Genomic DNA, 56809 nt, shown 5'->3' on the forward strand with positions numbered 1-56809 from the left:
CCGGATCCACGAGGGTGCCGGACCGGGCATCCTGACGTTCACAGGGTGGACGCCGGTCGAATTCACCGGTCGCGCACTGCACCAGCCGCTCTTCACCACCAGCACGCTCGACGGGGTGCTGTGCGACGACTGCCACGGTTGGGGCATATGCATGGACTGTGAGGGCACCGGTCGCAGTGACAGCGGCACGAGTTGGGGGCGGTGCTGGTGCGCCGCGGGCAACTCGGGTCCGGGCCGGTGTGTCGAGTGCGGGGGGACGGGCGCCACCCCCTCCCCTGCCGACGGCGCCGAAGATGTGACGGGGCCTCCGGTCGAGGAGGGTCATGTCTCCGGCATCGAGGCACTCACCGATGTCGCTCACCGACCCTGTGCGTGCGGGGGGTTGCGCTGCTTGTGGAACAACGCGCTCAGCGAGGACGGCGACCGGCTCGTCGTCCGCTTCGGCGGCGTCTGCCAGGGGTGCGGGGCGCAGCGGGGCTACGTGTTCGCACTGCCGCATCGGACGCTTCCTGCTTCTCCTCCGCCTCCCCCACCACCGCCGTGCCCACGGTGTGACGGAACGCCGGTTCCGGTGGTCGGTGGGCTGCACCTCCCCGGGACGGCGACGCTGCGTGCCCAGGAGCTGGGATTGGTGGCAGCTGCGCGCGAAGGCTGCGAAGTACGGCGGGACGATCCGCACTGGCAGTGCGTCTCCTGCCGACACCGGTGGCGAGATGCCGATGAGCTCCGGTCGACCAAGGTCCTGCGGCACGTCCTCGACGACTCCCATGCGAGCGGGCCGGTGCGCGACCGCGGCCGGGCCCACACCCGCGACACCTGACGCAACAGGCCCCGCACACGGGGCCTCGCACACCCGCTCCGCGCACCGTCGCTCTCACGAGCTCGGAAGAGGAAGCTGTCAGGTACGCGGGCTTCGCGGTCCTGAACGGTGTGACCCTGCTCAGCGCCAGGTACGGAATGTTCGCCCGTGCCGCGCACGCCTTCGCTCTGCTGCGAAACGAGTGGTCGTCGGTGGTCGCCGCTGTCCGGACTGGCCCTCAGCGCACCGGGCCCTCCGCAGCGCCTCCGGGAGCGAGAGTGCCGACCTCGCGTACGGCGCCGGTGATCGCCTGGTAGTCCTTCTTCAGCAGCGCACCGTGGTTGCTGTCCACCTTCGCGTGGACGCGGATGTGTGCGTTGGCGACGGTCACCGCGTCCAGGCCGGCACGTATCCGCTCCTGCTCGTCGCCTCGGCTCCCGAAGGACGTGCCGGAAGCGACCACATACCGCACCGGGACGGAGATGCCGTTGAGCACGGGCCCCAGCTCCTGCTCGCGGGAGAGTCTGCCGAGCTCGATGTTGCTGTCCGCCTGTTCCTCGGCGGACATCCGCGGGGTCAGGCCCGTCGGGCGCAGCAGCGGCATGAACCAGCTCGTCCGCCGGAACAGCTTCCGAATCCTCTGCTCCATGGCCTCGTCGAGCCAGTCGTACGGGAACGCGCCGTCGACCAGGACCGTGCCCAGGGCGCGAGCCGGATGACGGTGGGCCCAGTGCGCTGCGACAACCGCTCCGTAGGACCAGCCCACCAGCAACGCCCGGTCCACGCCCCGCGCCGCCAGCACGGCGTCGACATCGCGGACGGCTGCCTCGAAGGAGTAGTCGGCCGAGCACCTCGACTTCTTGCCGCGGGCCCGCTCGTCGAAGGTGATGTGCCGCCACGTCGGTCCCAGGTCGGTGATGACCCGCCGCCAGTACCCCTGGGTGGCGAACTGGCCGTTGAGGTACAGCACGGGGATCCCGTCGCCGCCGCTGTCGGTGACGGCCAGGGCCGTGTCGTCGACCGGCACCATGCCGGTCCACTGTGCGGCGGTGCTGTTGCTCTTCATGGGTCTGTCTCCTCGGTCGCGTAATGCTTCTTGTTGTCGCGTGCAGCATCTTGTTCGGCGTGCTCGGGCTCAGCCCATGGAGTGGGGGCAGAGCTTCGAGGGGACGGGCCATCGGCTCGCCGACGAAGGTCGGCCTCGCCCCTCGGTCATCGACCACCGGCCCACGGCCCACGGCCCACGGCCCACGGCGAGAAGCGCGGTCGCCCACGTCCGGTCGGCCAGTCCCCTTCCGCTCTTTCCAGGCTGCGGGTCAAAGGCTGCGGGTGCTGATGTCCCCGTGGGCGGTGGTGGCGCGGACGTCGAGCGCCGTGGTGCCGTCGTTCTTGAGCGCGTTGCTGATACGGCCATGCCCGGTGTCGGCGACCAGGGCAGCCGAGACACCAGCGGCGGCCGTGAGCGAGATGTTGCCGGACCGGGTGCGCAGGACGACGGTGCCGCCCGTAGCTTCGCCGATCGTGATGTCGCCTCGCGCGGTGCTGATCTCCGCGGGGCCGCCCAGCCGACCGATCTCGACGTCGCCGTCGACCGCGGTGAGGTGGACACTCGAGGCTTCGTCGATCTTGATGCGGCGGTACGCGCCCTCGCAAACGACCTCGCCCAGGCGGCCGACGCCGCGCACCTCGCAGCTGGCAGCCTTCGCCTCGACGCGGGAACCGACCGGAAGTTGCACGGTGACCTCCAGGGAACCGGAGGTCCCGGTAAGCCGGCTGCGGGTCTCAGTGGCCTCGACGTGCAGGACGCCGTCGGTGTAGGCGACGGTGGCCTGCTCGGCGGTCTGGACGTCGCGGCTCTTGGCCGGGTCGGCGGGTCGAATCTCCACGGTGGTGTCGGCGCGCTCGGCCGCGATGAACTGGACCCTTCCGGCGGGGATGTCCATGACGACGGAGACGGGGGCGGGCGTGTCGAACGTGTGCATCATGCTCTCCAGTACTCGGCAGTGGTTTCCGATGCACGAAACGCTACGGTGCTTTCCAGGAGTCGACAACTGTCTCGTTGCACTGGTCAGTCATTTCAGCTGGTAGAAGGCACCATATCGTTGCAACCACGTGAGAGTACAACGCAACGCCCCCTTCCCAGTTGTTGCAATGAGGTGAAAGTGAAGGCTACGGTGAGGTCCCGATGGTCCGGAGTAGGACTCGCCATGACGGAGCAACCCAGGGAGACCGCGATGCCGGGAGGCAGACTCACGCAGCAGGAACGCCGGCAGATCGCGCTCGGGCTGGCCGACGATCTGCCCTACGCACAGATCGCCCGCGGACTCGGCCGTCCGACGTCGACGATCACGCGTGAGGTGATGCGTAACGGAGGTCCCGCCGCCTATCGCGCAGACTTGGCCCACCGCGCCACGGAACGCCGCGCCCACCGGCGCAGTTCCACCGCCTCGCGACGGGCCGACTCATCCCCTCAGCCACATGGTCGCGACGCCGAGGCCGTGGCCGAGTACGCGGAGACACTCACCACCGTCCTCATGGCCTCGGGCCTGGCCAAAATGCCGGCCCGGGTGCTGACCTGCCTGTTCACCACGGACACGGGCAGCCTCACCGCCTCCGGACTCGCCCAGCGCCTCCAGGTCAGCCCTGCGTCCATCTCCAAGGCGATCACATTCCTGGAAAGCCAGAGCCTCGTCCGCCGAGAACGCGACGAACGCCGCCGCGCCCGTTACGTGGTCGACAACGAACTCTTCTACCAGGCGACGATCGCCAGCGCCCGTTCCAACGACAGGCTCGTCGAGGTCGCGCGCCAAGGCGTCACCATCCTGGGATCCCAGACCCCCGCCGCCGCCCGGCTGGAAAACATCGCCCGCTTCCTCGACTTCATCAGCGAATCCCTCACACGCGCCGCCGAGCAGGCCCGAGAGGTCCTGCACACCACGTCCGGAACAGCCCCGAACGACGCCGCGCCACCACGACCGAGTCCGCCCGAGCAGGCGGGGTGACGGTCTCGTAGCACGACAGGCCTCCACTGAGGAGCTTCGTACCCCGGTGGGCGCGGAGGCTGCCGCACTCTGCCGCGGGCCCGGTAGCTTCGCTGATGCGGTAGCTCGGCTGAGCCGGTAGCTCGACGCGACTGCGTCTGGCAAGATCAGTCGGTGGCTCGTCATGCGGTGACCCTGAGCAGGATCGAGCTCGCAGACTGGCGAGCCGTCCACTCCTGGGCTTCCCTCGCCCAAGTCTGCCGCTTCCAGGTGTGGGGGCCGAACACCGAAGAGCAGACCCGCGCGTTCGTGGAGACGGCGGTCCAGGCATGGGCGCGGTCACCTCAGCGACGGTTCCCTTATGCAGCGCGATGCGAAGGCGACGTGATCGGCATGGGTGAGCTCCACATCCGGAACCGAAAGCACCGACAAGGCGAGATCACCTATGTCGTGCATCCCCGCGTCTGGGGGCAGGGCGTCGGAACGGCGATCGGAAAGGCGCTCCTTGCCCGAGGCTTCGAGGATCTCCAGCTCCACCGCATCTGTGCCACCTGTGACCCGCGGAACGTCGGATCGGCACGGGTGCTCGGCAAACTCCACATGGCGTGGGAAGGACGTCATCGTCATACCGGACTGATCCGGGACGGTTGGCGGGACTCCGAGGTCTACAGCATCCTCGAAGAGGACTGGCAGGAGAGAACCGACCGGGATGCCGGCGAGTAGCCAGCACTGTGACTGGTATTGGTCCGCCGGTGTGCTGCTGGAGGCAACCGCACGTGCGGTGACGTCGGACGGCTCAGCCGCCGGCTCGCTCCCCCAGCACGCAGAACTCGTTCCCCTCAGGGGCGGCGAGCACCACCCAAGGCTCATCCCTCCGCTGCCCGACGTCCGTCTTGGGCACGGTTGGTGTCTGCCCCGCAGGAAACTCGGGTGGCCTCGGCGCAGGATCTGGGTAGGGTCGGGCAGATGCCCGAGCTGAAGCGGCTGCGCGCCGACCACGCCTCGGCGGTCCTGGCCTTCGAGGTAGCGAACCGCACCTACTTCGCCGCCGCGATCTCCGACCGCGGCGACGCGTTCTTCGAGCAGTTCCCCGACCGGTACAGCGCCGCACTGGCCGAGCAGAAGGCCGGCCTCTGCGCCTTCTACGCACTCGTCGCCGAGGACGGCTCGGTGCTCGGCAGGTTCAACCTGTACGACGTGGAGGACGGCACTGCCAGGCTCGGCTACCGGGTCGCGGAGCGGGTCGCCGGCCGCGGTGTCGCGACCGCGACCGTCCGGGAGCTGTGCCGGGTGGCGACAGCGATGCACGGCCTACGCACACTACGGGCGGCCACCTCCCACGACAACGCCGCATCACAGAGAGTCCTGGCCAAGGCCGGGTTCCTTCCGGTTGGCCCTGCCGCCCCGGCCGACCTCGGCGGCAGATCCGGAACGTGGTACCAGCTCGACCTCCGGCCATAGACCGTGTTCCCGCTCGTTCGCGGGTCACTTTGTCCAGGACAGCGCTGAGAGGATAGGTCAGTTGTCCCAACAGGTAACTGGCAACAGCGACTCCGACCCCCTGGAGCACCGACGGCGCGGAAGTCAGGCTCGTGAGGTCGAGAAAGCCCACGCGTGTGACCACGTAAACCAGCAACGAGAGATGCAGTGCCCCCGGTATCCCATAGGTGAACAGATCGAAGATGCTTACAGCCAAGGTCATCATGCTCTCCCGACTCGTCGCCGTCGCCCGACTCCAGGGGGTACCTCCCCGCTCAGCGGCCCTGTTCTGACCACGCCCACCGCTCGCCCTCGTTGGTGGGCCGGTCTCAGGGCCATCTACGGTGCTAGCGTGGCCTCTTGACCGAGGGGGATGAATACAGTAAATGGCATCGACCACATTTCGCATCGGCGGAGATCTGCCTGTACGGCGACTCGGCTTCGGAGCCATGCACCTGCCGACCGAGACCGCCCACGACCGCCAGGCGTCACTCGCGGTGGCCCGGCGGGCGGTCGAGCTGGGCGTCACGCTGATCGACACCGCCTACCTGTACGGCGGAGGCGCCAACGAACAACTCCTCGCCGAGGCCCTGTACCCGTATCCCGACGAGCTCGTCATCACCACCAAGGTCGGCGTCGCACGCTCGGCCTCCTCTGGCGAGTGGGAACTGAACGGGCGCCCTGACGTCCTGCGCGCCCAGGTCGAACAGGCCCTGCGGCGGCTCCGCGTCGAGCGCATCGAACTCCTCCAACTGCACCGTATCGACCCCGAGACGCCCCTCGCCGATCAGCTCGGCACCCTGCGGGACCTCCAGACCGAAGGCAAACTCGTCCGGGTCGGGCTGTCGGAGATCACCGTCGCCGAGTTGGAGCAAGCACGCGAGCTCGTCAACGTCGCAAGTGTGCAGAACCGCTACAACCTGCTCGACCGCGAGCACGAGCCCGTGCTCGCCGCGTGCGAGGCGGCAGGTATCGCGTTCCTGCCGTGGCGGCCCGTCGCGGCAGGAACGTCTGGCGCGCAGGCCGAGATCGCTTCCGTGGCGGCCGAGAGCGACGCCACGCCCACCCAGGTGGCGCTCGCCTGGCTCCTCGGCCACTCGCCGGTCGTTCTCCCGATTCCGGGAACCTCCCGAACCGACCACCTCGAGGAAAATCTCGCCTCAGCCGACCTGCACCTCACTCCGGCCCAACGTGAGCGCCTCGACCGGCTGCCCGAACAGGTGCGAAGCCGTTCCGCTTCCTCGTCGGCGTCATGACCGGCCTTCGAGCCGGGCAGGGAGGCGTCAGAGCACTACCGCGACCGGGCGGTGCGGGCGGCGCATCGGCTGCCCGCACCGCCCGGCGTCGGGCTCGGCCCGACAAGGCGAGCCCGGCCTGGCCAGGCCAGGCCGGGCACCGTAGCGCCGAACCTCAGCGCCAGTGGTTGTTGCTGGTGTGGTCGCCACCGAGCCAACGGGCGAGGTCGGCGTGCGCCGTCGTACGTCGTTCGGCTTCGATCTTTTCCACGTCGGGGTGGTCGACGGTGAACTCCAGCATCAGCCCGTTGGGGTCGGTGATGTACAGCGAGACACAGAACCCGTGGTCGATGACGTAGGCGTCCGCCTCCGAGTAGCCGGCCGCGGCGATGCGCTTCCGCATGGCCTCCTGAGTGTCGTGCTCGACTTTGAAAGCGATGTGCCGCCAGGGGGTGAAGTGGACGTCGGTCTTGAACTCCTCCTGGTCCTCGGGGTTGGCGAACTGGAAGAAGGCGAGGGCCCCGCCGTCGGCCAGACCGTAGAAGGTGTGGCTGTAGACCCGCTCGGCGCCGAACAACACCTCGCGCTCGGTCCAGGTCGCCACCAGGGGCAGGCCGATCACGTCCTCGTAGAAGCGTCGGTTGACTTCCTGGTCGTCGGTGATCCAGGCGTGGTGGTGCAGGCGGAGCGGGAGAGTCTGGCTCATGTCGATCAACTCCGTTGCTGTTTCCGAGTGTTGGCTCGACAGTCGGGCGGCTGTCGCTTCCACACTCAGAGTGCATCCCGTCCAGTTGAACGTTCAACCACTTTTCGGCCATCCTCCCCCCGCCTTGCGAGCCGGTCGAGTACAGCTCAGTGGAGGCGCAGTAGCCACACGTGCCGGCAACCCGCACTGTTCAGTCGCCGGCCCCGTACGCGGCCATGAACATCTCCAGTAGCCCGTCCACCGCGGCCTCGTCGATGGGACGGTTGGTGAGCAGGGCACGGTAGTACAAGGTGCCGCACAGCACCTCCGCGGCGAACTCCAAATTCACCCCGTCGACGAGCTCACCAGTACGCTGCGCGAGAGTGATCCTCTCGAGCGTTCTCTGTTCGACAGTGACCAGAAAGCGCTCGTGCAAAGTCGCGCGCAGCGCGGCATCGGACTGCGCCTCAGCGATGACCGCGCGGTATACGGGGCCGATCGGCGGGCTGGACAGAGCCGGGGCTGAGCGCAGGAACTGCTCCCGCAGGTCCGCACGCACGTCACCGGTGTCGCGGTAGTCCAGGTCACTGGTCCACGCGCGGCTGAGCGCGTCGAGCAGCAGCTCCGCCATGGACGACCAGCGGCGGTAGATCGTGTGCTTGCCGACCCCGGCCCGTCTGGCCACCGCTTCGATACTCAGACCCGCGTAACCCACCTCGACAGCGAGATCGAGGGTCACCTGCAGCAGTTCCTCGGTGCGCGCCGCACCTCGGCGTCGCGGTGTGGCGGGGGTATCGGTCACACACCCACCCTATCGGCACAGGCCGTGCCGTTGACAACCGCCCAGCGGGGCGCGCACCATACCGACACGATCGGCACGGCCCGTGCCGTTACCTCCGACGTCTGCCGGGCGCCGGGGCTCCCTCCCCGCCTGCCCGCACTCCGTCCGCACCACAATCCGTTGAAGGGAAGGTCTGCCATGACCAGAACCGCACGCACCAGTGAGCACGAGCAGTTCACCGCCGAGGAGCGGGCCGCGATGAAGGACCACGCCCGCGAGTTGAAGCAGGCGGCTCGCCGCACCTCCCGCGCGGACAAAGCGGCCGAAGCGCTGCGGGACGTGCTCGCGAAGATCTCCGAGATGCAGGACTCGGACCGGGTGATGGCCGAACGCGTCCACGCCGTCGTCACCTCCACCGCCCCGTCCCTCGCGCCCAAGCTCTGGTACGGAATGCCCGCCTACGCGCTCGACGGCAAGATCATCTGCTTCTTCCAGAGCGCCGCGAAGTTCAAGGCGCGCTACGCCACACTCGGATTCAGCGACCAGGCGCAGCTGGACGAGGGCACCATGTGGCCGGCCGGGTACGCCCTCACCGAAGTAACGCCCGAGACGGAAGCCAGGATCGGCGCACTCGTGAAGCAGGCAGTGAGCTGAACCCCACCGTCCGGACAGCCGGCCGACCACCCCCCCTCCCTCGCGAGCACGGAGGGTTTCCGGGCCACGAGAACGCGGGGCGGGGATTGCGAGGCCAGTCCCGGTAATGCGCCATATCCAGGTGAGGGGCCGTCAGGACGCGAGACGGCAAGTCGCCGGTAATGCACGTGAGTTCTCTTCGCCGCACCGAATTTGCCATGTACTCTTCAGCCGTCTCACGCGCCGCGAGACGCGGCGTGTCAGGACTCAACGGGAGGTCACATCTTGAAGGTCAGGAAGATTCTGGGTGTCGTGACCGCAGCAGCGGCGATGACGGTCATGACGTCCGGGCCGGCGTCCGCCGACGAGGCGGTTACCGACAGAAACGTGGAAATGGTGATTTTCGGCAGCGGCTACCACGTCGACTCGGTCACGATCCACGGGGTCCCTGAGCCCCAGGGACCCGCCGAGTACCAGTTCACCTACTACGCGTCCACCTCGCCGACCAAGACGCACACCATGATCTGCGGCGGCAGCAGCACGGGAAACAGCTGCGCTCACAAGTTCACCATCAACGCCACTTATGGGGGCGGAGCAGGAATAAGGAGCTGCGGGTCGATCAAGCGTGTCGACAACCAGCAGATCCTCGGAGTCGCCTGCAAGGACTGGTGACGGGCCGGACTCGTCGACGGGCAAGACGGAACGACTTCGACCTGACGGCTGCGTCCTTCGGTCGTGCGGCTCTGTGACGGAAGAAGCTCCTGGCAGTGGTGACACGACCAAGAACGTCGTGCGCTGCCAGGAGCTTCGCGCGCGTGCCCACACCAACTGGCCCTGTTCGGGAGCGGTGATGTCGGCGACGGAGGCGACCCGCGCGGGATCCTTCACAACCTGTCCCGAGAGAGCCACCGTGTCCCCGCCGTAGAAGTCGAGCGTCGCGTCGACGCCCTCTGGCACGAGCTTGCGCACCCGATCGGCCATTCCTTCCCCGTGGGTGACCGGTGTGACGCCGAGTTCACACAGGTAGTCGTGGTTGCGCTCGCCGGCGGTGCCGATGACGTGTGCGCCCCGGAGGGCGGCGACCTGCACGGCGAGCGAGCCGACCCCGCCTGCGGCCCCGTGGATCAGGACGGTGTCGCCCTCACCGATGTCGATGCGTTTGATGGCCTGGTAAGCCGTCAGCCCGTTTGGGGGCAGACACGCTGAGTGCAGCCAGTCCCAGGACTCCGGCTTGCGTGCCAGCGTGGCTGCTCAGTCGAAGAGGGAGAGGTCGATGGATTCCGCGAGCGCGGCATAGCCCGCGTCGTTGCCGTGGAGGTTGTCGCCCATGTGCAGGTCGTCGCGGATGCGGGTGGGGTCGGCGGGGTCGCGCCAGACGGCGTCGAAGTCGAGTACTCCGTCGAAGGCGTTGCTTGTGCGGAGCCACTCGTTGATGTGCTGGCGCGCCTTGTCGCCCTCGGGGGTGTACATGTCGGAGCCGCCGTAGGGGGCGATCGTCGCGGCGTGGACCTTCGCACCGTGCGCACGGGCGCGCGCTGCCGCCTGAAGGTGAGCGGCGATGACATCGTCCACGCCGACGGGCTCGCCGGGGAACATCGCGAGGAACCCGGCGGTCTCCTCGTTGTGCGGAGCGAAGGAGAAGACGAGGTCGTTGCCCACGGCGATCACCACGTGCCCGAGGCCGGGGGTGGCGAGGATGTCGCGGTCGAAGCGCGCGAGGGCGGCGGGGCCGATGCCGTCGGTGAGCAGGCGGTTGCCGCCGATGCCCTGGTTGACCACGCACCGCGTTCGGCCGCCGCGCGTGTGCAGGCGCTCGGCCAGCAGGTCGGTCCAGCGCCGGTCTGTGCCGGGGGTCGAGCCGATCCCGTCGACGCGGGAGTCGCCGAGCACGGCGATGGCCCGGGCCGGGGTGTCGGGTTGTACTTCGACGGCCGTGATCACGGCCTGCGCCGGCAAGGGGGTGGCGTCGGTGGGCGGCGAGGCGAGGTCGGTGGCGTCACCGGGGATGAGCCAACCGAGGGCGTGGAAGGTGCCGTGACAGGTGGCGGTGTCGACGCGACCGGGCAGGTAGAGGCTGAGGGCCAGCCGCGCCAGCGCGTCGACCGGCAGGTCGACGGGGTCGCTGAGGACGGGAGCACCCGCCGGTACGGTGACGCTCGACTGGCCGCCGAACGTGATCGCGCGGATGCTGTCGTCCTGGACCGCGCCGTCGGAGTCCGCGCGGGCGACGCGGGCGGCGCCGATGGCCAGCGGTGCGGTTCCGTACTCGTTGCTGAGGCGGATACGCATGCGCTGTCCGCCGCCGCTGATGCGGACGAGCTGCCGCAGCGTCGCGTTCTCGAAGGCGTCGAGGGCGCTGACGGAGTTGTCCGGAGCCTGCGGGGAGGCGCCCCAGCTGCGCACCCATGCGTCTGCGCCGGGGGCAAGGCCTTCGCAGCCGTCGGGGGGGTGGATGGCGTCGTCCATGGTCGTTCTCCTCCGGTTGTCGAGTTCGTGACGGTGGCCGAAGCCCGTTCGGGTCCAGTGCGGGCCGCTGTGCGGGTGGATGCGGATGCGCTGCCCCGGTGTCGGGCGGCGCCGTACCGCGCGGCGCGAGCAGACCGGTTGCTCGCTCTAGCTGCTCGGGGCGCCGAACCACTGGTTGGCGACCTGTTCGAACGCAGCGGGCTCGGGGGTGTGGAGACCGGCCCAGGCCACGACGCCGTCAGGACGGAGGAGCAGGGCAGTGAGGCCGAGGCTGTTGCGCACAGGCCCGTACGCGTAGTGGATTCGCCCTTTCCATTTCTGAGCCGCGCCGTGCAGCGCGCGGTCGTCGGTGAAGTCGAGCGCGACGCCCTGGCCCGCGCGCAGCAGGTCGCCGAGGCGGGTGCCGTCCTCGAAGTGGAAGTCGGGGGCGCTGCGGCCGACGAGCGGGTGGCCGCCGCCCAGGTCGTAGCGATGGAACAGGCCCGACGTCCTGCGGTAGACGTGTGTGGTTCCCTCCGCGGTGCGCATCAGGTCGCCGACCAGCTTGCGCAGCGCGGGGGCGTTGGGCCCCGGGTTCATGGCCGCGACCTGGGCCCGCGACCAGTCGAGGACGGCGGCGCCGACGGGATGGCGCTCGCTGGTGTACGTGTCGAGCAGCCCGTCCGGTGCGGTGTGGCGCACGGTGGCGGCGAGCTTCCAGCCGAGGTTCATGGCGTCGCCGATACCGAGGTTGAGCCCCTGGCCGCCCAGGGGCGAGTGGATGTGCGCGGCGTCGCCGGCGAGCAGTACGCGGCCCTTGCGATAGGTCGTCGCCTGCATGGCGCGGTCGGTGAAGCTGGAAGCGAGGTGCACCTCGTCCAGCGTCACGTCGGTACCGGAGACGCGGCGCAGCACCCTCTGCAGGTGCCCGCGGGTCAGCGGCTGGGAGCGGTCGAAGGTGCCGCCGTCGAAGTCCATCATGCCCAGGTGTCCTTCGAGGGGCGTGCGCAGGTACATGCCGTTCTCGGTGAGGTTGAAGCCGAGGGGCAGCTGAGCGGGGTCGGCGAAGGTGACCTGGGCGACGTAGCCGGTGAACAGGGGCTCGGTGCCGGCGAAGTCGAAGCCCGCCAGGCGGCGTACCGCGCTGCGTCCGCCGTCGCACCCCACCAGCCAGCGCGAGCGGTACTGCCGCCCACCAGCGGTGGTGACGGTCCCGTCGTCGTCCTGGCTCACCGCCGTGACCGGAGCGTCCCGGACGACCTCCACACCGCGTGTTGCGGCCTGCTTGGCCAATACCGTGGTGACCGCTTCCAGGCTCGTCATGAACCCTTCCATGGCCGGGCTGGGCAATCGGCAGGGAAGGGCGGCGGTGTCGACATCCGCCTCGTCGAGCGTCATGCCCGCGAAATGGCTCACCTCGCGCGGGCCGGGCGCCTCGACGGCTTCGGGGGCAGCGCCGATCTTCCGCGGGTCGGCGCCGGAAGCCTCGATCACGGCCTCCAGCAGTCCCCGGCGCTGAAGCGTCTCGGCGGTTCCGGCGTTCAGACCCCGCAGGCCGAGCGGAAGTGCCCGCAACGGCGGGTGGGGGTCCTGGTCCCGCTCGAGTACGAGGACCGAACAGCCGGACAGCGCCAGTTCGTTGGCCACGAACAGACCGACCGGGCCGGCGCCCGCGACGACGACGTCGTGCATGGGGGTTACCTTCCTCAAAACCGCTACCAACAACTGCGTAGATGCGCCGGAGCGGTGACGCGGGTCGCTGCACGTCGGTGCAGACGGATCAGTGCAGACGGATCAGTGCAGACGAATCAGAACAGACGGCTCAGCGCAGACCGTTCAGCGCAGGCGGGTCAGACCGTCGAGGATGACGGCGATGCCGGTGAGGAACTGCTCGCGGTCGTCGTGCTCGGTCGCCTGGCCGACGATGGCGTGCATGAACGGGTACTCCTCGGGGTCGAGTTCCCGCCACGCCGTCGAGGTCGCCGCGAAGAACTCCCCGCGGTCCGCCTTGGGGTCGATACCTGAGGTGTCCCCTTCGATGCGAGCGTTCTGGCTGACCGCCCCGAGGATGTAGTGCACGAGCGTCGAGGCCGCGTCGAACCAGCGCTCTCGCGGGACGCCCAGCGCGTCCACCTGCCGGCCGATCCGCTCGAAGACACCGACCGTGACGGGGCCGACCGGGTTGCGGACGATCTGCAAGGTCAGCCGGGTGGCGAGCCAACGGTGGGCGGTGATCGCGTCGAACAGGGCCAGGGCGACGGCCCTGATCTCGTCGGACGGCGTGGCTGCGGCCGAGGGGCGCGCCGCGGTCAAGGCCGCCGTCACGACCGTCTCCGTCGCCGCGTCCAGCAGGTCGTCCCGCTTGCCCACGTGATATGCGATCGCCCCGGAGCCGGTCGTCAGGCGTTCACTGAGCGCCCGGACGGTCAACGCCCCCTCACCGCCCGCGTCCAGAAGCTCGACCGCGACGTGAAGAATCTGCTCCCGGGAGAGCACCTGATTACGCCGTTGAGGTCGGCGCGCCCGCATTGTCATGTCTCCAGACTGACACACTTGGTACGGCATGCCAACTTGGTGCAGCGTACCAATGCGTCGGAACGCCCCCCTGGGTGGGGCCTGATCGTCGGCTCGCGGTGAGACCTCGCGGCGCGACAGCCGTCAAACACACGGAAACAAACATTTGCCGAAGGGCTTCCAACAGACCCGAACACAGTTTTACCGTGTGGCGGTCACAGAGACTGTCCCGCGCCGCCCTGCGCGCCGGGACAGTCCATTCAGCGAGCAGTGAGGACGGATATGCGCCCCACCGTATCGACCCGTACCACTGGCAAGCAGCTGGTCAGCGCGCTCGGCGTCGTGATGCTGTGCGGAGCGGGCCTCGCCGCCCCGGCGTCCGCGGCGTCCCCCACCTTCGAGACCAGCGAGCGCGCACAGGCCGCGCGGCAGTCCTCGGGCGGCGACCTGACCAAGACCCCGCCCATGGGCTTCAACAACTGGAACGCGACGCACTGCGGTGCCGACTTCAACGAGGAGATGGTCAAGGAAACGGCCGACATCTTCGTCGAGAAGGGCCTCAAGGACGCGGGCTACGAGTACGTCAACCTCGACGACTGCTGGGCCGAGCCCGAACGTGACGCCGACGGCAAGCTGGTCCCCAATAAGGAGCGCTTCCCCCACGGCATCAAGGCCGTCGCCGACTACGTGCACTCCAAGGGCCTCAAGCTCGGCATCTACACCAGCGCCGGCACCTGGACGTGCAACACCGAACCGGGCATGCCGGGGGCGCTCGGCCACGAGGAGAGCGACGCGCGGCAGTTCGCCGACTGGGGCGTCGACTACCTCAAGTACGACAACTGCAACAACGAGGGCCTGCCGGCGCAGGAGCGCTACCAGACGATGCGGGACGCGCTGGACAAGACGGGCCGCGACATCGTCTACAACATCTGCGAGTGGGGCGAGAACAAGCCCTGGGAGTGGGCGCCGAAGCTGGCCGAGACGTGGCGCACCACGGGAGACATCTCCGATAACTGGGACAGCATGCTCGGCATCATGAAGGAGAACCTGAAGCTCGCGCAGTACGCGAGCCCGGGCAACTTCAACGACCCCGACATGCTCGAGGTCGGCAACGGCGGGATGACCGACACCGAGTACCGCACCCACTTCTCGATGTGGTCCATCATGGCGGCCCCGCTGCTCATTGGCTCCGACCTGCGCAAGGACGACGGTGCGGCGCTCGACATCCTCAGCAACAAGGAGGTCATCGCAGTCGACCAGGACGCGCTCGGCAAGCAGGGTGAGGTCGTCTCGCAGGAGGAAGGCCGCTGGGTCGTCAGCAAGGAGCTGGCCGACGGCAGCCGCGCCATCGCCCTGTTCAACGAGACCGACCAGAAGCAGACGATCACCACGACCGCCGACGCGGCCAAGGTGGCGCACGCCGACTCCTACACGGTCCGCGACCTGTGGCAGCACTCGGACAGCACGTCGGACGGCGACCTCTCCGCCCAGGTTCCGTCCCACGGCACGGTGATGCTCCGCGTCACCCCCGAAAAGTAGGCCGGGCCGTCAGCCGGCCGAGGCCGGCTGACGCTCCCCCTGGGCCCCTCGTCCACGGCCCGCCGCCTCGCGAGCGGCGGGCCGCAGCCGTCGTCACGCCGTCGCGCAGCGCTCGCGGAGGCGCTCGACACCGTCACCTTCCAGGTCGTCGAGGTACGCCGCGCGCCCCGTCATCGCCATCGTCAGAGCCAAGGTGGTGCCGGACACGAGCGCGCCGGAACCCGTCGCGAAGGGACTGTCGTTCGCGGTGAGCCGCAGGCCGCCGATACGCCCCTTGGCGACGACGACGAGATCCGTTTTCCGGTAGTACTCGGCCACCCGCACGACCGCCTTCTCCGGGTAGTCGCGACGTATGCCCAGCGGGCGCCGGATGTCTTCCGCGTGCACGAGCGTCTCGCCGAGCATGGCCGGCACGGGGAGGGGAGGCTTGGTCCTGCTGGATACGACACGCCGGAACCGCTCAAGGGTCTCGGCCGGGGTCGCACCGAGCTGCTCCGCCAGCCGCATGGCCACTTGCCTGTCGAAGTCGAACCGGCAGCGGACCACTCCCGCCAGCCAGCGCGCGGGGGTCAGACTGGCCCCCGCGGTGAGGTGCGCCAGCACCTCACGCACCGTCAACCCGGTGCACAGCGACGGTGTCAGCCACCGGTCGTCGGGCAACTCGGCGAGGTCGGCCGCCAACGCCGCTCGTTCAGCGTGCACCATGGCCCACATCTCGGCCCCCGCTCTGCCGCCTGCCGCCTGTTTCGCGTCGGCCATAGGGAATTTCTCCTGTCACGAGTCGTGCTCCGCGGCGCGCCTGATGTCCCAGCAGGTGGTTGTCCGGCGCGGTGTCCGAGGAGGAGACTTCCGCCCCGGGACAAAGTCATCGCCCGCGCCGCGGACCGCCTCGCCGTCGAGGACGTGCGCGCCCCCGCCCGACCAGACCGCTGCGCCGTCTGTAGGAGGGTCGGAGTTGAGGACGGCAGTGCGAGGAACTCCGGCACGACGGCCGGCCAGAGGGCACCTTCGCCGCTCCGCCGACCCTCGCCCCGCGACGCCCGGCCCTCTCAGGGCCCCGGCTCTTTTGTCGTGCCGGTGCCCTCCGGCACGGGCCCCGCCGCACCGGCGCCGCGTGTCGCCGGTCGCTCACCGTTTGGCGCGGGTTCCTCTCCGGGCCGGTCGGACACCTCTTCCGGGGAGGTTCGCGGCTGCCGCCCGCCATGCCGTCGGGTGTGCGGAGGGCCCGTTCGAGGTCATCGGCTCATGCGAACCCGAACGCGAACGCGAATCAACGCGGAGTCGGAGTCGGAGTCGCGTCCACGTCGCGCCGGGACCCGTCACCGGACCCGTGCCCGCCGCCCGTCCTCGCCTCGCTCCGCGCCCGTGCCCGCGCCGTGCCGGCGCTTCAACGATGCGCTGCCGCCCCGCGAGATCCGCACATCGTCGATGCACCTCAGACGCCGTATGCGCACCTCCTCTCCACGCTTTTTGACCCGTTTCGGGCCCGCCGATACGTTCGGTCCGCTGAGCACGGCAACCGGCTGAGCATCACAACCGAGCGGAAGTGAGTGGATCCCGTGTCCCCCACCGGTGCGACGGCGTCGCACGCCCACACCGTCAACCACCTGGCCCTGTCCGCGCCGGGATGGCTGCGCGACAACATCGACACGCTGGTGGGTGTGCCCCTGCGCATCCTGCTCGTGGTCGTGGGTGCCGCGATCGTCCGGGCCGTGGCCAAGAAGGCCATTTCCCGCGTCGTGCAGCGCATCCTGCAACCCCCGGAGGCCGAGAGCGAGCCTCGCCGGTCCGGGCGCGGGCCCGCCGTGCTCGCGCGTGACCGCTCCCGGGCGAACGAGCGGCGTGAGCAGCGCGCCCGCACGATCGGTTCGGTCCTCAGCAGCATCGTCACGATCGTCGTCGCGGTGATGGGCGTGGCGATGGTGCTGGACCAGATCGGCATCGCGCTCGGCCCGCTGCTGGCCAGCGCCGGGGTCGTGGGTCTGGCCATCGGCTTCGGCGCCCAGAGCCTGGTCGCCGACTACCTGTCCGGCATGCTCATCATGCTCGAGGACCAGTACGGCGTGGGCGACTCGGTGGACCTGGGCGAAGCCGTCGGAGAAGTGGAGCACGTCGGCCTCCGGCTCACTCAGGTCCGCGACCTCAACGGTGGCCTCTGGCACATCCGCAACGGCGAGATCCTCCGCGTGCGCAACGACAGCCAGGAATGGGCACGCGCCGTCCTCGACGTCTCGGTCGCCCACGAGTCGAACCTGGACACGGTCTTCGAGGTGTTGGAGCGCACCGGCCGCGAGTTGCGCGAGGAGCCGCGTTTCCGAGACGTCCTCCTCGAAGACCCCTCCGTGTGGGGCGTGCAGTCCCTCGACCCCGACGGCGTCGTCGTGCGGCTCGCCGTCAAGACGGCGCCGCTCCAGCAGTGGGGGGTCACCCGGGAGCTGCGGCGCCGGGTCAAGGAGGCACTCACCGGCGCCGGCATCGACATCCCGTTCCCGCAGCGGACGGTGTGGATGCGCTCCGAGGAGGGGCTTGCCGACGTGCCCGCGCAGAACACGGGCCCCGTGCGACGGTGACGTCGCACGGGCGCCCGCCCCGACGAACGTGCGGGCCGCTCAGTCGCCCTCTTCGGGCAGGACCTCGACGTACCCGCTCGTTCCGTGTACGCGGATCCGCCGGCCGTCCGGGATCAGCCGGGTGGCGTCCTCCACCCCGACGACGGCCGGCAAGCCGTACTCCCTGGCGACGACCGCGCCATGGGTCATCAGACCGCCCGCCTCCGTCACCAGGCCTTTGATCGTGACGAAGAGGGGCGACCAGCCGGGGTCCGTGCAGGCCGTGACCAGGATGTCGCCCGCGGCGAGGTCGGCCTGTGCCAGGTCAGTGACGACGCGGGCACGCCCCTCCACGGTCCCGGCCGAGACCGCCAGGCCGGCCAGGGCGTCGTCCGGCACGTCCGCGCGTCGGTACGATCCGGTGACGGCCTCGCCGTCCGAGGTGAGCACCCGGGGTGGCGTGAGCGTCTGGTGCGCCCTGAACGCCTCCTCGCGTCGGCGGATGAGCCGGCCGTCCACCTGCCCTGTGCGTACGGCGTCACGGAACTCGTGGAACCCGAGGAAGAAGACATCCTCCTTCTCGGCGAGCGCGCCGGCCCGCACGAGGCGCTCGGCTTCCTCCAGCAACGCTCGCTTGTAGTGGAGGTAGCGGCTGACCATGAAGTACTTCGGGTACTCCCGGTACCCGATGAAGGTACGCACCCGGTTGATCATGCGTTTGGTCTCCTCGGCCTTGGCTTCTCCGCCCGGCAGGGCCCGCAACCGCTCCAGCACCTCCGCTTCCTTCGTCCGCGCCGCACGCAGCCCTTCCTGGAAGCGCTGTTCGCCGGCGCCCGGCTCGACGTTGTCGACGTTGTTGAGGATCAGGGGCAGGAGCGTGGTGGGGCGTTCGCTCCACCGCGGCCTCGTGATGTCGATCTCGCCGGCGCAGCGCATGCCGTGCTTGCCGAGGAAGGCACGGATCGCGTCACCCGCCTCCCGGCCCCCCGCCGACGCGTTCACCCCCTCCAGCTCGTCCACGCCCTCGCGTTCGCTGAGCTCACCTCGCTCGTCCAGCTCATCGAGTTCGTGCAGCTCGTCGAGTTCGTGCAGCTTGTCGAGGAAGTCGTCGCTGTCGGCAGCCCGCAGGAATGCGACCACGTCCGGATGCGAGCGGATCACGTCCGCGACGTCCAGGAGCGCCAGCCCCATCTGGGAGGTGACGTTGTCGGGAACCGACTGCGTGAGCGCGTCGGCCACGCTCTTGTCCCCCAGCCACGCCTCCAGCCGCTCGTTGAGCCACCATGACGCGTTCAGCGCGCTCATGATCACCTGGAGGCTCCGCGGGTCGAACAGGATGCGCCGCAGCTCCTCGACGTCCGTCAGGATGAAGTCGAACAGCGCCGGTCCGGACACCGTGCCGATCTCGCGCTCCAGGGCCGCGTTGGACGCCTGGCCGCGCTCGATCAGCTCGGTGACGAGGTCCGCATCGGTGTCGGGCACGGTGGGCGCGGCGCCTGGCGGCGGCTCGGCCGGAGTGCTGTCAGGAAGGGAGGGGATGAGGTCGCCCCGGTCGAGGACGGTGCGCAACGCGTCCCCGATCAGCGGATCGGATCTTCCCAGGCTTTCCATGACCCGGTCGCGGCTCGCCGGCGAGGCCAGGCGCTCGGTGACGTCGACGAACAGCCTTCCGCCCGCCTCGGCCATCGGCACCGGGGTCGTCAACTGCCAGAAGGACAGCCCCAGGGGTTTCATCGGGTCGGTCATCATCTGCTGGTGCCCGACCGAGACGTAGACGTGGTGCTCCTCGTCGTCCGCCGCCGGGATGGGGAACAGCGTGGTGATCGGCCGGCTCTGGACGATCTGGATGTCACCGTCGCTCAGACACCATTCGATGTCCTGGGGACAGCCGAAGTGCGCCTCGATACGCCGGCCCAGCCGTGCGAGCCGCACCACCTGCGTGTCCGTCAGCGCCGGCTCTCCCCGCTGGTCGGGAGCGAGCGCCTGTTCCCGCGTCCCGCCTTCCGGCGAGGCGTGGACGGCGAGCTGTTTGACGGCGACCGACTTGTCGACGATCTCACCGTCCCGCACCGTGTACACATCCGCGTTCACCCGGCCGGAGACCAAGGCCTCGCCGAGCCCGAAACCGGCCTCCACGGAGGTGATCCGCCGGTTCGAGGTGACGGGGTCGGCGGTGAACAGGACCCCGGAAGCGTCCGGAGACACCATCTGCTGCACGACCACGGCCATGTGGACCGTACGGTGGTCGAAGCCGTTCCGCAGCCGGTAGGTCACGGCTCGCTCGGTGAAGAGCGAGGCCCAGCACCGGCTGACGTGCTCAAGGACCGCCGCGGGGCCCACGATGTTCAGGTACGTGTCCTGCTGACCCGCGAAGGAGGCCGTCGGCAGGTCCTCCGCCGTCGCACTGGATCTGACGGCGTACGCGGCTCCCTCACCCAGTCGGGCAAGAGGTGCTGTGATGGCCGCCGCCAGATCGTCGGGCACGGAAGTCTCCGCGACGCCGGCACGGATCTCCGCGCTGAGCGCGCGCACCGATTCCCGGTCGTCCGGGTGCAGGCGCGAGAGCTGAGCGATCCGCTCGTCGATCGACGGCACGTCCGCGAGGACGCGCCGGAACGCGCCCGACGTCACGCAGTAGCCGGCCGGTACGTGGATGCCCTCGATCCGCGACAGCTCCCCCAGATGCGCGCCTTTGCCTCCGACGACCGCGACATGCGTCCGGTCGGTCTCCTCGAATCCCAGCACATAGCAGTCGGACGGGTATGACTCCCCCACACTGCTGTCGGCATCAGCCATGCGTTACCTCCCCCATGCGCCGGCTCCGGCGCCTGAACGGCCTGACAAGTGCCAGGATTGTCCGCTCCTTGAGGGGTCTTGCGGCAAGTCCCCCTCCTTGCCATACTTTGGACATGGCAGACAGAGGACTCCGCCAGCAGCATGGGGAGTCCGTCCTGACGGTCGTGAGCTGGAGTTCCGCAGTGTTCGCGGTCAGCCCTCACACCTCCGCATGACTTCGTCCGCACCGCAGGATGTGACACTGAAGCCATGCTCGTACAGTTCCTCGCCGCGGTCGGCGTGCTCGCGCTGTTGACCCTTGTGCCCGGGCCGGACATGGCCGTCGTGACGAAACGGGCTGTTACCTCCGGATGGCAGGACGGGCTGCGGACGGTCGGGGGTATCACGTCGGGACTGCTCATCTGGGGTGTGCTCACCCTCGCGGGTCTCGCCGCCGTCCTTGCCGCCTCCGCCACCGCGTACACCGTGGTCAAGCTGGCGGGGGCCGCCTATCTGGTGTTTCTCGGCATCCAGGCGCTGCGCCACAGCCGCCGCGTGCGGGAGCAGCAGGTGGGCGCGCTCCCCGACGCACCTGTCGGCAGCCCCTGGCGCACCGGCCTGGTCAGCAACGTCTTCAACCCGAAGATCGCCGTCTTCTACACCGGCCTGCTGCCCACGCTGGCCCCGACCGGGCTCGCCCCTCACACGGGTATGGCACTGCTGGTCCTCATCCACGCGGCGCTGACCGCCGTGTGGCTCGGCGGCTACGTACTGCTGCTGGCCAAGGCGCGCGCCTTCTTCCAGAAACCCGCCGTGCGCCGGGCCATGGACCGCGTCACCGGCACCGTCCTGATCGGCTTCGGTCTGAAGGTCGCCACGACACAGCCCTGACCAACGGTCGAGAACCGGCGCGGCAGGCGCACGCGGGCACCCGCCGCGCTCGCTCAGGCCAGTGCCAGGGCGCCGCTGAGGGCGGCTGCGATGGCGAAGGCGGTCAGGCCCAGGAACGTCTCCATCAGCGTCCAGCTCTTCAGTGTCGTGCGGATGTCGATGTCCATGTACCGGTTGAAGAGCCAGAAGCCGGAGTCGTTGACGTGCGAGAGCACTGTGCCGCCGGATGCGACGGCCACGACGACCAGCGCGATCTCCGCCTGGGACAGGTCGAACTCACGGATGAGCGGTGCCACGATGGGTGCGGTCGTCACGATCGCGACCGTCTTCGAGCCGAGGGCGACTCGCAGCAACGCGGCGATGAGGAACGCGAGGACCACAGCGGGCAGGGCCGTCGAGCCCATCAGGTCCGCCAGCGCGTCTCCTGCCTGCGACTGCTCCAGTACGGCGCCGAAGACGCCGCCCGCGCCGGTCACGAGCAGCACCAGCGCCACAGGACCGAGCGATGCCGAGGCTGCCTTCTCGATGCCTGCCATGCTCAGGCCGCCTCGCACCCCGAGCATCCAGATCGACAGTAGCGTGGCGAGAGTGAGGGCGATGATCGGGGCGCCGACGAACTCCAGCCCCGTACGCAGCGCGCCCTTGTCGAGGACGAGTCCCGCGAAGGTGTGCAGCATGATCAACAGTACCGGCAGGACGATCACGCAGACGGTGACGCCCAACGAGGGCCGCGCGCGGTCGTAGGTCCGCTCCTCGGTCGCGTCCGTTGAGCTCGTCTCGTCCGCAGAGCTCGTCTCGTCCGCGGAGCTCGCCTCGTCCGCAGAGCTCCCGGCGTCCGTTGAACGCGCCTCGTCCGTGGAGCTCCTGGCGTCCGCGGTGCCCGAGGAGGCACCGGGCCCGGACGCGAGCGCGGGCACCGGCACGTTCAGCCGGTCGCCGATCTTGACGCCGAAGAGGTAGGAGCCGACGAACCAGGCCGGAAGGCCGCAGACGAGGCCCATGACGGTCACCCAGCCGAGGCTCGCGCCGAGCAGACCCGCGGCGGCGACCGGACCCGGGTGCGGCGGCAACACGGCGTGCATGATGGCCAGGCCGCCGGCTGCGGGCAGGGCCACACTGATCACCGAGCGGCCGGAGCGCTGCGCCACCGCGTAGATCAGCGGCATCAGCAGGATGAAGCCGACGTCGAAGAAGACCGGTACGCCCACCAGGAGCGCCGTGAGGCCCACCGCGAGCGGGGCCCGCTTCTCCCCGACCGCCGCCAGGAGCCTCCCGGAGAGCACCTCCACGGCGCCGGACTCCTGCATGACCCGTCCCAGCATCGCACCGAGGGCGACGATGACGGCGATCTCACCGAGGGAGTCCCCCATGCCCGCTTCGAGCACACCGGGCAGGTCGCTGAGGCGGATGCCGGCCGCGGCGGCGACGCCGATGCTCACCACGAGCAGCGCGAGGAACGCGTGCAGCTTCACCTTCACGACCAGGAGCAACAGCAGCGCGACCCCGCCCGCGACGAGCAGCAGGAGCGCCCACGGCGGCAGGCTCCAGGTGGTGGCCGGCGCGTCCGCGGCCAGTGTCTTCCAGGGCAGCCCGGATATCAGGCCCGTTCGTGCGGTAGGCATCATTGCCTCCTGTCAGGCATGGTGGCGCGGCAGGCCGCGAGCGCCTCGTGTGCCGGCCGACAACAGCGCGGGGGCCGGCGGCCGGCGGCCCCCGCGGGGACTTCAGGTCCTGTCGAGTGCCGGGCGCTTGGGGTCGAAGGACCATCCGGGGACGAGGCAGCGCATCGCCACCGCGTCGTCGCGGGATCCGAGCCCTTCGCGCTCGTACAGCTCGTGTGCGGCCGCCACCTGCTCCTCGTCGAGTTCGATGCCGAGTCCCGGCGACTCGGGGACGTGCAGCAGCCCGTCGTCGATGGTGAGCGGGTCGCGGGTGAGGCGCTGGCCGTCCTGCCAGATCCAGTGCGTGTCGATCGCCGTGATCGGGCCGGGGGCCGCGGCGGCGACGTGCGTGAACATCGCCAGTGACACGTCGAAGTGATTGTTCGAGTGCGAGCCCCAGGTCAGTCCCCAGGCCTGGCACAGCTGTGCCACCCGCACCGAACCGCTCATCGTCCAAAAGTGCGGGTCGGCCAGGGGGATGTCCACGGCGTCCGTGCGGAGCGCGTGGGTCAGCTGCCGCCAGTCTGTGGCGATCATGTTGGTGGCGGTGGGCAGCCCTGTGGCCCGCCGGAACTCCGCCATCACCTCGCGGCCCGAGTAGCCGTCCTCAGCTCCGCACGGGTCCTCCGCGTAGGCGAGGACGTCCCGCAGCTCGCGGCCGGTCCGTACCGCCTCATCCAGCCGCCACGCACCATTGGGGTCGAGGGTGACGCGTGCCTGGGGGAAGCGCCGTGCGAGCGCGGTGACGGCCGCGGCCTCCTCCTGGGCGGGCAGCACGCCGCCCTTGAGCTTGAAGTCGCGGAAGCCGTAGCGCGCGTGCGCGGCCTCCGCGAGCCTCACGACGGCCTCCGGGGTGAGCGCCTCCTCGTTGCGGAGCCGAAGCCACGCGTCGGCGTTCTCACCCTCGTGAGCGGGCGTGCGGTAGTCCAGTTCTGTGCGGGTGCGGTCGCCGACGTAGAAGAGGTAGCCGAGGACGGGCACCTGGGCGCGTTGCTGTCCGTCGCCGAGCAACTCGGCCACGGGCACGCCCAGGTGCTTGCCGTGCAGGTCCAGCAGCGCCGCTTCGACGCCGGTTGCTGCGTGTACGGCCACCCGCAGGTCGAAGGTCTGTGCGCCGCGCCCGGCACTGTCGCGGTCGGCGAAGCGCGCCAGCACCTGTGCGACGACTGAGCGCAGCCGGGCCACGGGACGGCCGACGACCAGGTCGGCGGCGGCCTGGAGCGTGCGGCGGATCGTCTCGCCGCCGGGGACCTCACCGAGGCCCCTCCTCCCGTCCGAGTCGGTGAGGACCACCAGGTTGCGGGTGAAGTAGGGGCCGTGCGCGCCGCTCAGATTCAGCAGCATGCTGTCCCGTCCCGCGACCGGGACGACGCGCATCGCGTCGACCCTCGGACCGTGCTGTGCGACTGACATGTTCCGCTCTCTCCTTCCGCCGCCTCCGTGCCGTCGGTGCCGTCGGTGCCGTCAGTGCCGGCCCAGCTCGCCGTCGACGCGGCGCCACAACCCCTCGGGGTTGCCGTCCACGAGGGGACGGGGCAGCAGCTGTCCGGGCAGGTTCTGGTAGGCGACAGGGCGCAGGTAGCGCTCGATGGCCAGTGAGCCGACCGAGGTGCTCCGGCCGTCGGACGTGGCGGGGAAGGGCCCTCCGTGCACCATGGCGTGGCCCACCTCGACGCCCGTCGGCCAGCCGTTGAACAGCACACGCCCGGCACCCCGTTCGAGGACGGGGAGGAGTGCGCGCGCGGCGTCCAGGTCGCTGTCGGCGGTGTGGACGGTGACGGTCAGCTGCCCTTCCAGACGGCGCAGCACGTCGGTGACCTGCTCCAGGTCGCGGCAGCGCACCACGAGTCCGGCGGCGCCGAACATCTCCCGCTGCAGTGCGGGGTCGGCGGTGAAGTCGTCGGCGCCGACGGCCATCAGTGCGGCCCGGCAGGGGCTCGCGCCCTCGGGCACCGCGCCGCGTGCGAGAGTGACGACGGCCGCGTGCCCGGCGACGGCTTCGGTCTCCGTGCGGTACGCCGCGGCGATGCCCGGCGTGAGCATCGTCGCTCCCTGGTCGCTTCGGACGGCCTCGACTGCCGCCGTCAGGAATGTCTCCAGCTCCGGGCCCTCAACTGCCACGAGCAGCCCCGGGTTGGTGCAGAACTGGCCCGCGCCCTGCGTCAGCGAACCGACGAAGCCCGCGGCGAGGTCGCTCGCCCGCTCGCGCAGCGCACCGGGCAGCAGCACGGCGGGGTTGACGCTGCTCATCTCCGCGTACACCGGCACCGGCACCGGACGCTCGGCGGCCGTCCGCATCAGCGCGAGTCCGGCGGTGCGGGAGCCGGTGAAGCCGACCGCACGGATACGCGGGTCGGCCACGAGCCGGGCGCCCAGGGTGGGGCCGTCACCGATCACGAGGGAGAAGACGCCCTCGGGCAGCCCGCACTCCTCGACGGCCGCGCGGAGGGCGCTCGCGGCCAGTTCGGACGTCCCCAGGTGTGCGTCGTGCGCCTTGACGACGACGGGGCAGCCGGCGGCCAGAGCGGAGGCGGTGTCGCCGCCGAGGACGGAGAACGCGAGCGGGAAGTTGCTCGCCCCGAACACGGCGACGGGGCCGAGGGGGATGCGCTGCTGGCGGATGTCGGGGCGCGGCTGCGGGGTGCGGTCGGGTAGTGCGAGGTCGATGCGGGCCCCCTGCCAGCTGCCCTCGCGCAGCACCGAGGCGAACAACCGCAGCTGCCCCGTCGTGCGTCCCACCTCGCCCGTCAGCCGGGCCACGGGCAGCCCGCTCTCCTGGTGCGCCCGTTCGACGACGGTGTCGGTCAGCGCGGCGAGCTTGTCGGCGACGCACTCCAGGAAGCGGGCGCGCGCCTCGGGTCCGGTGGCCCGGTAGGTGTCGAAGGCCTGTTCCGCGAGACGGCAGGCACGGTCCACATCCGCCGCGTCGCCGTAGTGGTAGACCGGATCGAGCGGCTCGCCGGTACCCGGGTTCACGGAGCGGACCTCCGCGCCGCCGCCGGTGACGCGTTCCGCTCCGAGGAACATCGCGCCCCGCAGCACGGCTTCGGGGATGGCGTTCGGTTCTGGTGCAGGCACCTGGGGTCCTTTCTCGCGGGCGTGGACTTGAGGGGCGGAGGTCAGGCGCGGGCGGCGGGCTGCTCCCGGTGTCAACAGACAGAGAATCCGAGAGGGCTGGGCACGCGAGGCAGCTCCCTGTGAGTGCGGGCCACCGTGCGGGAGCCCCGTCCGGCTCGCGGAGACGGAGTCGCGTGTCCGGCGCACAGCGGGCCGGGCACGGACTGTCGGCGGGTTGCGCCGACGGCGTCCTCCGACGCTAGGGTTCGTGACTGATCCACGTCCAACATAACTTTTGGATACATGAATACCCGGAGGGTATCGATGTTCACGCTCGCGCAGCTGTCCGGCTTCGTCGCGGTGGCGGAGGAGCTGCACTTCACGCGGGCCGCCGAGCGGCTCCGGATGACGCAGCCGCCGCTGAGCCGCCAGATCCAACTCCTGGAGAGCGAACTGCGGGTGGATCTCCTGGACCGCACCAAGCGCTCCGTCCGTCTGACCCCCGCGGGGCGTGCCTTCCTGGGCGAGGCCCGCCGCATCCTGCGCCAGGCACACGACGCGACCCTCACCGTGCGCAAGGTCTCGGCGGGCGAGGCCGGGGCGGTCGCCATCGGCTTCACCGCGGCCAGCGCCTATTCCAGCCTCGGCCGGCTCCTGGAGACGGCACGTGGAGCCATTCCGGACGCGGACATCGTGCTGCGCGAGATGGTCACCCGCGACCAGTTGGAGGCCCTCTCCGAGGGCGCCCTCGACCTGGGCATGGTCAGGCCGGCCGCCGTCGGCACCGACCTCGTCTCCCGCCCCGCGGCCCGCGAGGCACTGCTGGCCGCCCTGCCCGCGGGGCACCGGCTGGCTGAACGGGACGAGGACCCGCACATCACCGACTTCGACGGCCAGGAACTCCTGATGTACGCGCCTGTCGAGGCGCGTTACTTCCACGAGCTGCTGATCAGCGTGTTCCGCGCGGCGGGCGTCACGCCCGAGTTCACCCAGTACCTCACTCAGGTGCACAGCATTCTGGCGATGGTCAACGCGGGCTGGGGCATCGCGCTCGTACCCGAGGCGGCCGCGCAGATGCGGTTCCCCGGGGTCGTCTTCCGCTCCGTCGAACTGGCCGCGCCCGCCCCGGTCGAGCTGAACCTCGTGTGGCGGCGCAGCAACGACAACCCGGCACTGCACGCCCTCCTGCGGCACCTGTGACAGCGTCGCGGCGCCGGCCAGTGGCGTGCACGCCTCAGTGACCGGCACAGCTCAGTGACCGGCACGTCTCGAGGGTTCGCATGCCTTCGGTGACCGGCACAAGGCTCGTTGCGTCCCGCCGGTCACCAAAAGCCGTGGTGGCCCAGGCCCAGAGCCAGGGCAGCCACCGCCGTGGCGAGGAAGACGATCCCTCCTGCGATATCGCGTGAGCCCACCCTGAGGTGGGCGATGACGGCGCCGATGAAGTACAGCACGAGGCCGCTGGCGGCGAGATTCCCCAGCAGCGGTACCGCCGGCCCCGCCAGCAGGCCCACGGTGCCCGCTGCCAGCAGCACTCCCAGCACCGGCACCCACTTCCTGGGCACGCCCTTCATGTCAGCCTGGCTGAGGGGGTACTCGTGGCCGGTCAAGTAGGTGACGGCGGCGGCACCGTTGAAGACCGCACCGATGAGGGTGACCGTGACGTAGGCGACGAACACGACTTCTCCGTTCCCGTGACGGATGACGTTCTCGAGCACTCCGGGTGAAGTGCCGTCGCCATGAAGGACCGGCCGGCGCCTCGATCCGTGACATCGCCTGGCCACCGGCCGCGTCGGCGGCGCACCAGTGGCCTCGAACGCCTCGTTCCTCCCCCTCTTCCCGCACCAGGTGACTCGTCGGAAAGGTCACCCATGCGGTCGCTCAGTCGAGGCAGAACTCGTTGCCCTCGACATCCCGCATCACGAGAGTCGACTCGTTGACGCCATCGGCGAGCAGCAGACGCTCGCGTGCCGCACCGAGGGCGACGAGTCGCGCGCATTCGGCCTCCAGCGCGGCCACCCGCTCCTCCCCCACGAGTCCGGTGCCGACCCGCACGTCGAGGTGCAGTCGGTTCTTGACGGACTTGCCTTCGGGCACACGCTGGAAGAACAGGCGTGGGCCCACGCCCGAGGGATCAACACACGCGAACGCCGCCCCCTGTTCCTCAGTCGGCAGCGAGCGATCGAACTCCTCCCAGGTGGCGAACCCGTCCGGTGGCGGCGGTACGACGTACCCCAACACCTCGCACCAGAAGCGGGCGACGCGCTCAGGTTCCGCGCAGTCGAACGTGACTTGGAACTGCTTGATCGACGTCATCGGTACACCATAGAGGCGGGACCCGCCGTCATCCCCACGCCTCCGCAGGCATCAGTTCCAGGTGCCCGCCTCGTGACCGCTTACGCAGCGCGCGATCGTGCGTGACCAGCACGATCGCCCCGGAGAACCCCGTCAGCGCCTCCTCCAGTTCCTCAACCAGCCCCGGTGACAGGTGGTTCGTCGGCTCGTCGAGCAGGAGGAGGTCGGCCGGCTCCGCGACCAGTCGCGCCAGCTCCACACGGCGGCGCTGCCCGTACGACAGCTCGCCCATGCGCAAGCGCAGCTGAGCCGGGCGGAAGAGGCCGAGCGCGAGCAGGGAATCGGCGTGCTCGTCGGCGGAGCCCACCCTGCCCAACCCGAACGCCTCGGCCACTGACAGGCCCGGCGGCCACGGCGTCTCGTCCTGGCGCAGGTGGCCCACCCGGCCCGGCACCCGTACCGAGCCCTGGTCCGGCCGCAGCTCACCGGCGAGCAGCTTCAGCAGCGTCGTCTTGCCCGCACCGTTGGGTCCTGTGACGAGAAGCCGTCCGCGGCGGCCGAGCGTGAGGGAGCCGAGGCGCAGGCGGTCACCCACGCGTACGTCCGACAGCTGGATTGCGGGGAGCTGTGCGGAACCGCCCCCGGGATCCTCCGCGACGTCCGCCGACGTTCCCATGCGCGGCGTGAAGGACAGCGGGTCCGGTGGCGGTGCCACGGGGTTCGCGGTCAGCCGCTCGGCCCGCTCGCGGGCGTTGCGTATGCGGGCCATCGCGCCGTGCGCCCGGCCGCGCGCTCGGAAACCGCCGTGGCCGAAGTTGGCCAGAGGCGCCTTGCGCGGAATGGCGTCGAGGCGGGCAGCCTGGCCGACGGCCAGCCGCTCGTTGCGGGCCAGTTCGGACCTCCATTCCTCGTATTCCTGGAGCCGGCGGCGGCGCTCCGCCGACTTCGCCGTGCGGTAGCCGGCGTAACCGTCGCCGTAGCGGGTGACCTTCCCCGCCTCGGCCTCCAGGACCGTGGCGCTCAGGCGCTCCAGGAAGACGCGGTCGTGGGTGACCGCGAGCACCGTGCCGCTGTGCGCCCGCAGTTGCGTCTCCAGCCACTCCACGGCCTGATCGTCCAGGTCGTTCGTCGGCTCGTCCAGGAGCAGGAGCTCCGGGCGGCCGGCGAGGACACCGGCCAGGGCAAGCCGGGAGCGCTCGCCTCCGGAGAGGGTGCCGAGCAGGCGCTCACGGCGAAGAGCCGGCAGGCCGAGGTGGTGCAGCGCGATGTCCACCCGGTGGTCCGCGTCGTAGCCGCCGCGGGCCTCGTAGCGCCCCAGAAGCACGGCGTACGCGGCGAGTGCCGCCGGGTCCGCACCGTCACCGAGCGCCTGCTCGGCCCGGCGCAGCTCCGCCTCGAGGGCACGCAGGTCCGCGAGGGCCAGGTTGACGGCGTCCTGGACGGTGGCGGTCGGGGGGAGGGGGATGGTCTGCGGCAGGTAACCGACGCCACCGCCGGCTGTCACGGTCATCTCGCCGCTGTCCGGGCGCTCCTGACCTGCGATGAGCCTCAGGAGAGTGGACTTTCCCGCGCCGTTGTCACCGATCAGCCCGGCTTTCTCACCCGGTTTCAGGGTGAAGGAGACCTGGTCGAGGACGGTGCGGCCGGGGTAGCGCTTGGTGACGTGGCAGAGGGTCAGTTGTGAGGTGTGCAAGGTCGGGTCCCTCCTGGCCGCGCGGGGCGAGCGCGGGCAGGATCAGGGTGGATGGTGGCGATGGCGAGGCGCGGCGACGGCGGAGCGGTGCTCTACGCGGTCGGCGCCGGTGATCTCAGAGGGAACCCATGCGGAGGACAGTACGGCAGGCGGAGCGGAACCGCAAGACGATACGTCTCGCCTTGCACGGGCTCCGCCGTCCGCCGACCAGGGCCGCCACGCGAGCAGCGCCGGTGCTGCCGTGTCGGAGGCGATGTCCGGCTGCTCGCGCGCTTGGAGAGGGCAGTGCACGCCCGGTGCACGCCGAGGCGGTTCACCGCCTCGGAGGACACCCGGGCTCGGGCACGCGTCCGGACGGAACCTTCCGGACGCGCTGAGAGAGCGTCTGGTCATCGTTGACACGCGTGTGAGCGGCGGGGTGTCGTACAGCGGCTTGCCGCTGCGGTGTCGTGCACATGCGCGACGGTGAAGACCGGCTCACTCAGAGCCCAACCAAGATCGGACATCTCACCAGTTCGGTGCCCTACCGGCGGGCGTTGATGCTGCTCGCTTCGTCCGGCGGCGGGAACCGGGTGCCGGTGATTGCCCAGCTTGTGCAGGCCGACGAGGACACCGCCCGAGAGGTGATCCACCGATTCGACGAGTCGGGCCTGGCCTGCCTGGCCCCCCGTCAGCGAGCGGGAGGCCGTCCTCACCTGCTCGGCCCTGATGATGAGGACTTCGTCGTCCAGACGGCCACCACCCGCCCCGCCAGGCTGGGTCAGCCCTTTACTCGCTGATCGCTGCGCAAGCTCGTCGCTTACCTGTGGACAGGCCACGGCGGGGTCATCCGCATGGCTGCGAGGCGTTACACGGCCTGCTCGCCCCCGCTGGCAGCGAAGAACAAGGCCGGACCGTCGCGGCAGTTCACCATCGCCAACTGCAACCACCCCGACCACCCCGCACAGATCCGAGCCCCGCACGCCTACCTCCGCTGGCGCAACGCCGACGCCCGCCACCCTGACGTCCTGGTCGCCCAGCGCAAGGAACGCGCCCGCGTCCACCGCGAGAAGGGCATCCGCTGGGGCGGACGCCCTCTCGAAACCGCAGCGCGGTCACTGTGTTAGACACCGCCCAGCGGTGCCCGCGCCGGCACGGCCGACCGTGCCGCAGACTCGGGCCGCCCGCCATGAACGCGGGGGGGGCGGCCCGGGATCGACCGCCCGGTCATGAACCGGTTTTACCTTCGCTCGATGGGCTGAGTTCGGCCACGAGGAGCTGCAGCAGGCCAGGACAGTGCTTCTCAATGTCCGTCCTGAGCAGCCTCAATGTGCTTCCGTTGCCGTGGTCGCGCTGCACTACCAGACCCGCCTCCCGCAGAACTCGGAAGTGGTGAGTGCGTGTGGCCTTCTTCACCGGTAGGTCGAACGACCCGCAGGCGCGCTCCTGATCTTCGGGATCGGTCGCGAGTTCGGCGATCATCCTCCGCCGGGAGTCGTCCGCGAGCGCGGCGAACACTTTGCCAAGGTCCACGATCCTCCTTCAGGTATGTCTTGCATCGTACCTCAATGCGCGGCTAACCTCTCAGGTATGGGCATCATCATACCTGAGGGAAGCGGTCCCATCGGCATCTACGGATTCGCCCGCCCCCGCCAGGAACGCGCCGAGGAACTGGCACGTCTGCTGCTTTCGTTCGTCGAGCCGACCCGTGCCGAGCCGGGATCCTGGCAATACCAGGTGCACCGCGATACCTCCGACCCCACCACGCTGGTCTTCTACGAGCTGTGGCGCTCCCGGGCCGATCTGCGCAATCACCTTGCCCAGCCCGACCTTGCCCAGTTCCAGAAGACTCGCATGGACTACCTACGCGAGGACCTGGAGATCCACTGGTTGACTCCTCTCACTGCGAACGCTTCGCCCCCGTCCCCGCAGCAGCTCGCGTAGCGCGGTCTCTTTCTGGATACGCAGGCCGCCCATGCGGTGACCGTGGATGCGCGCCGAGGCGAGGGCCCAGGCGTAAACCCTCACCGCCCCCAAGCCGGTGAACCTTCCGGTCACAGCACTAGCGTTGAGCCGTGACGTGGAGTGAGGCGGAGTACATCGACTGTCTGCGGTCCGAGCGGCGTGGCTACGCATGGGTGATGCAGCATCATGGTGGGTTGACGTCGCAGGAAGCACAGGAAGCCGCCCTGGAGCGGTACCCGTACGAGCCGGAGGACGCCCCGTATCGCGGGCTCATTTTCCACGACGAGGCGTGGCACTGGGCGATGGTGGCGATCCACGGCGATCGATACGTGGTGGAACACCCCGAACTGACCGCCCCCTCACCTGACTACCAAGCCCTCGCGTGAATGACTACCAAGCCCTCGCGTGAACGTCGAACGCCTGCCTCCGACGCAGCGGCACCGGCGTGTGTGGGGTCGGCCGGTTCGCCCCATGCGCAGGACGGTCGCCGGCCTCGCTCCCGCCGCGCTTTCGCTCATGTCTCAGTTGAGCCCCCTCCTTCCGGGCGGAGCCGCTGATCACCGCGGCTCCTGCGGTGATCAGCCGCGCAGGAAGTACAGGATGGTCGTGGTCACGGCGGTCGCCAGTACGACGCCGCGCAGCAGCCGGGCGGGCAGGCGGCGGGCCAGGTGGGCCCCTGCAAAGCCTCCGGCCACGGCGCCGACCAGCATGGCGGTGAGGAGGAGAGGGGCGCTGAGGGCGTCCGAGGTGAACAGGAACAGCACGCTGGCGCTGAGAAAGACCGCCGCGAGTTGGGCGACCCGCATCGGGTTGCCGACCGCGGTGTCGAGTCCGAGGCCGACGCTCCACGAGGCCAGCATCAGGATGCCTACGGCACCGCCGAAGTATCCGCCGTACACGGCGAGCACGAACTGTCCGATCAGGACGGTTCGGGGGCTCATGCCGACTGAGTGCCCCAGGATCCTGTTCAACGCGCGGGAGAGGGGGCGGCCGCACGCGAGGATGAGCGTGGCGAAGGCGAGCAGCCACGGCGCCGCGGCCTCGAACGACGAAGCGGGCAGCACCAGCAGCAGGCAGGCACCGGCCCCGCCGCCGAGCACGCTGGTCGTCGTCAATGCCGCGGTGGAGGTGGCCCCGACCGGGACGAGTGCGCTCCGGTACACCCAGGCACTGGCCGCTGCACCGGGTACCAGAGCGATGCGGGAGACCGCGTTCGCGGTTACAGGTGGCAGGCCGAAGGCGACGAGTGCGGGCAGTGCCACGAAGGTTCCTCCGCCTCCGATGGCGTTCAGGGCCCCGGCGGCGACGCCGGCCAGCAGGACGGGAAACAGCTCGATCACGCGACGAGCATCAGCTACGGACGACTGGTTCCGCAATGCGGAATCGACGTACCCAGGCTAAGGCACGGCCTTAGCCTGGGCGCATGCGCTACGACCTGGATGATCTGCGGCTCTTTCTCCACATCGTCGCGGAGGGGTCCATCACGGCGGGCGCACATCGCATGCACCTGAGCCTGCCCTCGGCCAGTGCCAGAGTGCGGTCCCTGGAACACCACGCCGGCGTGGCACTCCTGATCCGTGGCCGACGCGGCGTGCGGCCCACCCCGGCGGGGACGACTCTGGCCCGCTACGCACGCGAGGTACTCGCCCAGACCGCCCGGCTGGAGAGCGCCGTCGCGAGCTACACCCGGTCACCGACCGCCCCGCTGACCCTCCTCGGTGGCGGCTCCGCGATGCACCGGCTCGTGCCGCGCGCCTTGATCTCCTTTCTGCGAGCCCACCCGGACATCGACGTCACGGTGTCCGAGAGCCGCACCCCGCAGACCGTGCGGATGCTCACCGACGGCGAGGCGGACCTGGGTGTCGTCCTCGATGACGAGGCCGGCGACTGCGGGCTGCGCATGGAGCCGCTCGGCGACGACTCCCTCGTCGTGATCGGCCAGGCCGGGGGAATCCTCGCCGGCCGGAGCGCGCTGACCTACGCCGAAGTCGCCGAACACCCCCTCGTCGGGCTCGACGCCCGCTCGTCGCTGCGTCGCTGGATCGAAAGACACGTGGGCCCGCACGCCACGGTGGTGCGCCACCGCACCACCGTGGCCGACCTGAGCGTTCTCGTCTCCCTCGCCGCCGCAGGCGCCGGGCTCGCCGTCGTACCGCGCCGCGTCCTCGATCCTCGCCAGCGCCTCGACGTGTGCGAACTGCGGGACTCCTGGGCTCGCCGCCGCCATCTGCTCGCCTGGGGCAGCAAGGACAACGCCACCTCGGCGGCGACCACGGCACTCGCCGACCACCTGCGCCACGCGGCCCGGTCGGAGCCGCCCCTGCGCCGAGCGCACGCAGACCCCGACGACGGGAGGTGACCCTTCCCCGGAGACGACCGAACGCCGAAGCAACCTCTCGGGCGGCCGGTAGCCCGTGTCCTCACCGCTCCAGCGGGCGGTGGGCGGTCTCGGGCAGTCGGAGGTAGACGGCGGAGGAGATCAGGCACAGCACGGCCACATACACGGGGAAGAGACCGGCGTGCCCCATGTCCTTGAACAGCGTGCCGATGTAGGGCGCGGTGCCGCCGAAGAGGGCGACGGTGAGGGAGTAGGGGAAGCCGATGCCCGCGGCACGCACCCGTGCCGGGAAGATCTCGGCGTTCACGGCCGCGGAGATGGCCGTGAAACCGCTCAGCAGGATCATGCCCGCGCACTGCACGAGAAGCAGCGTGACGAAGGAGTCGTCGAGCGCGCGCAGCAGCGGCACGCTCAGCACGGCGAAGCCGATCCCGAACATCAACAGCAGCGGTTTGCGCCCGAAGCGGTCGGACACCAGGCCCGTGAGCGGCTGGAGCAGGGCGAAGAACGTCAGCGAAAGGGTGCCCGCCAGCAGCGCGTCCGCCTTGTCCACCCCGGCGTTGAGCTCGGCGTACGTCGGCAGGTACGAGGTCCACGTGTAGTACGCGAGCGTGCCACCCGCCGTGATTCCGCCAATCAGCAGGGACTGACGCGGATGGCGGCGCAGGGCTTCGAAGAGGCCGGGCCGGGGCGCCTTCGCCTGCTCCTCGCTGCGGGTCTCGCGCGCGCCTCGCCTGACCCAGAAGCCCACAAGGCTGAGAAGCGCGCCCAGCACGAACGGAACCCGCCAGCCCCAACTGTCCATGGTGGCGGAGGTGAGGTTCGCGACGAGCAACGCCGCGACGCCGGAGGCGACGAGCTGCCCGATGGTCGTCGACACGTACTGGAAACTGGAGAAGAGTCCGCGTCGGCCGGGCCCGGCCGACTCCACCAGGAACGTGGTCGACGCGGCGAACTCCCCGCCCACCGAGAGCCCTTGCAACAGCCGGGCCACGACGAGGATGACGGGCGCGAGGACGCCGGCGGCGGCGTACGTCGGGGTCAGCCCCACCAGCAGGCTGCTGCCGCCCATCAGCAGAATGGTCACCGTCAGCGCGGCACGGCGCCCGCTCCGGTCGGCGACCGCACCCATCAACAGCCCGCCGACGGGCCGCATGAAGAATCCCACCGCGAAGACCGCGAACGTCGACAGCAGCGGCACCAGCGAATTCGCCGCGCTCTTGGGGAAGATCTGCGAGGCGATGTATGTGGCAAGGAAGGTATAGGTGTACCAGTCATACCACTCCACCGCATTGCCGACGGAGGCGGCGAACAGCTGCCGCACGGGACGCGCCGGAGGGGTCACCGCGTCCGCATGAGCGCCCTCGCCGGTAGCGGCGTCCCGTCCGCCCTCGGGCGCAGGCCGCCCTTGCCTCGAAGCTGTCATGAACTCACATCTCCCCGTCTTCGCGGCACGGCAATGACGCCGCACCGATCTTCCCCGGAGGGGCGTAGTGCTTGCGTTGCGCACCGGGTAACCCGAGGCCGCCGCTTCCCCATTCCTGACACCGTCGCCGTCCCGCAATGCGGACACTCGGTCCTCACCGACCGCTTCGCGCACCGCTGCGGACGCCTCCGCGCGCCGTCGATGGCAGGGGTTGGCCATCGTTGCCGGTACGTACGGTGGGCCGCCGGGAACTCACGTGCTCAAGGGCGCGTCCGTAGGGGGCATGGGCAAGCGAGTTGAGCCGACCGGTGCCGTCGGATGTCTGGTGGCAGTCGTCACTGCGGCGGTCGGCTTCTGGGTGTGGAGACATGGTGCCGAGCCGGGTCTGCGTGGCAGTTTCGAGGGCGAGCGGGACTGGAGTCTGCTGTACGTGGAACTGCCGCTCATGCTGTTCGGCACTCCCGCGGTCACGCTGGCGGCCTGGCGGCTGACGGGTCACCTCCTGCGCCGCCGGGCCGGCAGGGCCACACAGGCCGTGCTCCCGCTCGCGGCCGCGGCCGTCACCGTGACGGCCCTCGCATGGGCGGGCCTGTTGTGGCTGGACACCCGCGTCGAGCCTTTCGTGCACCCCGGGTAGCGAAGTCATCCGTCCGAGCAGCCCCACGGCGGCCGTTGCCGGGGCGGCGGCGCTTCTCACGCCCGTGGGGGTGGCGGCGTCAAGTCGGGCGCGCTGCCGCCATAGCGGCGGAGATAGGCCAGGACGGCGCGGACGCGGCGGTGGCCGCTGTCACCGACCGACAGGCCCAGTTTGAGGAAGACGTTGCCGATGTGTTTGTGAACGGCGTTGTCGGTGATGACGAGCCGTTGCGCGATGCCCGCGTTGTCGTGGCCCTCGGCCATCAGCGCGAGGACCTCACGCTCGCGTGCGGACAGAGCCCCGACGGGGTCGCCGCCGCGTGCGAGGAGTTGGGCGATCACCTCGGGGTCCAGCGCCGTGCCGCCACCGGCCACCCGGCGCAGCGCGTCGGTGAACGCGGGGATGCGGCTCACCCGGTCCTTGAGCAGGTACCCGATGCCGCCCTGGGGATCGGCGAGGAGACGGCCGGCGTAATCGGGTTCCACGTACTGCGAGAGGACCAGGACGGGCAGTCCTGGATGGTCGCGGCGGGCCTGGGCCGCGGCCCTGATGCCCTCGTCGCGGAAGGTCGGGGGCAACCGCACGTCCACGACGGCGACATCCGGTCGGTGGGCGTCGACGGCGGCGAGGAAGCCGGGGGCGTCGCCCGCGATCGCCGCGACCTCGAAGCCCTGGGAGTTGAGCAGGAGCTCGAGCCCGGAGGACAGCAGGACGTTGTCCTCGACGATCACTACACGCACGGCAGCTCCACGGTGACGACGGTCGGCCCGCCCGGTGGGCTGCCGATCTGCAGGGTGCCGTCCAAGGCGGCGGCGCGGCGGCGCATCCCGTCCAGGCCGGAGCCACGCGCGGCGTCCGCTCCCCCGGCACCGTCGTCGGTGATCTCGGTGCGGAGCAGCGGTCCGTCGCGGGTGAGGCGAACCGAGGCCTTGGTGGCACCGCTGTGTCGCGCGATGTTGGCCAGTGCCTCGGTGACGCTGAAGTAGGCGACCGCCTCGACCGCTGCGGGGACCTCCCCGAGCGGACCGATGTCGATACGGGTCGGCACCCCCGCCCTGGTGGCCAGGGTGCCGAGCGCGCCGGCGAGGCCCTGGTCGGCCAGCACAGGGGGGTAGATGGTGCGGATGACCGAGCGCAGCTCGGTCATCGCGTCCTCCGTCTCGGCGTGGGCCTGCCGCACCAGAGCGGCGGCGGTCTCGGGGCCGTCGCAGAGACTCTCGCCGGCCACGGCGAGCCGCATGGCGATGGCCACGAGCCGGGCCTGGGTGCCGTCGTGCAGGTCGCGTTCGATCCGGCGGAGCTCCGCGCTGTGTGCCTGCAGGACGTCCTCACGTGTCCGGGTGAGTTCGGTGACGCGTTCGACCAGCTGCTCCGCGGGCGAGGGCGCCAGCACAGCGAGGCAGCACCGGGCGTGCGACCGGGCGAGCACCGGGAGGGTGAGGCCGGCCAGCGCCGCCAAGACCACCACATTGACCAAGCCGAGCGACAGCGCGGTGCCCCAGCCGGTGAGGGGAACACTGATCACGAACAGCCACGGCGCCGCGGGGAAGGCCCACCACGACAGGGTGACGACGGGAGTGAGCGAGAGGGTTCCCAGGCACAGCAGGGCGAAGGCGCCCGCAGGCAGACCGGTGAGAATCTGCGCCACGCACCACGCGAGGTTGCGGCCAACGGTGCGTTGACGCGGCGCGACCGGCTGCCCCAACAGCGCTCCGGCGCGCCGGCGGTGATGCTCCGCCCAGGGCTGTGCGAGTGCGGGAACGCACAGGAGGGGTGCCGCAGCGAGTGTCACTGCCGCGGCCATCAAGGTGCCGAGCAGGTACCGTCCGCCACGCACCGCTGTGCGCCACCGTGCGCGGGCCACGCCGAGTACGCCGGGCACGTGATCGCTTTCCTCTTGTCGTCGTCCAGCAGGAGCAGGCCCCACGTGATCCACTCTAGGCACCGGCGGCGCTGCCGCACTACAGACAGCTGTACCTTCCGTTCGGGAGTCCGCGGTAGCGCGCCACATGCGGTGCCTGCCTAGCGTGACGGCATGAGAGCGACGAGCCCGCAACCCGCGCCGCACCACCCGCCCACGCCCACTCCCGGCAACTCCGGTGGACACCGCCGCGTCGGTCGCCGGTGCTTGTCCGCCGCAGCGGCCGCTCTGGCGACCGTCAGCACTGCCGTCGTCATCCAGTGGCCGGTCGACGCGCACGAAGCGGCCGCGCCCGGTTACGGGCGAGCCGAGTTGCGCCGGGACACCGACGCCATACGAGCGCTGGGGGTCACCGGCGTCCAGGCACGGGTCTCCGCCGGGCCCGGCCGGGATCTGGTCGCCACCAGTGGCGTCGCCGAAGCGGACACGGACCGCCCGGTGCCCCGCGACGGCTACTTCCGCATGGCCAGCACCGGCAAGCCGCTCGTGGCCGCCGTGGTCCTGCAACTGGTCGATGAGGGCAAGCTGGCGCTCGACGACACCGTGGACCGCTGGTTGCCGGGCCTGGTGGAGGGGAACGGCAACGACGGACGCCGCATCACCATCCGCCACCTTCTCCAGCACACCAGCGGCATCCACGACGACGAGCTTCCCGGCTACACCACCCCGCAGGAGTACTACGAGCGCCGGCACGACACCTACACACCCCGACAGATCGTCGCGCGGGCGATGAGGCACCGCCCTGACTTCTCACCCGGCACGGGATGGAGCTACTCCAACACCGGCTACGTCCTGCTCGACATGGTCATCGAGAAGGCCACAGACCACCCCTGGCACCAGGAGGTCAACAACCGGATCCTCAAACCGCTCGGCATGCACCACACCTACCTGCCGGGCAGCGGCACCTCCGGCCTCCGCACCCCGCACGCCAACGCCTACCAGGTCTTCCCGTCCGGCGAACGCGTCGACGTCACCGACGTGATCCTCCCGAGCCCCGGCAACCACGTCTCCACCACCGCCGACGTCAACCGCTTCTTTCGGGCTCTGCTCGGCGCCGGACTGCTGCCCCGGGAACGGCTGGCCGAGATGCGGGAGACCGTCCCGGTCAACGAGGAGATGCGGACGTTCTGGCCGGACGGACGCTACGGTCTCGGTCTGGTCAACCGGCCCCTGTCCTGCGGCGGCAGCTACTGGAGTCATGAGGGAGGCGACGGCGGCTACGTCACCCTGAACGGCGTCACCAGCGACGGCAGCCGCTCCGTCACCGTGTCCATGTCCACGGCCCTCAACGGCTCCCCGGACAGCGCGCTCCGACAGGAGCAGGCCGCCGGCGCCCTCGTCGACCACGCGCTGTGCGACACCCCCGGCGACGGGCACGACACGTCCGCGTGATCACCTCTCGCCTCCGTCCGAGTGCCACGGCGCACTGCGCTGCCCGTGCGTCTCAGGGACGCCAAAAGGCCGAGCGGCTCAGGCCTGGCCGCTGACCTCCGGTGTGACCGCTGTTCCCTCCTGCTGGGACCTGGTGCTGCGGACCAGGAGGGAGAGCAGCCCGGCCACGAGTGCCAGACCCGCGGAGACGGTGAAGACCAGGTGCATGCCGTCCACGAAGGTCTGATGTGCCACCCGTGTCACCGCGTCGACGAAGGAGTTGAGCTCTCCGGTGGGCATGCCGTCGCCCTGGGCGAGCTTCTCCTTGATGGCGTCCCGCGCCGAGGGCGGGAAGCCGAGGGCGACGGACTCGTGGACGCCGTCGTTGTCGGCCACCACGTCGACGGCGGCGTTCCCCTTGCCGGCGACCTCATCGCGCAGCGCGCCGGGGTACTGGGAGCTCACCGCGGAGGCGAGCACACTGCCGAAGATGGCGATACCGAGCGTGCCTCCGAGCTGCTGCATGGACTGCTGCATGCCGGAGGCGACTCCGGCCTTCTCCACCGGTGCGTTGCCCACGATGGTCTGGATGGCCGCGACGAGCATGAAGCCCGCGCCGAATCCGGAGAGGACCAGCGGCGGGGCCAGCACCCAGCCGGAGGTGTCCACCTCGATGCGCCGGAACAGCATCAGTGCGCCGAAGAGGAGCACGGCCCCGAGCACCAGGCTGCTCTTCACACCCAGCTTCCCGGTGGCCCAACCAGCGAGGGGCGAGGCGACGGTGAAGACCGCGGTCAGCGGCAGCAGGCTGACGGCGGCCATGACGGCGCTCTTCCCCTGAACTCCCTGAAGGTAGAACATCAGGTAGAAGACGATGGCGAAGAAGGCCAGCATCGTGACGATCATGAGCATGAGGCCGACCGACACGGAGCGGTCCCTGAAGAGGCTGAGCGCGACCATGGGGTGCTTGGTCTTTGCCTCGATCAGGACGAAGACGGCCAGCAACGCGACACCCAGGGCGATGACCCCGAGGGTTTTGCCCGAGGTCCAGCCGTCGTCCTGAGCACCCGTGATTCCCCACACCGTGCTGACCATCGCGGCCGTGAGCGCGACGGCGCCGGGGATGTCGAGCGGATCGGTGCCCTTCTGGGCGGTCTCCTTGATGACGGTCAGCCCCACCAGCACGCCGACGACGCCGAACGGCAGGTTGATGAAGAAGACCCACGGCCAGCTGGCGTACTCCACCAGCGCGCCGCCGAGCATCGGGCCGCCCGCCATCGCGATGGCGGTGACCGCGCCGAAGACACCGAGGGCTGCGGGGAGTTTGGCAGGCGGGAAGGTTGCCTTGAGGACGGCGAGCCCCGCGGGGCCGAGCAGCGAGGCGAAGACGGCCTGGAGTACGCGGGCGCCGATCAGCATCTCGATCGAACCGGACATGCCGCACAGCAGTGAGGCGAGTGAGAATCCGCCGACGCCGATGAGGAACGCCTTCTTGCGGCCGATCTTGTCGGCCACCGTACCCGCCGGAATGAGCAGGCCGGAAAGGACGAGCAGATAGCCGGTCGTCACCCACTGGATCTGCCCGGGAGTCGCGTTCAGATCAGTAGCGATCATCGGGTTGGCCGCGGCGACAACCGTGCCGTCGATCTGCACGACCATGATGCCGAGCGCCACGGCGATGAGACTGAGCCATGCCCCGACAGGGGCCTTCGTCTCTCCGGCAGCCTCGGCCTCCCCCGGGGGCTGAGCCGGTTCAAGCGTCGAGTCACTCATGACCAACCTCCTTGATGAACAGTGCGGCCCGACTCACAGCCGGACGATGGCTCCAGTGTGGCGCCATCGTGGCACAATAATGGCTCCACTGGAAGCCATCCCGTGGTCACCCCGGCAAGAAGCCCCGAGCGGACTCGTGAGCGAAGTGGCGAAACAGCGCCGTCACATCGAGAGAGAGGGCCGGACGCACCACGGTTCTCCGGCGTAAAAACGAGACACGGCAAGACCACGAGGCTCCATGATGGCGCCACTTCTGGCGCATATGGCGCGGTGCCTCAGTACGAGAGGACCTCAGCTGTTGTGACCACCGCGACACCGCGACACCGCGCAGCCGCGAGCGATCCACGCGACGGCATCACGAGGAGAACTCCGGGCTGTGCAGGACACATCCCGTTCCGCGCCGGACGGCAGCACGTGGGCGAACCGGGGAGGCGGGAAGCGGGCTCTCAGGCCCGGCGGATGACGATGTCTCCGAGGGTCGTGCGGGCCCGCACCTCGGCGGTCTCCTCGGCCGGCGTAGGGCCGTCGACGGAGGTGAGGGAGTTGCGCACGGTTCCGCGCCGGGTGCGCAGATCGAGCCGGGCGGCGGTGCCCTCGCGGATGCCCACCTCCAGCTCGCCGACACCGGTTTCGACGCCGATGGAGCCGCGCCGCACCTCCCCGAGCCTGATGCTGCCGTTGGCGGCCTTGGCCTGCACGGAGCCGTGCGCCCGGTCGACGGACACCCAGCCGTTGGCCGCGGTCAGCCACACCTCGTCGCGCGCCACGCCGACCCACAGGTCCCCGTTGGAGTTCTTGACCACCCCGGGGCCGGCGATCTCCGCCAGCCTCGCGGAGCCGCTGCCCAGGACGACCTCGGCACGGCCGTTGACCCGGCTCACGCTGATGTCGCCGCTGCCCGTTTCCAGGGACAGGGCTCCGGTCTCCTCCAGTTCGACATCGCCCACCCCGGACTTGAACCGGCACGCGCCGAGGCGGCCCTCGCAGCGCAGCGCGGCCGAGCCGACGGTGCCGCGCAGCTGCGACCCGGCCGGCATCTCGATGTGCACGTCACTCGAACCGCCGTCGCCGAACGGCAGGTACTGCTTGGGGGCCTTGATCAGAAGCCGGCCGCCCGAGTGCTCGACGCGGACCCGTTCGGCGGCCTTCACGTCGGAGTCTCTGCCGGCGTCCGTCGGCACCACCGTGACCACGGTGTCGGCGCGGTCGCTCGCGACGATCCGGACGTCGCCCACGGGCAGCTCGATCGTGACGGAGATCGGCTCAGGGGTGTCGTAAGCGGGCATGGCCCTACTCTCCTGATGGGTCGCGGAGATGTGTCCGCTCGCGGGACGGCGTGTGTCCCCGGGCGGGACGGTGTGTGGCCACCAGGTCAGTGGACCCAGCCGGAGTAGCGCTGCTCGCCGCGCGGGGCACGCCGCTCGCCTTTCCGGTTCTCGGACGCCAGGACGGCGCCGCACGCCCGGACGAGCCAGGCGTTCACCGAGAGGCCCTGCTTGCCGGCGGCCTCGTCGATGAGGACCTTGAGGTGTTCGGGAGGGCGGAAGTTGATCCGCGCGGTACCGCTCGCGGCCTCGTTGCCCGCGCCTTCGGAAGGGCGGGCGGCCGGTGCCGCGCCCGGCGCGAACTCGTAGTCGTCCTCCTCCTCGCCGGCGTACGACTCGTCGGCGGGGGGCAGCGTGACGACGAACTGGGGATCGAGCCCGCGCAACCGGACATCAACGGATCCGGGCGCCAGGTCGCGGGTGATCTCGTCGGCGGCCGCGGACAGCGCCTTCAGCAGGGTGAGCCGGGTGGCCGTCTCGAGCGGTCCGATGAGCCGCTCGGCGAGCGCGCGAGTGTCCTGCCCACCTCCGGTGGCGGCAACCAGGAACTCGTGGCAGAGCTCGTCCACATACGGCCGCATCTCCATGGCGGCATTGTGGCACACCCACGCCTCACAGCCCGAGCCGTACGGCCCCTCACAGGCCGGGCCGTGTGGACCACGAGAGGGCGTCATGGCGGACGGTGCTCCCTGGTGTACGGCCTGGTGAACGGCGCCTGGGTGTCCGCTTCCGTGGAGAGCGGGGCGAGCGCTGGAGGGCGCCTGCGGGGGCCGCCGTCCCGGCATGTGGGCCTGGCGGTAGCCTCCTCCTCCGTGCATCTGCTTCCCACCGGTTGGTCTCACTCATGATCAGATTCGCTTGCGTGACGGGTGTCGCGGCTGCCGCGCTGGTGGCGACCGCCCTGTCGCTGTTCGTCTCGGGCTGGTGGTGGATACCGGCCGCCGTACTGCTGGCGCTCGCCGTCACCGGCGTGTACGACCTGTTCCAGCGCAGGCACTCGGTACTGCGCAACTACCCGGTCCTCGGCCATCTGCGCTATCTGCTGGAGAGCATCAGGCCCGAGCTGCAGCAGTACTTCATCGAGCGCAACCACGACGGGCGGCCCTACGACCGCGACACCCGGGACCTCGTCTACCAGCGGGCGAAGGGGACCGCCGCCGAGGAGCCTTTCGGCAGTGAGCGGGACGTCTACGAGACGGGGTATGAGTTCCTCGCGCCCTCCATCGCGCCGGTCCCGGTCCCGCAGATCCCGCCGACCGTGCGCGTCGGTGGTCCCGACTGCACACAGCCGTACGACATGTCACTGCTCAACGTCTCGGCGATGAGCTTCGGTTCGCTGTCGGCCAATGCCATCCGGGCGCTCAACAACGGCGCGGCGCTCGGCGGTTTCGCGCACGACACCGGCGAGGGCGGCATCTCCGACCACCACCGGCAGCACGGCGGCGACCTGGTGTGGGAGATCGGCACGGGCTATTTCGGCTGCCGCACCGACGACGGCACCTTCGACCCCGAGCAGTTCGCCCGGACGGCCGCGCTTGACCAGGTCAAGTGCGTCTCGCTGAAACTGTCCCAGGGAGCCAAACCCGGCATCGGCGGTGTGCTGCCGGGCGGCAAGGTCAACGCGGAGATAGCCGCGGTGCGCGGCGTGCCGCAGGGCGAGACCGTCGTATCCCCGCCCTACCACCGGGTCTTTTCCACCCCGCGCGAACTGGTCCGGTTCATCGCCCGGATGCGGGAGCTGGCCGGCGGCAAGCCGGCGGGGTTCAAACTGTGCGTGGGCACCCGGCGCGACGTCCTTGCCGTCTGCAAGGCCATGCTCGCTGAGGACAGCACACCCGACTTCATCGTCGTCGACGGCGCCGAGGGCGGCACGGGGGCCGCTCCCCTGGAGTTCTGCGACCACGTCGGAATGCCGTTGACCGAGGGCCTGATGACGGTGCACAACGCACTGGTCGGCACGGGGCTGCGGGACCGCGTCCGCATCGGAGCCAGTGGCAAGGTGGCCACCGGGGCCGATGTCGTCAAGCGTCTGGTGCAGGGCGCCGACTACACCAACGCGGCCCGCGCCATGATGTTCGCCGTCGGCTGTATCCAGGCCATGAGCTGCCACACCAACACCTGCCCCACAGGCGTCGCCACTCAGGACGCGCGCCGGGCCCGCGCGCTCGACGTCGAGGACAAGTCCGCCCGCGTCCAGCGCTATCAGGAAGCCACGGTGCACAGCGCCCAGCGGATCATGGCCTCCATGGGGGCAGGCGAGCCGGGCGAACTGCGCCCGCACATGCTGTACCGGCGCATGGATCCCGTCACCATTCGCTCCGCTGAGGAACTGCACCACTGGCTGGCCCCGGGCCAGCTCCTCCGAGAGGCACCACCGGAGTGGGCCGCGGACTGGGCCGCTGCCGACCCCGACCGCTTTACCGCCTGACGTCCGCCCCGCCGGCTCGTTCAGGAAGAGGACGAGCCGGCGTCGCCGGTGCCGGCCTGGTCGACGCCGTGCTGGAGCACGTCGCAGGTGTGCTGGAACTCGTCCATCAGCCGGGTGGCCTCGGCCATGAGGATGCCGTACGGCCGGCCCGGATCGCTGAGGGGAAGCGAGCTTTCCCGCGCGTCGTCCTCCAGCCGGTCGCGGCACCGCTGCGCCTCGGCGGCGGCCTGGCACAGCTCCTGCGACTGACTGTGCAGCTGGTCCTCGTCGATGTCGGCGAGCAGTTCGGCGATATGTGCGAGAGAGCCGAGGAAGTCACCGTAGGCGCGGGTGAATCCCGCTGCGCTCGACTCGCCGTCGGCACCGCTCCACTGGTCGAGGCTGCGGGTCATCGAGGTCACCTGGTAGGTGACACGTTCGAGGGCGTCGACGACAGCCTGGTAGCCGGAGAAGGTACGGGGGCGGTGACGCCGCCGGAGCCGGCGCGGATTGTAGAGAGTGCTCTCCCAGGCGGTGTGCAGCGAGGACTGCGCCTGCTGCGCGATCGGTCCCAGCTGCACGGCACGCTGCCGCCACTGGCGGGTGCGCTCCTCGTCCAGCTTGCCCTCGCGCAGCGCCGGGTACATGTCGCCGACCAGGTCGCAGAGGGAATGCGCGAGAGTGTGGATGCCGTACTCGGCGCTGCGGTACCGCATCGGGGGCAGCACCACCATGTTCACGATCACTCCGATGCCGCAGCCGATGAAGACCAGCTCGATGATCTGCCCGAGCTGGGACCACCGCTGCGCGCTGCCGGCGGCGGCGACGTAGGTGGAGAAGGCGAAGAAAGCCGCGGTCGCCACCTGGGAGCCCTGCGAGCCGAGCGGCCGCCACCGTCCCACAGCCAGCGCGACGAGGGCCACCAGCACGAAGGTCAGCAGATGCGGACCGGCCAGGAAACCCAGCGCGCCCTGCACCGCGACCCCCACCGACACAGCACCCACATAGCGCAGTGCCTGCCACAGGGACCGGTAGACGGTGACCTGCATGATCAGTACGGCGGAGAACGGTGCGAAGGCCGGAGAAGCCGCGCCGATCAGGTCGTGCGCGACCCACCACGAGACGGCGGCAGCCAGCGTGCTCTTGAAGATCAGAGTCATCGTGTGCCGCTCGTGGCCGCCCGAACCCACAGCGCGCCTGAACCACTGGCGGGCCCGGCTGACCCGGCCCTGGGAGGCGGCCTCTGTGCGCTGCCCCGCGGCAGTGACCTCGTTCATGTCTCTCCTCAGTCCTCTCGTTGCTGGTGGTGCCTGGGAGAGGTACCCGCTGCGGCCGGAACCAGCCGACCCATCTGCGAAGCGGAGCGCACGCAGGCCTGCCTGGGCAGGCACGGCTCACGGAGAGACGTGGATCACACGCGCCAGTGTCACAGGGGGTCGAGCTGTCTCGTCCCAGGGGTGTAACCACGAAGAAGCACGGAGGAGAACACACGATGGAAGCACGCCTGAACTACTTCGCCGACCCGACCGCCGCCAAGGCCCTCAAGCACTTCATGTCCGCGGGCAAGGTACTCAAGGACTCGCCGCTGCCGGCCGCGACGCAGGAACTCGTGGCCCTGCGCGTGAGCCAGATCAACGGCTGCGCCGTCTGCATCGACATGCACACCAAGGAAGCCGCCGCGGCCGGTGAGACCTCGACGCGGCTGAACCTGGTGACGGCGTGGCGGGAGGCCACCGTCTTCACCGAGGCCGAGCGTGCCGCGCTGGAGCTCGCGGAGGAGGGGACCCGGGTCGCGGACGCAGCCGGCGGGGTCAGCGACGAGGTGTGGGAACGTGCCGTCAAGCACTACGACGAGGAGCAGCTCACCGCCCTGGTGGTCATGGTCTCCTTCATGAACACGGTAAACCGGCTGAACATCATCGCCCAGCAGCCGGCCGGCGACTACACGGCAGGACAGTTCCACTGAGTCGCCCACGACGACCGTGCCCCACCAGCTGAACCGCAAGATCACTGACACGTGCCCGCGCCGGGAACGACCGGGCAGGAGCCCCGAGGGGGATGTGGCGTGAACAAGGTCGAGGTCTTCGAGGAGCTGCGGCCGCTGCTTTTCTCGATCGCCTACCGGATTCTCGGCAGCGTCAGCGAGGCCGAGGACGCGGTACAGGAGACGTGGCTGCGCTTCGACGGCTCGACGACGCCTCCCACGTCGGTCAAGGGGTTCCTCTCCGTCACGGTGACCCGGATCTCGATCGACGTGCTGCGCTCGGCGCGGGTGCGGCGGGAGGCGTACGTGGGGCCGTGGTTCCCCGAGCCGCTGCTGGAGGACCCGTATCAGGATCCGGCGCGCTCGGCGGAACTGGCCGACTCGGTGTCGATGGCGGCGCTGCTGCTACTGGAGCGCCTCAGCCCGCTGGAGCGGTCGGTCTTCGTACTGCGCGAGGTGTTCGGCTTCCCGTTCGACGACGTCGCCGCGGCGGTGGGGCGTTCGCAGGCAGCGTGTCGGCAACTGCTGGCGCGGGCGCGGCGGCACATGAAAGCCGGGCGGCCACGGTTCGAAGCGGACAGCAAGGAGCGGCGGGAGCTGGCAGCCCGGTTCTTCGACGCCCTCCGTGCAGGCGATGTCGCCGGCCTCCAGGCTCTGCTGGCCGCAGACGTGCAGATGGTCGGGGACAGCGGTGGCAAGGCTCCGCGGTTCGCCAGGGCCATCTCCGGCACGGAGAACGTGGCCCGGCTGCTGGGCTCGCTCGTCCCACTGCTGGGCCGGGTCGACGTGACGTTCGAACCGCACCAGGTCAACGGCCAACCCGGCGCCGTCTTCCGCGACCGGGACGGCAGGGTGCTCACCGCGCTCGTCGTCGACGTACTCGACAACCAGATCCAGACCATCCGCTCAGTGGTCAACCCCGACAAGCTCGGGCACCTCGGACCGGTCGCCGACGCCTGGGCCATCGACGGAGCGGCGAAGCGGATGCGCCGACATACGAGGTGACGTCGGCGGCGTCTGTCCGAACGGGACCGCGTACTGAGCGGTCCGGTTTTCCCAGACCGGTCCGCTCAGGTCCTCACGCGCTGGAGGCCGGGGCGGGACCGGCCCAGCCCGTCGCGGCCACCACCTCCCGCGCGAGGTCCACCACGAGCCGGCCGTCCGTCGCCACCCGCACCGTCTCCGCGTGAGCACGCTCGTCCACGAGCCGTGCCTTGCGGGCACTGCCCCGCACTTCCTTCTCCAGCTCCGAGCCAGTTCCCTGCCCGTCAGACGCTCCCGGGCAGTCGCGTCGGAGGCCGTGAGCAGCACCCGTACGATCCGCACCCCGGCCCCCATGGACCGCTCGAACATGCCCGTCGTCTCCGGCAGCACGCTCAGGGTGTTCGTGTAGATCAGGCGACGGTAGCCGCGCTGAGCGAAGTTCGCCCACACAGCCCTCAGATTGCTCTCGGTGACTTCCGAGCGATCAGGGTCACCCTCCGGAGCCGGGTGCACCTGCCCGCAGTTGTCCAGCGGCCCCTCGCGCCCCCCTGAGCAAGGGCCGCGCTGGCTGAACAAGGGCCGCGCGGGCGGCGGTTACGCAAGAACCGAGGCACCGGCAGTCCGTCTTACGCGAAGGCGATGTCCTCGCAGCGCTTGACGCTCCTGCGGATCGCCGCGCGGTCTATCCCCAGGAGCGCGGTGAGCCACAGCCCGTTCTGCACGATGTCGATGTCGGCGGCCCGCCGGCCCGCCTCCGCGCTGGGCAGGTCAGGCCGGGCGGCGCGGATGAGTGCGGCCAGGCCTTTGCGGTAGCGCCGCTGGGCGGCCGTGTTGATGTGCGCGAAGTCCGGGTGCGCCTGCGCGAGAGCCCACAGCTGGAGCCGGAGGGAGAGGTATTCCGTCGTCAGGAAACGGTCGTCGGCGACGCGGCGGAGCGCGGCGCGCAGATTGTCCTCGGGGCCGCGGGCCGGGTCGGGCTCGACCATGGCGACGTCCTGTGCCTCGATACGGCGCAGCGCCGCGCCGATCAGGGTGACCTTGTCGTCGTAGTAGTAGTTGACCAGGCCGAGCGCGACTCCGGCCTCCCGGGCCACGGCACGCATGCTGACGCCGGAGATCCCGTGCTGGGACAGGAGCGCCAGGACGGCGTCGAGGATCCGCTCCTGTCGCCCGGCCTTCTTCTCGGTTTCCGCAGCTTCCGCAGCCGTCTCGCTCACCTGGTCGATGCTAGCCGCGTCGGCCCCCGTTCCGCCGGGCGGGGGCGACGCGGCGGTGCGCCGTCCTTGTGCGGGAGAATCTTCAGTGACAGGCCCTACCGGTGTGCCTTACGGGTGAGTGCGATCAGTTCGGTGAGCAGCGCGTCGCGCCGCCGGGACAGTTCCTCGACAGTGTGCGTGTCGCTGAGCGGGCGGATTCCTTCGACCAGCCGTCGTGCCGTGGCCTCGTCCAGATGCGGTCGGCCCAGGTCGTCGAACCAGCGGTTGAAGCTGTCGGCGTAGCGGTCGCAGAAGGCCGCCAGCCCGCCTTCGCCCGCGCCGAGGTGGAACAGCGCCGTGGGGCCCATCGTCGCCCACCGCAGTCCGGGGCCTGCGGCGACGGCGGTGTCGATGTCCTCGACGCTCGCGACTCCTTCGTTGACGAGGTGGATGGCCTCGCGCCACACCGCCGCCTGCAGCCGGTTGGCGACGTGGCCGGGTACCTCGCGCCGTACCTCGATGGTCTCCTTGCCGACCGTCTCGTAGAAGGCGCGGGCCCGCCCCACCACGGCCTGGTCGGTCAGGGAGTTGCCCATCACCTCGACCAGCGGGATGAGGTGCGGCGGGTTGAAGGGGTGGCCGAGGACGAGACGCCCCGGATTCCGCCAGCCCGCCTGCAACTGGCTCAGTGTCAGCCCGGACGCCGACGAGGCCACGATCGTGTCCGCCTCCAGCGCCGGTTCGATGGCGGCGTAGAGGTCGTGCTTGGTGCCGATCCGCTCGGGAACGCTCTCCTGGACGAAGCCCACGCCCTCGACCGCGGCGCGCGCGTCCTGACAGAAGTGCAGGTCGTCGGGTGTGCCGTGGGCGGTGAGTCCCAGTTGCGTCAGGACGGGCCAGGCGGTCTCGACGGCCTTGCGCACACGTGCTTCGGCCTGCGGGTCGGGGTCGTGGACGGTGACGGACATGCCGGCTGCCAGGAACAGCGCGGTCCAGCTCTGGCCGATCACGCCGGCGCCGAGTCCTGCGACGCGGGTGATGCCGCTCGTCGAGGCGTGGTCGGTGCGCTCAGAAGGCGACACGGCCGGCTCCTTTCAGTCCCAGACGGCTGCGGGCCTCGTCGGGCGTCGCGATGGTGTGCCCGAGGGACTCGACGATCGAGCGGATCTTCGTGACCTGGGCCGCGTTGGAGGGGGCGAGCTCGCCCGGGCCGATGTAGAGGCTGTCCTCCATGCCTACCCGTAGGTTGCCGCCGAGCATGGCGGCCTGTGTGGCGAAGGGCATCTGGTGCCGGCCCGCGGCGAGTACGGACCACTCGTAGTCGTCCCCGAAGAGCTTTTCGGCGACGGTGTGCATGTGCGCGAGGTTGTCGAGGTCGGCGCCGACTCCGCCGAGTACGCCGAAGACCATCTGCACGAAGAAGGGCGGCCTGACCCACCCCTGGTCGATGAGCCAGGCGAGGTTGTAGAGGTGTCCGAGGTCGTAGCACTCGAACTCGAAGCGGGTGCCGTGCTGTTGGCCCAGCTCCTTCACGATGTACTCGAGGTCGGCGAAGGTGTTGGTGAAGACCAGGTCGCGGGTCGACTCCAGGAACTCGGGCTCCCAGTCGTGCTTCCACTGGTCGTACTTTCGCCGCATGGGGAAGATGCCGAAGTTGAGTGAACCGACGTTGAGCGAGGCCATCTCGGGCGAGGCGGAGACGGCGGCACGGAGTCGCTCCTCGCGGGTCATGCCGAGGCCGCCGCCGGTGGAGATGTTGACGACGGCGTCGGACTCGGCGGATATCCGCGGCAGGAAGCGCTGGAAGAGTTCGGGCCGCGGGTCGGGCCTTCCGGTCTCCGGGTCGCGGGCGTGCAGGTGGATGATCGCGGCCCCCGCCGCAGCGGCCTCGACGGACGCCTGAGCGATCTCGTCGGGCGTGACGGGCAGGTGCGGGGACATCGTCGGGGTGTGGATGCCTCCGGTCGGAGCACAGGTGATGATGACGGGCTTGGGCATCTCGGCCCTCCTCACTACGGGTGGACGGAGTCGACTCCCCCGGTCAGGACGCGTGCTGCTGGACCAGCGCCCGGTAGGCGCCGAGGACGAGGCCGTGGAAGTGGTGCACACCGTGCTCGGAGAGCCCCGGCGCCCGCTCGGGGTCGTAGATGATGCGGCCCTGTTCGAAGGCGGGTGTGGCCATACCCCGCTGGACGCTCTCGACGAGGTTGATGTCCTGGACCTGCAGCACCTCGTCCATGTACGTGACGGACTGCTTCTCCGACTCGTTGAGCTCGGTGCTCTCCAGGAAGAAGTCGAGGGTCTCGAGCGTGCGGTCGGGTCCGGCCGGCAGCACGCGCAGGACCATGAAGTTGCCGCGCCCCGGGTAGCGCATCAGGCAGGTGTTGGGCCACAGCCACCACACCGAGTGCTCGGTGACGGTCGCGCCGGACACGTCGTAGGCGGTGTTCTCGGACCTGCCCGCGTCCGCGAAGTGGCTCGACCAGATCCCGTGGGTCCGCACGTCGTAGGTGCTCATGTCCACGAGCGACACGAATTCCTTGTGCGCGACGTGGCAGTGGTAGCACTCCAGGAAGTTGTCGACGACGTTCTTCCAGTTGCTCCTGATGTCGTAGTGCAGCCGCTTGGCGTGGGTGAGCCGGGAGATGTCCGGGGCCCGCTCGGTGATCTGTCCGGCGAGGTCGGGGGCCTGGTCCGCCAGCGACGGGGCGGCCGGGTCGAGGTTGACGTAGACGAAGCCGCAGAACTCCTCGACCTGGACGCGGTCGAGGCAGATCGCGGACTTGTCGAACGACTCCATGCGGTCGCTCTGCCGGGCTCCGACCAGGGAGCCGCTCAGGTCGTACGTCCACGCGTGGTACGGGCACACGATCGTACGGGTGGTCCCCGAACCCGACAGGAGCTCGTGCGCCCGGTGCTTGCAGACGTTGTAGAAGGCACGCAGCCGTCCGTCCCGGTCGCGGACGACGAGCACCGGCATGTCGGCGACCGTCGTGGCGAGGTAGCTTCCGGGCCTCTCCACCTCTTCGACGTGGCAGACCCACTGCCAGGTCCGGGCGAAGATCGCCTGCTGGTCGGCGGCGTGCCACTTGGGCTCGGTGTAGGCCTCGGCCCGCAGGGACATCGAGCGCGCGGGGTCTTCGTCGTAGCCGGCAGCGATCGCCGTGACGTCGTCCGTGGTGACAGCAGTCATGGCCACGACCATAGGACCGTCTGGACGTCCGTTCAATACTCGTGTGAACGATCGTCCAAACGTCTAGGTGTCAGCGGGCGGGCTACTCACGCCGAAGGGCGGCTTCGTGCCGACTCAGGGAGCCGAACACCTCCCGCAGCAGCAGCGAGAACAGGATGACGCCCATACTGGTGACGGAAAGCCGCAGAGTAGAGGGATGGCTCTCGAAGAAGCCGGCCAACAGCACCGTGCCGTCGAGGACGATCGCAGCGAAGAAGAGCCAGCCACCGATCCGCAATTTCCGCGCCTGTTCCGGTGGAAGGGGGTAGGTCTGCTGATCCGCGAAGCGCATGAGTAGCGTCTACCCCGTGCGGGGCGCGCCATGACTGACGCGTCACGCCTGTCGGCACCGCCCACCGCTGCCCGTCCCCGAACTGCCGCCGCCCTCGCCCCGCGCCCCGCAACAGCACACGGCGGGGCGAGGCGCTACGCCGCCTACGGGTGCGTGACGATCTACGGGTGCATGGCGCTCTACGGGTGCATGACGATCTTGCCCACATGCCTCCTGCGGGCCAGCTCTTCCTGCGCCTCAGCGGCCTGATCCAGTGGGAACGCGGCGGCGACGACGGGCTGGACGGCGCCCTGGCGGGCCAGATCCATCAACAGGGCGAAGTGCGTGGGCGTGTGCATCGCTGATCCGATCACCTGCGCGTTGTGCAGGTAGAGGCGGCGGACGTCGAAGTGGACGCCGTATCCGCCGAGCGCGCCGGCGATGACCCACCTGCCGCCTTCGCGCAGCAGCGGCAGTCCCTCGCTCACCAGGTCCCCGGCGACGACGTCGAGCCCGACGTCGATCCCGTCCGGCGCGGCGGTACGGATCTGCTCGGCGAGGTCTCGCGCACGGTCGAGGACGTGGTGTGCGCCCGCTTCCCGTACCGCATCGAGCTTCGTTCCGCTGCTGAGGGCGAGCACCCGCGCACCGCGTGCGCGGGCGATCTGCACCAGCGCGAGCCCGACACCGCCGGACGCCCCCGAGACCAGCACGGTCTCTCCCGTTCGCAGCCGTCCCCGCTCGATCATTCCCAGCGCCGTGCCGTAGGCGGTGGGCAGCGTGGCGAGCTGCTCGTCCGTGAGCGGGGATTCCGTCACGTCGTGCACGCGCTCCGCCCGCGCGGTCACGTACTCGGCGTACCCGCCGTCGCGTTCGCTGCCCATCAGGCCCACCGGGTTCGCGTCCGGCCCTTCGGTGTCGTAGAGCGCCGGATCGACGACCACTCGGCGCCCGACGAGGCACTCGTCCACGCCGGCACCGGCCGCCACCACCCGGCCTGCCACGTCGGCGCCCTGGATGCGCGGAAAGGCGATCGGGCCGCGCCAGCCCGACAGCGCTTCGGGGTCTCCGGCGCTGCCGTAGGCGCCCTCGCGAGTCCACAGGTCCGTGTTGTTCAGCGCCACCGCGCCGACCTGGACCAGCACCTCCCCTGCCTGCGGGGTGGGCACGGCGACCTCCGTCAACGCGAGGACCTCCGGTCCCCCGTGCTCCGCGATCCGCACCGCACGCATGGTCTCGGACACGCCCATCGCTTGAACCTCCTCATACGTAAACCGACCTGTCTACCCTGACTGCGGTATACCGATCAGTCAAGTCACGGGATGGTGCGGGAAGCACGCCGCGGGCCGCTCGGGTCCTCGGGCGGCATGGTGCGCGCAGCGGGGCGTCACGCGAAGACGTGGCGCGTGGCGGTGCCACGGAAGGGATGCCACTCGAACAGCAGAATCGTCGCGTCGTCGTTCAGCGGTGCCTGCTGGAAGTCGAGAATGGCGTTGATCAGGCGGCGCAGCGCCTCGGGCGCCGGTTCCCCGGCGGCGATGGCGCGGACGACGAAGTCGGTGAAGCGTTCCTCACCGAAGGACTCCCCCGCCGCGTTGCGGGCGTCGGGGACTCCGTCGGTGTAGAGCAGGACCCGGTCCCCGGGCTCCAGCTGCGCTTCGTGCACCCGGCGAGGGGTGTCAGGCGCGCCCTCCCCCAGCCCCAGTGGCGGCTCCGCCTCACGTTCCAGGGCGCGGGGGACGGAATCCCGGCGGCGCAGCAGCAACGGCGGCGGGTGCCCGGCGTTCATCCACGCCAGACGGCCGGTGGTCAGGTCGAGCTGGGTGAAGACGCCCGTGACGTGCCGGTCGGTGAAGGTGTCGGTGAGGGCGGTGTCGAGGCCGGAGACCAACTCGGGCAGATCGGCGTCGCTGTGCCGGGCATGGCGCAGGCCGGCCATGGCCACCGCCGAGGTGAGGCCCGCGGCCAGATCGTGACCCATGGCGTCCAGGATGGCGGCGTGCAGAAAGCCGCCCATCAGCGAGTGGTCGAAGGAGTCACCGCCCAGGTTGTAGGCGGGTTCGAGAACCGCGCTGGAGGTGACCAGGTCGGAGCCCATCGTCCTCGGCGGGAGGAACGCCCACACCATCTCGGCTGGCAGCCGCATCGGGGTGACGCGCTGGAGGCGGCCGAAGGTGTCGCTGTAGGCGGACTTGTCCAGCACGATCAGCGTCACCAGTGAGGCGACGGAGTAGCAGCGATCCAGCCGCGGGGCGTCGAGCGAGGCGGCTTCGAAGGCGATGACGCCCATGCGTTCGACACCGTCCAGCAGCGGCAGCCAGAGCGACAGCTGGCCGGCGTCGTTGCGCAGAAGGCGTGGGGAGACGGTGCGGTAGGTCCAGCCGGCCAGCGAGTCGTCGATCGGCAGGCGCCGCGGCCGTTCCCCCGGGTCCAGATCCGCCAGCTCCACCAGCACCCGCTGCTGCACGTCGGCCAGGTACACGGTGATCTCGCGGAAGCCCAGCCCGGTGGCGTGCCGCCGCAGCATCGCCGGCAGGTCGTCCGGCGCCATCCGGTGCATCTCCTGCAGCATCCGGCCCAGGATCGCTTCGCCGCTGTCCGCGTCGGCCGCCACCCGAACTCACCCGCCTTCCGACCACGCCTGCACGCGCGCCACGCCTCCAGCCCACCGCACCGGTGCGCCACGCGCCACGCCAGCGCGTACGTGCGAGTGCCTCTGCCCTCGGCCCCGGCCTTTTGAGACCGCAGCACATGGAGGCCCGCCCCCGGCCCTCGCCGCCACGCGAGCCTGGTCACTGCCTTTCCGGTGGCCCCGACGGTGCCTCCGTGCAGGCTCGTGCGGCCCCTCCGCGGAGGGGCCGCACGGGTCCGGTGGCCGTCAGCCGGCCGCCTGGGTCTTGTCCGGCTTCGCACCCACCCGGTCCACCACACCGAGCTTCATGACCGCGTCGATCCCGGCCAGCGCCTCGTCGTGCCCCGGCTCGCCGTCCTCGGCCAGGTAGGAGCGCGAACCGAGGTAGGCGAGCGTGTCGCGGTCGAAGATCCACACGACGCGGCTGGCGTACGCGCTGCGCTTCAGCGTGATGCCGACCCCGTGCCGCCCTGCGGCGTCCACGGCGTCCGGCACCTTCCGCACCGCCCGGCACGCGCGCGAGGGCACGGTAGAAGGCGGCGGGCGTTCTCGGGGGGCATCAGGTTGTTCACCACCAGGTCGCCGATCGCCTCGAAGACGGCTTGGTCCCGCGTCTGCCGTCCGTCGTCCTCCACCTCGGCGTACAGCCGCTTCAGCAGCGCGTCCGGATTGGTCGGCAGCGAGGCGAGCCACGCGGTATGTGGGCCGGTGGAAACCTGGTCCGCGGGCGCCGTCGCCCTTCTCGCCGTCCGGGACCGACGTTTCGATGGGCAGCATCTGGCCCGGCATCACCGGCGTCCTTGCCGGTCTCCCCGAGCGGCTCCGTAGGTCGTGACAGGGCCGGGGTCCTGCGACATCCACCGCTCGTCGGTGTGCGCGGCGCCGAGCTTCACGGGCCCGCCCAGTTCGCCTTTGTTCTCCCGCTCCAGCACACGGGTGTAGACGTACTGGTCCCCGCCCGGCGCCTGCGTTCCGGTCGAGTTCGCCCCGCGCTGCCGTCGCGATGTGATCGAGCAGGACGGCAGCCTTGTCGGAAGGCGCGGCGGTCGGGGCCGAGCCGCCCCCGCCCTCCCACACGGTGACGGTGAGGCCGGTGGCGAGGGCGAGTGTGGCGGCGACGGGCAGCACGACCCTGGGCCGCAGCAGAAGGCCGCGGGTACGCGTTCCGGCCGCCTCGGCCCCGGGTTCCGGCTGCCGCTCCGCGGCGGCGGGCTCGGCGAGGTCCTGGTCGATCTGGCGCATCAGTATGTCCTTGATGTGACGGTGACGCCCCGGCGGGAGTTCCGCCTCGGGTGGCGGAGGAAGCAGCCGGGCGAGGACGGTCAGGTCGTCGTCGGCACGGTCCTTGTCATGGCT

49 protein-coding genes and 4 pseudogenes are annotated in these 56809 nt (G+C 70.2%); 19 read left to right on the forward strand and 34 right to left on the reverse strand.

Annotated elements, in window-relative coordinates; translation table 11 throughout:
- Positions 1 to 1037: 1037 nt before the first annotated feature.
- Positions 1038 to 1865 (reverse strand): alpha/beta fold hydrolase, encoded by an 828-nt coding sequence (locus MMF93_RS00645; protein WP_242748523.1) that lies wholly within the window; start codon positions 1863 to 1865, stop codon positions 1038 to 1040.
- 250 nt (positions 1866 to 2115) lie between these two features.
- Entirely contained in the window at positions 2116 to 2781 is a 666-nt protein-coding gene (locus MMF93_RS00650; protein WP_242748524.1) for a DUF4097 family beta strand repeat-containing protein, read from the reverse strand.
- 252 nt (positions 2782 to 3033) lie between these two features.
- Between MMF93_RS00650 and MMF93_RS33305 the strand changes: the two genes are divergently transcribed.
- The 4 genes from MMF93_RS33305 to MMF93_RS00680 all read left to right on the forward strand — a co-directional run bounded on the left by MMF93_RS33305 (position 3034) and on the right by MMF93_RS00680 (position 6515).
- Positions 3034 to 3801 (forward strand): helix-turn-helix domain-containing protein, encoded by a 768-nt coding sequence (locus MMF93_RS33305; RefSeq protein WP_274709529.1) that lies wholly within the window; start codon positions 3034 to 3036, stop codon positions 3799 to 3801.
- A gap of 153 nt (positions 3802 to 3954) precedes the next feature.
- Positions 3955 to 4503, forward strand: a complete 549-nt coding sequence (locus tag MMF93_RS00670; RefSeq protein ID WP_242748525.1) for a GNAT family N-acetyltransferase — start codon at positions 3955 to 3957, stop codon at positions 4501 to 4503.
- 243 nt (positions 4504 to 4746) lie between these two features.
- Positions 4747 to 5241, forward strand: a complete 495-nt coding sequence (locus MMF93_RS00675; RefSeq protein ID WP_242748526.1) for a GNAT family N-acetyltransferase — start codon at positions 4747 to 4749, stop codon at positions 5239 to 5241.
- Positions 5242 to 5645: 404 nt separating this feature from the next.
- Positions 5646 to 6515 carry an aldo/keto reductase gene (locus MMF93_RS00680; protein WP_242748527.1) on the forward strand — a complete coding sequence of 290 codons (870 nt, stop codon included), beginning with the start codon at positions 5646 to 5648 and terminating at the stop codon, positions 6513 to 6515.
- A 154-nt stretch (positions 6516 to 6669) separates the two neighbouring features.
- On the opposite strand, the gene MMF93_RS00685 is transcribed toward MMF93_RS00680, so the two are convergent.
- Together MMF93_RS00685 and MMF93_RS00690 are read right to left on the reverse strand one after the other, a co-directional pair.
- The gene (locus MMF93_RS00685; protein ID WP_242748529.1) at positions 6670 to 7200 is read right to left on the reverse strand and encodes a VOC family protein; all 531 of its coding nucleotides are present in this window, start codon (positions 7198 to 7200) and stop codon (positions 6670 to 6672) included.
- A 190-nt stretch (positions 7201 to 7390) separates the two neighbouring features.
- Positions 7391 to 7981 carry a TetR/AcrR family transcriptional regulator gene (locus tag MMF93_RS00690; protein WP_242748531.1) on the reverse strand — a complete coding sequence of 197 codons (591 nt, stop codon included), beginning with the start codon at positions 7979 to 7981 and terminating at the stop codon, positions 7391 to 7393.
- Positions 7982 to 8158: 177 nt separating this feature from the next.
- On the opposite strand from MMF93_RS00690, the gene MMF93_RS00695 reads away from it, so the two are divergent.
- Positions 8159 to 8614 (forward strand): iron chaperone, encoded by a 456-nt coding sequence (locus MMF93_RS00695; protein WP_242748533.1) that lies wholly within the window; start codon positions 8159 to 8161, stop codon positions 8612 to 8614.
- A gap of 366 nt (positions 8615 to 8980) precedes the next feature.
- Positions 8981 to 9265, forward strand: a complete 285-nt coding sequence (locus MMF93_RS00700) for a hypothetical protein (protein WP_242757890.1) — start codon at positions 8981 to 8983, stop codon at positions 9263 to 9265.
- 240 nt (positions 9266 to 9505) lie between these two features.
- On the opposite strand, the pseudogene MMF93_RS33615 reads toward MMF93_RS00700, so the two are convergent.
- The 4 genes and pseudogenes from MMF93_RS33615 to MMF93_RS00720 form a co-directional block, all read right to left on the reverse strand.
- Positions 9506 to 9682: pseudogene (locus tag MMF93_RS33615) on the reverse strand (NADP-dependent oxidoreductase); the annotation flags it as partial.
- A gap of 162 nt (positions 9683 to 9844) precedes the next feature.
- A complete protein-coding gene (locus MMF93_RS00710) occupies positions 9845 to 11059 on the reverse strand; it encodes a GDSL-type esterase/lipase family protein (RefSeq protein WP_242748535.1) in 1215 nt (404 codons plus the stop codon).
- 147 nt (positions 11060 to 11206) lie between these two features.
- Positions 11207 to 12730, reverse strand: coding sequence for an FAD-dependent oxidoreductase (locus MMF93_RS00715; protein WP_242748537.1), 1524 nt, complete (start codon positions 12728 to 12730; stop codon positions 11207 to 11209).
- 144 nt (positions 12731 to 12874) lie between these two features.
- Positions 12875 to 13573, reverse strand: a complete 699-nt coding sequence (locus MMF93_RS00720) for a TetR/AcrR family transcriptional regulator (RefSeq protein WP_242748539.1) — start codon at positions 13571 to 13573, stop codon at positions 12875 to 12877.
- A 261-nt stretch (positions 13574 to 13834) separates the two neighbouring features.
- Between MMF93_RS00720 and MMF93_RS00725 the strand changes: the two are divergent.
- Positions 13835 to 15085: pseudogene (locus MMF93_RS00725) on the forward strand (glycoside hydrolase family 27 protein); the annotation flags it as partial.
- A gap of 99 nt (positions 15086 to 15184) precedes the next feature.
- On the opposite strand, the gene MMF93_RS00730 reads toward MMF93_RS00725, so the two are convergent.
- On the reverse strand, positions 15185 to 15805 hold the full coding sequence (locus MMF93_RS00730) for a maleylpyruvate isomerase family mycothiol-dependent enzyme (RefSeq protein WP_423835570.1): 621 nt from the start codon (positions 15803 to 15805) through the stop codon (positions 15185 to 15187).
- A gap of 845 nt (positions 15806 to 16650) precedes the next feature.
- On the opposite strand from MMF93_RS00730, the gene MMF93_RS00735 reads away from it, so the two are divergent.
- Positions 16651 to 17661 (forward strand): mechanosensitive ion channel family protein, encoded by a 1011-nt coding sequence (locus tag MMF93_RS00735; protein ID WP_242748542.1) that lies wholly within the window; start codon positions 16651 to 16653, stop codon positions 17659 to 17661.
- A 39-nt stretch (positions 17662 to 17700) separates the two neighbouring features.
- Here MMF93_RS00735 and rph read toward each other — a convergent pair whose 3' ends face one another.
- Positions 17701 to 20436, reverse strand: coding sequence for a rifamycin-inactivating phosphotransferase (gene rph / locus MMF93_RS00740; protein WP_242748543.1), 2736 nt, complete (start codon positions 20434 to 20436; stop codon positions 17701 to 17703).
- Positions 20437 to 20685: 249 nt separating this feature from the next.
- On the opposite strand from rph, the gene MMF93_RS00745 reads away from it, so the two are divergent.
- Positions 20686 to 21306, forward strand: coding sequence for a LysE family translocator (locus MMF93_RS00745; RefSeq protein ID WP_242748544.1), 621 nt, complete (start codon positions 20686 to 20688; stop codon positions 21304 to 21306).
- A gap of 53 nt (positions 21307 to 21359) precedes the next feature.
- On the opposite strand, the gene MMF93_RS00750 is transcribed toward MMF93_RS00745, so the two are convergent.
- The 3 genes from MMF93_RS00750 to MMF93_RS00760 form a co-directional block, all read right to left on the reverse strand.
- The gene (locus MMF93_RS00750) at positions 21360 to 22928 is read right to left on the reverse strand and encodes a GntP family permease (RefSeq protein WP_242748545.1); all 1569 of its coding nucleotides are present in this window, start codon (positions 22926 to 22928) and stop codon (positions 21360 to 21362) included.
- A 102-nt stretch (positions 22929 to 23030) separates the two neighbouring features.
- On the reverse strand, positions 23031 to 24380 hold the full coding sequence (locus tag MMF93_RS00755; RefSeq protein ID WP_242748546.1) for an enolase C-terminal domain-like protein: 1350 nt from the start codon (positions 24378 to 24380) through the stop codon (positions 23031 to 23033).
- Positions 24381 to 24431: 51 nt separating this feature from the next.
- Positions 24432 to 26045, reverse strand: a complete 1614-nt coding sequence (locus MMF93_RS00760) for an aldehyde dehydrogenase (NADP(+)) (RefSeq protein WP_242748547.1) — start codon at positions 26043 to 26045, stop codon at positions 24432 to 24434.
- A gap of 303 nt (positions 26046 to 26348) precedes the next feature.
- On the opposite strand from MMF93_RS00760, the gene MMF93_RS00765 reads away from it, so the two are divergent.
- Positions 26349 to 27224, forward strand: a complete 876-nt coding sequence (locus MMF93_RS00765) for a LysR family transcriptional regulator (RefSeq protein WP_242748549.1) — start codon at positions 26349 to 26351, stop codon at positions 27222 to 27224.
- 122 nt (positions 27225 to 27346) lie between these two features.
- Here MMF93_RS00765 and MMF93_RS00770 read toward each other — a convergent pair whose 3' ends face one another.
- The 3 genes from MMF93_RS00770 to MMF93_RS00780 all read right to left on the reverse strand — a co-directional run bounded on the left by MMF93_RS00770 (position 27347) and on the right by MMF93_RS00780 (position 30012).
- Positions 27347 to 27703: a DoxX family protein gene (locus MMF93_RS00770; protein ID WP_242748551.1), complete on the reverse strand. Its 357-nt coding sequence runs from the start codon at positions 27701 to 27703 to the stop codon at positions 27347 to 27349.
- A gap of 202 nt (positions 27704 to 27905) precedes the next feature.
- Positions 27906 to 28340 (reverse strand): VOC family protein, encoded by a 435-nt coding sequence (locus tag MMF93_RS00775; protein ID WP_242748553.1) that lies wholly within the window; start codon positions 28338 to 28340, stop codon positions 27906 to 27908.
- 28 nt (positions 28341 to 28368) lie between these two features.
- Positions 28369 to 30012 carry a TlrC/CarA/OleB/SrmB family ABC-F type ribosomal protection protein gene (locus MMF93_RS00780; protein WP_242748555.1) on the reverse strand — a complete coding sequence of 548 codons (1644 nt, stop codon included), beginning with the start codon at positions 30010 to 30012 and terminating at the stop codon, positions 28369 to 28371.
- Between the two features lie 455 nt (positions 30013 to 30467).
- Here MMF93_RS00780 and MMF93_RS00785 point away from each other — a divergent pair.
- Positions 30468 to 31118 (forward strand): annotated as a pseudogene (locus MMF93_RS00785) (helix-turn-helix domain-containing protein).
- A 100-nt stretch (positions 31119 to 31218) separates the two neighbouring features.
- On the opposite strand, the gene MMF93_RS00790 reads toward MMF93_RS00785, so the two are convergent.
- The gene (locus MMF93_RS00790) at positions 31219 to 31473 is read right to left on the reverse strand and encodes a helix-turn-helix domain-containing protein (RefSeq protein WP_242757166.1); all 255 of its coding nucleotides are present in this window, start codon (positions 31471 to 31473) and stop codon (positions 31219 to 31221) included.
- Positions 31474 to 31581: 108 nt separating this feature from the next.
- On the opposite strand from MMF93_RS00790, the gene MMF93_RS00795 reads away from it, so the two are divergent.
- Both MMF93_RS00795 and MMF93_RS00800 read left to right on the forward strand, forming a co-directional pair.
- A complete protein-coding gene (locus MMF93_RS00795) occupies positions 31582 to 31935 on the forward strand; it encodes a putative quinol monooxygenase (RefSeq protein ID WP_242748557.1) in 354 nt (117 codons plus the stop codon).
- A gap of 131 nt (positions 31936 to 32066) precedes the next feature.
- Positions 32067 to 32342, forward strand: a complete 276-nt coding sequence (locus MMF93_RS00800; protein ID WP_242748559.1) for a hypothetical protein — start codon at positions 32067 to 32069, stop codon at positions 32340 to 32342.
- Between the two features lie 192 nt (positions 32343 to 32534).
- Here MMF93_RS00800 and MMF93_RS00805 read toward each other — a convergent pair whose 3' ends face one another.
- Positions 32535 to 33296, reverse strand: coding sequence for a sulfite exporter TauE/SafE family protein (locus MMF93_RS00805; protein WP_242748561.1), 762 nt, complete (start codon positions 33294 to 33296; stop codon positions 32535 to 32537).
- 83 nt (positions 33297 to 33379) lie between these two features.
- Here MMF93_RS00805 and MMF93_RS00810 point away from each other — a divergent pair, with 83 nt between their 5' ends.
- Entirely contained in the window at positions 33380 to 34315 is a 936-nt protein-coding gene (locus MMF93_RS00810) for a LysR family transcriptional regulator (RefSeq protein ID WP_242748563.1), read from the forward strand.
- A 61-nt stretch (positions 34316 to 34376) separates the two neighbouring features.
- Here the strand turns inward: MMF93_RS00810 and MMF93_RS00815 are convergent, their stop codons facing one another.
- Complete coding sequence (locus MMF93_RS00815) at positions 34377 to 35720, reverse strand: MFS transporter (protein WP_242748564.1); 1344 nt, start codon at positions 35718 to 35720, stop codon at positions 34377 to 34379.
- A gap of 325 nt (positions 35721 to 36045) precedes the next feature.
- On the opposite strand from MMF93_RS00815, the gene MMF93_RS00820 reads away from it, so the two are divergent.
- Entirely contained in the window at positions 36046 to 36357 is a 312-nt protein-coding gene (locus tag MMF93_RS00820; RefSeq protein WP_242748565.1) for a hypothetical protein, read from the forward strand.
- Between the two features lie 56 nt (positions 36358 to 36413).
- Here MMF93_RS00820 and MMF93_RS00825 read toward each other — a convergent pair whose 3' ends face one another.
- Together MMF93_RS00825 and MMF93_RS00830 are read right to left on the reverse strand one after the other, a co-directional pair.
- Positions 36414 to 37097, reverse strand: coding sequence for a response regulator transcription factor (locus MMF93_RS00825; RefSeq protein ID WP_242748566.1), 684 nt, complete (start codon positions 37095 to 37097; stop codon positions 36414 to 36416).
- Positions 37088 to 38005, reverse strand: coding sequence for a sensor histidine kinase (locus MMF93_RS00830; protein WP_242748567.1), 918 nt, complete (start codon positions 38003 to 38005; stop codon positions 37088 to 37090). The genes MMF93_RS00825 and MMF93_RS00830 overlap by 10 nt, the downstream gene beginning before the upstream one ends.
- Positions 38006 to 38392: 387 nt before the next feature.
- Here MMF93_RS00830 and MMF93_RS00835 point away from each other — a divergent pair, with 387 nt between their 5' ends.
- Positions 38393 to 39670, forward strand: coding sequence for a serine hydrolase domain-containing protein (locus MMF93_RS00835; RefSeq protein ID WP_242748568.1), 1278 nt, complete (start codon positions 38393 to 38395; stop codon positions 39668 to 39670).
- A gap of 78 nt (positions 39671 to 39748) precedes the next feature.
- On the opposite strand, the gene MMF93_RS00840 is transcribed toward MMF93_RS00835, so the two are convergent.
- The 3 genes from MMF93_RS00840 to MMF93_RS00850 form a co-directional block, all read right to left on the reverse strand.
- Positions 39749 to 41422, reverse strand: a complete 1674-nt coding sequence (locus MMF93_RS00840; protein ID WP_242748569.1) for an MFS transporter — start codon at positions 41420 to 41422, stop codon at positions 39749 to 39751.
- 446 nt (positions 41423 to 41868) lie between these two features.
- Complete coding sequence (locus MMF93_RS00845; RefSeq protein WP_242748570.1) at positions 41869 to 42708, reverse strand: DUF4097 family beta strand repeat-containing protein; 840 nt, start codon at positions 42706 to 42708, stop codon at positions 41869 to 41871.
- Between the two features lie 86 nt (positions 42709 to 42794).
- A complete protein-coding gene (locus MMF93_RS00850; protein WP_242748571.1) occupies positions 42795 to 43334 on the reverse strand; it encodes a hypothetical protein in 540 nt (179 codons plus the stop codon).
- A gap of 257 nt (positions 43335 to 43591) precedes the next feature.
- On the opposite strand from MMF93_RS00850, the gene MMF93_RS00855 reads away from it, so the two are divergent.
- Entirely contained in the window at positions 43592 to 45175 is a 1584-nt protein-coding gene (locus MMF93_RS00855) for an FMN-binding glutamate synthase family protein (RefSeq protein WP_242748573.1), read from the forward strand.
- 20 nt (positions 45176 to 45195) lie between these two features.
- On the opposite strand, the gene MMF93_RS00860 is transcribed toward MMF93_RS00855, so the two are convergent.
- Complete coding sequence (locus MMF93_RS00860; RefSeq protein WP_242748574.1) at positions 45196 to 46431, reverse strand: FUSC family protein; 1236 nt, start codon at positions 46429 to 46431, stop codon at positions 45196 to 45198.
- Between the two features lie 215 nt (positions 46432 to 46646).
- On the opposite strand from MMF93_RS00860, the gene MMF93_RS00865 reads away from it, so the two are divergent.
- Both MMF93_RS00865 and MMF93_RS00870 read left to right on the forward strand, forming a co-directional pair.
- The gene (locus MMF93_RS00865) at positions 46647 to 47120 is read left to right on the forward strand and encodes a carboxymuconolactone decarboxylase family protein (protein WP_242748575.1); all 474 of its coding nucleotides are present in this window, start codon (positions 46647 to 46649) and stop codon (positions 47118 to 47120) included.
- Positions 47121 to 47219: 99 nt separating this feature from the next.
- Complete coding sequence (locus MMF93_RS00870; protein ID WP_242748576.1) at positions 47220 to 48143, forward strand: RNA polymerase sigma-70 factor; 924 nt, start codon at positions 47220 to 47222, stop codon at positions 48141 to 48143.
- A gap of 73 nt (positions 48144 to 48216) precedes the next feature.
- Here the strand turns inward: MMF93_RS00870 and MMF93_RS00875 are convergent.
- The 9 genes and pseudogenes from MMF93_RS00875 to MMF93_RS00915 form a co-directional block, all read right to left on the reverse strand.
- Positions 48217 to 48650, reverse strand: a pseudogene (locus MMF93_RS00875) (hypothetical protein); the annotation flags it as partial.
- Between the two features lie 98 nt (positions 48651 to 48748).
- Positions 48749 to 49339, reverse strand: a complete 591-nt coding sequence (locus tag MMF93_RS00880; protein WP_242748577.1) for a TetR/AcrR family transcriptional regulator — start codon at positions 49337 to 49339, stop codon at positions 48749 to 48751.
- Between the two features lie 95 nt (positions 49340 to 49434).
- Positions 49435 to 50400, reverse strand: a complete 966-nt coding sequence (locus MMF93_RS00885; protein WP_242748578.1) for a 3-hydroxyacyl-CoA dehydrogenase NAD-binding domain-containing protein — start codon at positions 50398 to 50400, stop codon at positions 49435 to 49437.
- A complete protein-coding gene (gene kce / locus MMF93_RS00890) occupies positions 50387 to 51316 on the reverse strand; it encodes a 3,5-dioxohexanoate:acetyl-CoA acetone transferase (protein ID WP_242748579.1) in 930 nt (309 codons plus the stop codon). Before kce ends, MMF93_RS00885 begins: the two co-directional genes overlap by 14 nt.
- Positions 51317 to 51359: 43 nt before the next feature.
- Positions 51360 to 52511 (reverse strand): aromatic ring-hydroxylating oxygenase subunit alpha, encoded by a 1152-nt coding sequence (locus tag MMF93_RS00895; protein ID WP_242748580.1) that lies wholly within the window; start codon positions 52509 to 52511, stop codon positions 51360 to 51362.
- Positions 52512 to 52593: 82 nt separating this feature from the next.
- Positions 52594 to 52842 (reverse strand): hypothetical protein, encoded by a 249-nt coding sequence (locus MMF93_RS00900; protein ID WP_242748582.1) that lies wholly within the window; start codon positions 52840 to 52842, stop codon positions 52594 to 52596.
- Positions 52843 to 53021: 179 nt separating this feature from the next.
- Positions 53022 to 54071, reverse strand: a complete 1050-nt coding sequence (locus MMF93_RS00905) for a zinc-binding dehydrogenase (RefSeq protein WP_242748584.1) — start codon at positions 54069 to 54071, stop codon at positions 53022 to 53024.
- Positions 54072 to 54208: 137 nt separating this feature from the next.
- Positions 54209 to 55435: a PP2C family protein-serine/threonine phosphatase gene (locus tag MMF93_RS00910; protein ID WP_242748586.1), complete on the reverse strand. Its 1227-nt coding sequence runs from the start codon at positions 55433 to 55435 to the stop codon at positions 54209 to 54211.
- Between the two features lie 264 nt (positions 55436 to 55699).
- Entirely contained in the window at positions 55700 to 55936 is a 237-nt protein-coding gene (locus MMF93_RS00915) for a hypothetical protein (RefSeq protein WP_242748588.1), read from the reverse strand.
- Between the last annotated feature and the right edge of the window lie 873 nt (positions 55937 to 56809).

The organism is Streptomyces tubbatahanensis (assembly GCF_022699385.1).
In the GTDB taxonomy this organism is placed as follows: domain Bacteria; phylum Actinomycetota; class Actinomycetes; order Streptomycetales; family Streptomycetaceae; genus Streptomyces; species Streptomyces diacarni.

Bases quoted from the DNA above. Each gene is read 5' to 3' on its own strand.
- MMF93_RS00645 (WP_242748523.1), bottom strand. From the start codon at position 1,865: ATGAAGAGCAACAGCACCGCCGCACAGTGGACCGGCATGGTGCCGGTC.
- MMF93_RS00650 (WP_242748524.1), bottom strand. From the start codon at position 2,781: ATGCACACGTTCGACACGCCCGCCCCCGTCTCCGTCGTCATGGACATC.
- MMF93_RS33305 (WP_274709529.1), top strand. From the start codon at position 3,034: ATGCCGGGAGGCAGACTCACGCAGCAGGAACGCCGGCAGATCGCGCTC.
- MMF93_RS00675 (WP_242748526.1), top strand. From the start codon at position 4,747: ATGCCCGAGCTGAAGCGGCTGCGCGCCGACCACGCCTCGGCGGTCCTG.
- MMF93_RS00680 (WP_242748527.1), top strand. From the start codon at position 5,646: ATGGCATCGACCACATTTCGCATCGGCGGAGATCTGCCTGTACGGCGA.
- MMF93_RS00685 (WP_242748529.1), bottom strand. From the start codon at position 7,200: ATGAGCCAGACTCTCCCGCTCCGCCTGCACCACCACGCCTGGATCACC.
- MMF93_RS00695 (WP_242748533.1), top strand. From the start codon at position 8,159: ATGACCAGAACCGCACGCACCAGTGAGCACGAGCAGTTCACCGCCGAG.
- MMF93_RS00710 (WP_242748535.1), bottom strand. From the start codon at position 11,059: ATGGACGACGCCATCCACCCCCCCGACGGCTGCGAAGGCCTTGCCCCC.
- MMF93_RS00715 (WP_242748537.1), bottom strand. From the start codon at position 12,730: ATGCACGACGTCGTCGTCGCGGGCGCCGGCCCGGTCGGTCTGTTCGTG.
- MMF93_RS00720 (WP_242748539.1), bottom strand. From the start codon at position 13,573: ATGACAATGCGGGCGCGCCGACCTCAACGGCGTAATCAGGTGCTCTCC.
- MMF93_RS00730 (WP_423835570.1), bottom strand. From the start codon at position 15,805: ATGTGGGCCATGGTGCACGCTGAACGAGCGGCGTTGGCGGCCGACCTC.
- rph (WP_242748543.1), bottom strand. From the start codon at position 20,436: ATGGCTGATGCCGACAGCAGTGTGGGGGAGTCATACCCGTCCGACTGC.
- MMF93_RS00745 (WP_242748544.1), top strand. From the start codon at position 20,686: ATGCTCGTACAGTTCCTCGCCGCGGTCGGCGTGCTCGCGCTGTTGACC.
- MMF93_RS00750 (WP_242748545.1), bottom strand. From the start codon at position 22,928: ATGCCTACCGCACGAACGGGCCTGATATCCGGGCTGCCCTGGAAGACA.
- MMF93_RS00755 (WP_242748546.1), bottom strand. From the start codon at position 24,380: ATGTCAGTCGCACAGCACGGTCCGAGGGTCGACGCGATGCGCGTCGTC.
- MMF93_RS00765 (WP_242748549.1), top strand. From the start codon at position 26,349: ATGTTCACGCTCGCGCAGCTGTCCGGCTTCGTCGCGGTGGCGGAGGAG.
- MMF93_RS00775 (WP_242748553.1), bottom strand. From the start codon at position 28,340: ATGACGTCGATCAAGCAGTTCCAAGTCACGTTCGACTGCGCGGAACCT.
- MMF93_RS00790 (WP_242757166.1), bottom strand. From the start codon at position 31,473: ATGATCGCCGAACTCGCGACCGATCCCGAAGATCAGGAGCGCGCCTGC.
- MMF93_RS00795 (WP_242748557.1), top strand. From the start codon at position 31,582: ATGGGCATCATCATACCTGAGGGAAGCGGTCCCATCGGCATCTACGGA.
- MMF93_RS00810 (WP_242748563.1), top strand. From the start codon at position 33,380: ATGCGCTACGACCTGGATGATCTGCGGCTCTTTCTCCACATCGTCGCG.
- MMF93_RS00815 (WP_242748564.1), bottom strand. From the start codon at position 35,720: ATGACAGCTTCGAGGCAAGGGCGGCCTGCGCCCGAGGGCGGACGGGAC.
- MMF93_RS00835 (WP_242748568.1), top strand. From the start codon at position 38,393: ATGAGAGCGACGAGCCCGCAACCCGCGCCGCACCACCCGCCCACGCCC.
- MMF93_RS00840 (WP_242748569.1), bottom strand. From the start codon at position 41,422: ATGAGTGACTCGACGCTTGAACCGGCTCAGCCCCCGGGGGAGGCCGAG.
- MMF93_RS00845 (WP_242748570.1), bottom strand. From the start codon at position 42,708: ATGCCCGCTTACGACACCCCTGAGCCGATCTCCGTCACGATCGAGCTG.
- MMF93_RS00850 (WP_242748571.1), bottom strand. From the start codon at position 43,334: ATGGAGATGCGGCCGTATGTGGACGAGCTCTGCCACGAGTTCCTGGTT.
- MMF93_RS00855 (WP_242748573.1), top strand. From the start codon at position 43,592: ATGATCAGATTCGCTTGCGTGACGGGTGTCGCGGCTGCCGCGCTGGTG.
- MMF93_RS00860 (WP_242748574.1), bottom strand. From the start codon at position 46,431: ATGAACGAGGTCACTGCCGCGGGGCAGCGCACAGAGGCCGCCTCCCAG.
- MMF93_RS00865 (WP_242748575.1), top strand. From the start codon at position 46,647: ATGGAAGCACGCCTGAACTACTTCGCCGACCCGACCGCCGCCAAGGCC.
- kce (WP_242748579.1), bottom strand. From the start codon at position 51,316: ATGCCCAAGCCCGTCATCATCACCTGTGCTCCGACCGGAGGCATCCAC.
- MMF93_RS00895 (WP_242748580.1), bottom strand. From the start codon at position 52,511: ATGACTGCTGTCACCACGGACGACGTCACGGCGATCGCTGCCGGCTAC.
- MMF93_RS00900 (WP_242748582.1), bottom strand. From the start codon at position 52,842: ATGCGCTTCGCGGATCAGCAGACCTACCCCCTTCCACCGGAACAGGCG.
- MMF93_RS00905 (WP_242748584.1), bottom strand. From the start codon at position 54,071: ATGGGCGTGTCCGAGACCATGCGTGCGGTGCGGATCGCGGAGCACGGG.